Raw genomic sequence first — 57,671 nt, 5'->3', positions numbered from 1 at the left:
CGGCCGACGAAGAACAGGCTCTTCGCGGCGGCGACCGTCTTCGCGTGCTCGGCGATCTCCGGCTCGAAGTCCAGGATGGCCTTGATCTGGCCCGGTAGCGCGCGGACGGCGTCGATGATCCGCTGACCGTCCGCATTGGACAGATCGCGCACCCGGCCCAGCGCCAGCGCGATCAGCGCGAACCCGACGGCCATGTTGGTCAGCGCCTTGGTCGAGGCGACCGCGATCTCCGGGCCGGCGTGCAGGTAGACGCCGCCTTCGCAGGCGCGGGCGATCGTCGAGCCGACGACGTTGACCAGTCCGACGACCCGGCCGCCCTTGCGCTTGATCTCCTCGACGGCGAAGGCGGTGTCGATCGTCTCGCCGGACTGGCTGACCGCGATGTAGAGCGTGTCGGCCTCGATGATCGGGTTGCGGTAGCGGAACTCCGACGCGGCTTCGGCGTCGGAGGGGATCCTCGCGAGCTCTTCGATCATCGTCGCGCCGATCTGGCCGACGTAGTAGGCGGAGCCGCAGCCGAGGATCTTCACGCGGGCGAACCCGCGCAGCTCCCGCGGTGTCAGGTTGAGCCCGTCCAGGCGGGCGACGCCGAACCGGTCGTCCAGCCGGCCGCGGATGATCCGCTCGACGGATTCGGGCTGTTCCTGGATCTCCTTGGCCATGTAGTGCGGGTAGCCGCCCAGGTCGAGGTCCTCGGCGTCGATGTCGATCTCGGTGGCCGGCTTGGTCGTGTCGCTCTCGTCGACGGTGAAGGTGCGGTAGCCGGTGGCGAAGACCGTCGCGAACTCGCCGTCGTCGAGGTGGGCGACCTGCGAGGTGTGCCGGACGAGCGCGGCGAGGTCGCTGGCGACGAACATCTCCCGTTCGCCCACGCCGATGATCAGCGGCGAGCCGTTGCGCGCGATGACCAGGCGGTCCGGGTGCGCGCTGTCGGTGACGGCGATCGCGTAGGTGCCGGTGACCCGGGAGACCGCCTCCACGACGGCGTCTTCGAGGGTTTCGGCGCCCGAGCGCGCGATCAGGTGGGCGAGGACCTCGGTGTCGGTCTCGGAGGCGAGGGTGACGCCGGCGTCGGCGAGCTGGGCGCGCAGCGCGTCGGCGTTGTCGATGATGCCGTTGTGGACGACGCAGATCCGGCCGTCTTCGGACGTGTGCGGGTGCGCGTTGGCCTCCGACGCGGGCCCGTGCGTGGCCCAGCGCGTGTGCCCGATGCCGGCCTTGCCGGTCAGGCGCTTGGGCAGCGCGGCGGCGAGGTTGCGGACCCGGCCGACCACGCGGTGGACCTGCGCGGCGCCCTTCGCGCCGAGGACGGCGATCCCGGCGGAGTCGTACCCGCGGTACTCGAGCCGGGTCAGGCCCTCGAGCAGGATGGGGGCGGCGTTCTGGCCGCCGATGTAGCCGACGATCCCGCACATGGGGAGACCTCTTCCTAGCCGTAGACGATGCGGCGCAGCTGCCGCTCGGAGAGGACGGGCGCGGCCACCAGCCGCCCGCGGAGCTCGGCGGCGATCAGGGGGAAGATCTCGGGGTTCTTCCGGCCCTGCGCCTGCAGCTCGGCGTGCCGCCGTCGCACGTAGTCCTCGGTGGGAGTCCGGTAGAAGGCCAGCACATCGTCGACGACGCGGGCGGCGACCCCGGGCGGCAGCCCGGTGGACGCGGCCACGCGCTCGACGATGTCGGTGTCCTCCACGCGGGCCATCATGCCCTGAGCGGCGAGTGAACCCCAAATTCTTGCCCGAAATCGGGCAGGAAGGCAGGGATTCACGACCGAGGCGTCCCTTTCGGTGTACCGGCGGCGATTGCTTCGACCAGCGGGAGCCGCACGCTCGCGTGCGGGATGATCCCCAGCTCGGCCAGCGCCGCCTTGGCGTTCGCCGCCGCGGTGCCGGAACTCATGAGGCGGCCGGTCAGCGGGCGCAGGTCGTCGTTGATCGCGCGCGCCTTGGCGAGGTCGCCGTCGCGGGTGGTGCGGATCAGGTCGGCCGTGCGGTCGGCCGCCACGTTGGCCACGACGCTGACCAGGCCCGCCGCCCCGCACGCCAGGTACGGCAGGTTGAGCTCGTCGATGCCGCAGTAGTACGCCAGTGACGTCCGGGAGAGCACCGCCATCGCCTCGGACAGGTCGCCCTTGGCGTCCTTGACCGCCCGGATCCGCGGGTGGCCGGCCAGCTCGATGAGAGTCGCGGCCGTCATCGCGACGCCGGTGCGCGCCGGGACGTCGTAGAGCATCACCGGCAGCTCGGTGGCGTCGGCCACCGCCACGCAGTGGGCGATCACGCCGGCCTGCGTCGGCCGGGAGTAGTACGGGCAGACCAGCAGCAGCGCGTCGGCGCCGGCCGCCTCGGCTTCGCGGGCGCGGCGGATGCTCGTGGCCGTGTCGTAGGTGCCGACGCCGGCGATCACCCGCGCGCGGCTTCCGGCCCGGGTCGCCACGGACCGGACCAGGCCCGCGGACTCGGCGTCGGAGAGGGTCGGGGACTCGCCGGTGGTGCCGCCGACGACCAGGCCGTCGCAGCCGGTGGCCAGCAGGTGTTCGACGAGCCGGGTGAGGCCGGGTGCGCTGAGCGTGCCGCCGGGCTCCATGGGGGTCACCATCGCGACGAGGTTGGTGCCGAATTCGGTCATGCCCCGACCGTGCCCGGCGTAACTGCTGCGGTCCAGCGATGCTTTCTTGCCGATATTGCGTAGCCTGGCTTCATGATCGAGGTGGGGGCGCTGCGGGCGTTGCGGTCGGTGGCGGCGCTCGGGACGCTGGCGCGCGCGGCCGATGAGCTGGGGTTCACCGCGTCGGCGGTGTCGCAGCAGATCAAGCGGCTGGAACGGCAGGTCGGGGTCCCGGTGCTGGCGCCGGCGGGCCGCGGGGTGGTGCTGACCCCGGCCGGGCAGGCCATCGCCGACTCGGCGCCCGAGGTGTTCCAGGCGCTGGAGCGCTGCGCCGAAGCGGCCCAGTCCGCGTCGGAGGGCGTACCCCGCGGCACGCTCCGGGTGGTGGCGTTTTCGACGGCGATCCGCGGCCTGCTCGCGCCGGTCCTGTCCCGGGCGGCGTACCCGCAGTTGCGCGTGGAAGTCACGGAGCAGGACCCCGGCGAGGCCCTGCGCAGCGTCGGCGCGGGAACGGCCGACTTCGCCCTCGTCCACGACGCCGACGGGTTGCTGCCCGCGCCGCTGCCACCGTCGCTGGCGCGGCGGTGGGTGCACACGGACGTCGGCGACGTGGTGATGAGCCGCACGCACCCGCTGGCCGGGCTCGAGGCCCCGCTGGACGAGACGGCGCTGGCGGAGCACGCGTGGGTGACGAGCCCGCCCGGAACGGTGTGCCACCAGTGGTTCCGCCGGTTGTTCGCCGACGAGCCCGACGTGCGCCATCGGGTCGACGACTTCGCGACGCAGCTGTCGCTGGTGGCCTCGGGCCAGGTCGTGGCGCTGATCCCGCGCCTGGCCCGGCCCCCGTTGGGGGAGACCCTGCTCGCGCGCCCGCTTCGGCGGCCGCCCAAGCGGGAGGTGCACGCGGTGTGGCGGCGCAGTGCCGAGGCGAGCCCGGCGATCCGCGCGCTGCTGTCCGAGCTGGAGCCGGCCGGCGCTAAGGTCGACGGGTAGCCGCTTCCCGAGGAGACACCGTGCCGGTCGCCGCCGCGATCACCTTCACCTGGCTGGGGATGGTGCTGGCGATCTCGTTCCTGGAGGCGCCGCTGAAGTTCCGCGTCCCCGGTGTCACGCTGCCGCTCGGGCTGGCCATCGGCCGGGTCGTGTTCGCCGCGCTCAACCGGGTGGAGGTGCTCTTCGCGCTGACGCTCGCCGGTTGCCTCGTGTTCGGGCCGCGGACCACGACGGCGGTGGTCCTCGGCGCCGCCGCGGTCGTCGTGCTGCTCGTCCAGCTGCTGGCCGTCCGCCCGGCACTGACGCGCCGCTCGGACCGCGTGCTGGCCGGGGAAACCGGGCCGCGCAGCCGCGCGCACCTCGGCTACGTCGGGCTCGAGGTGCTGAAGGTCGCCGCGCTGCTGGCCTTCGGGATCGTCAGTCTCTGAGCGCGTCTTCGGCGCTCGGGTAGATCGGGAAGAAGTCCGCGAGACCGATCAGCCCGAACGTCCGGCTCAACCGGGCGGGGACGGCCGCCAGCGCGATGTCCGCCCCGGCCGCTTCGGCGACGTTGCGGGCCGCGATCAGCGCGGAAATCCCGCTCGAGTCGCAGAACGTCACCCCGCCGAGGTCCACCACCAGCACCTGCCCCCGCGCCAGGGCGAGCGCGGCCACCCCGGCGCGGAACCGGGGTGCGGTGGCCACGTCGAGTTCGCCTGCGACGGTCACCACCGCGCCGGTCCCCGTGGTGACCGTCGTGACGGAGAACGGGGTGCCGGTCACGGTCGTTCGCCTCCAGGACGGGGAATGCTCAACGCCAGCAGGGCCGTGTCGTCCTCGACGCCGTCGCCGAAGCTCGCCAGCAGGCCGGTCACCGCCGTGATCACCGCCGGGGCCGTCGTCGGCGCGAGGCCGGTCAGGTGCTCCCGGAGCTGCTCTTCGCTGTAGCGGACGCGGCCCTGCGTGCGGGCTTCGGTCAGCCCGTCGGTGTACAGCAGCAGCGTGTCGCCCGGCTCCAGCACGACGTCCACGGCCGCGAAGCGCGCGCGGGGCAGCGCACCCACCAGCTGACCACCCGGGCCGGGCAGGAACGCGGACGTGCCGTCGGCCCGGATCAGCAGCGCCGGTGGGTGCCCGCCGGTGGCGAGGGTGACCTCCGCGCCGCCGTCCCCGGGCCGGAGGCAGCCATGGATAACGGTGCAGTAGCGCGGATCCGCGCCCCGGTACTCGTGGTGCAGCACCGTGTTGAGGCGGTCCAGCACGGTGGCCGGGTCGGGGTCGATCACCGCGGCGGCGCGCAGCGTGTAGCGCGCGAGCGACGTCACCACGGCCGCGGCGGCGCCCTTGCCGGAGACGTCGCCGAGGAAGAACCCCCACGTTTCGCCGGTCAGCGGGAACAGGTCGTAGAAGTCGCCGCCGACCTCGTCGGCCGACGCGGGGTGGTAGTAGGCCGCGACCTCCACGCCGGGCACCTCGGCCAGTGCGGGCGGCAGCAGGGTCTGCTGCAGCGTCCGCGCGAGCCGCTGCACCCGGTCGCGTTCGCGCTCGGCTTCTTCGCGCGCCCGCAGCAGTTCCTTCTCGTAGGCTCGCCGGTCGCGCGCGTCGAAGATCGTGGTGCGGATCAGCTGCGGCTGCCCGTCGGAGCCGGTCTTGACCGTCGAGGTCACCAGCACCGGCAACCGGGTGCCGTCGGCGGTCTTCAGCTCGAAGGCCACGCCGCCGAGCTCGCCCTGCATGCGCAGCAGCGGCGCGAAGTGCGTCTCGTGGTAGATCCGGCCGCCGACGGTGAGCAGCTCGGCGAACCGGCGCCGTCCGACGACGTCGTCGCGCTCGTAGCCGAGCCAGCGGAGCAGCGTCGTGTTGATCTTCGCGATCGTGCCGTCCAGCAGGGTCGAGAGGTACCCGCAGGGGGCGTGCTCGTAGAGGTCTTCCGCGCTGTCCTCCAAAAGGGCCGAGAATTCCGGGGCGGCACGCTCCTGACCACCCGGGCCAGGGTGGTCCTCGCACATCACGGTCCGCTCACGAACGCCGTGATCGCCGCGGCCGTCGCCTCCGGGGCGCTGAGCTGCGGGCAGTGCCCGGTGGCGGCCAGCGTCACCAGGGTGCTGCCGTCGATCTGCTCGTGGGTGAACCGCCCGACCTCGGGCGGCGCGATGGCGTCGTTCGCGCACTCGAGCACCAGCGTCGGCACGGAGACCTTCGCCAGGTCGGCCCGGTTGTCGGAGAGGAACGTCACCCGGGCCCAGACGCGCGCGATCGCGGGATCGGTTTGGCAGAAGCTGTTCGTCAGCTCCTCGCCCAGCTCCGGGCGGTCCGGGTTGCCCATGATCACCGGCGCCATCGTCGCCGACCAGCCCAGGTAGTTCGACTCGAGGGAGTCGAGCAGCTCGTCGATGTCGGCCCGGCTGAACCCGCCGCGGTAGCCGTCGTCGTCGAGGTAGCAGGGGGACGGCGTGAGCAGCACCAGCTTCGCGAACCGGTCCGGTTCCCGGTTGGCGGCCAGCACCGCGATCATCGCGCTGACCGAGTGGCCCACCAGCACGACGTCCCGCAGGTCCAGCTCGCGGCAGAGGGCCAGCACGTCGTCGGCGTAACCGTCGAGGCTGCCGTAGCGCTCGGGGGTCCAGGCGGACAGGTCCGAGCGCCCGGCGCCGGTGTGGTCGAACAGCACCACCCGGTACCGCCGCGCGAGTTCCGGGACGACGAGACGCCACAGGTTCTGGTCACAGCCGAAACCGTGGGCGAGCAGGAGGGTCGGCCCGTCTTCCCGGCCGGTGACGGTCACGTTGTTCCTGGCGCGCATGCTCACGGCGCACATCCTGCCATCGACCCGGGCCGGACGTGGGCTGGGCGGCGATTTCACCGCCGCCGCTGCGCGAAGCCGTCCAGCAGGCAGTCCAGGCCGAGTTCGAACCGGGAGTCCGCGGTCAGGTCCGGCATGTCCGTGATCCAGGCGGAGAGCGAGTCGTCGGCCATTTCGGCCGCGTACGCCTGCAGGTCCTCGGTCGAGCCGATGCCGAACCGCTCGAGCATCACGAGTTCCCGGCTGACGCTCATCGCGGTACCGGTGACGTAGTTGTCCAGCAGCGAGGCGTACGCGACGGCCGGCGTGAGGCCGGCGCCGTCCAGGACCGTCAGCTGGAAGGCGGCCCGCCGGAGGGTGCGGGGGCCGAACGGTGGCCTGCCGTCGACGAGCTCGGCGTACCAGCGGTGCCTGCCGATCATCGCCCACAGGCTGAGCGCGAGCCCGCGCAGGTCGGCGCGCCAGTCGCCGCTCGGCGCGGCCGGCACCGCGACCTCGGCCGACACCTCGTCGAGCATCAGGTCGACCAGGCCGTCCTTGTTGAGGACGTACCGGTACAGCGACATCGGCGTCGACACGCCGAGCGCGTCGGCCACCGCGCGCATGGTCAGCGCGGCGACGCCGCCGGTGTCGGCGACCTCGATGGCCGCGCGCACGACCGAGGCGCGGGTGAGCGCGTTCTTTCGGCCCGGGGGTTCCGGGTGGTGCCAGATCAGCTGTGGCATGCGCGGAGTGTACGACGTACAGTTAAGTGTACGACGTACATTCCAGGAGGGGTCGGATGCAGCTCAGGGGGATCAACTACGACACCGGCTTCGGAGGCGCGGTGGGGGATCGGTCACGCCGTGAGTTCGAGCCCGCGGTCGTGCGGCGGGAACTGGAGATCATCGCGGCGGACCTGCACTGCACCGCGGTGCGGATCAGCGGCGACGACCCGGACCGCCTCGCCGTGGCCGCGCACGCCGCGATCGACGCCGGGCTGCGCGTGTGGTTTTCGCCGTTCCCGATGGACCTCACGCCACCGCAGCTGACGCCCTACTTCGCGGACTGCGCCCGCCGGGCCGAGGAAATCCGGGCGCGGGACCCGGAAACCGTGCTGGTGCTCGGCTGCGAGATGTCCCTGTTCTGCGCCGGGTTCGTGCCGGGCGCCTTCCTGTTGGAACGGCTGCGCAACGCGATGGACCCCGCCGCGTGGGCCGGGTTCACCCGCGAATGGGACTTCGGCACGGTGCTGCGGGAGCTCACCGAAGCCGCGCGGCGGCACTTCGGGGGCAAGGTCACCTACGCCGCCGGGGACTGGGAGGAGATCGACTGGGCGGACTTCGACTTCACCGCCGTCAACCTGTACCGCTCGGCCGCCAACGCCGACGACTTCAGCCGGCACGTGCGGAAGCACCGAAGTCACGGGAAGCCGCTGGTCATCACGGAATTCGGCTGCTGCACGCACCGGGGCGCGGCCGACGCGGGCGGGACCGGGTGGACGATCGTCGACTTCGAGTCCGACCCGCGGGTGCTGAACGGCGACTACGTCCGCGACGAGGCCGGCCAGGCCGCGTACTTCACCGAGCTGATGGACGTCTTCGAGGCCGAGGGCGTGCACGGCGCCTTCTGGTTCACCTTCGCCGGCTACGAATACCCGTCCGATCCGCAGCCGCGGCGCGACCTGGACCTGGCGAGCTACGGCGTGGTGAAGGTCCTCACGGGACAACGCGCGTACGCCGGGCTGGCGTGGGAGCCGAAGGAGGTTTTCCACGCCCTCGCGGCCCGGTTCAGCCGGTGAGCGCTTCGTCCCGGGTGGACGCGACGGCCAGCGTCTCGTGCAGGCCGGTCAGCTGGAGGGTGCGGTTGACGACGCCGGTTTCGGGCGCGACGACCCGGACCCGGGTGCCGGTGCCGGCCTCGCGGCGCGCCTCGAGCAGGACCGTGATGCCGATGGACGCGAGGAAGGACACTTCGGACAGATCGATCACCAGCAGTTCCGGCCCGTCGGCGAGGGCGGCGGTGACGCCTTCGCTCAGGACGGGGGAGCTGAGCAGGTCGACCTCGCCCGCCACCGCCAGCACGACCGCACCGCCGGAGTGGTGAGCCGTCACCCGCAGGAGGTCCTGGGGCCGGACCCGGTTGCCGTCAGCGGGCACGATCACCCCTGGTTTGCATGGCGGGATCCCTTCTCGTCGAGCGGCCGGTCCGCTCCGGGTCGGTGGTACCCCGCAACCGCGACGACTAAACACCGGGCAACGACCCGAACGGTGTCACCCTCGTGGGTCTCCACCCAGTGCAGGTCAGAGCAGCGGCTCCGCCCGGTACCGGCCGATCCGGTCGGCCAGCCCCCGCACCGCGGCATCACCCCGGTGCTCGCGCAGCAACCGCTCCAGCGGCGCCAGCCGGTCCTTCGGCCGGACCGAGCCCAGCTGCGCGGCCAGGCCGACCGCTTCCTCGCCGATCCGGGTCGCCTCCTCGAAATCGCCCCGGAGCGCGTGGTTCTGCGCCAGCATGATCAACGTCAGCGATCGGCTCCGGGCCATGTCGGCGCCGTAGCGGTCCGCCGCTCCGGACAGCTGGACGATCGCTTCGCCGCTGTGGCGGGCCGCCACCGCGGTGGCCAGCTCCGTCAGCACCGTGCCGCGCATCGCCGCCATGTCCGTCTCGCGGAAGAACGACTCCCACGGCCGCGGCTCCGGCCACGAACCCGCCTCCGCGAACGCCGCCTCGGCCTCCCCCAGCCGGGTCAGCGCCGCCTGCTCGTCGCCGCCCATCGCGAACGCCCACGCCTCGTTCGCCGCGAGGATCGCCAGGGCCCGGCGGGAATCCGAGTGGCGCGCGGCCGCCCGGCCCCGGGCGAACTCGGCCAGCGCACCGGAGACGTCGTGGCGGTGCAGGTGCACGCGGCCGAGCCGGTAGCGGATGTTCGCCACCAGGCTTTCGTTGCCCGCCTCGCCCGCGATTTCCAGCGCGCGCCCGAACCGGCGCCGGGCCGGTTCCCCGCGTCCGATGTCGAACTCCGTCCAGCCCAGCAGGTTGTGCACGTCGGCCAGCACCGTGTACAGCCTGGCCCGCAACGGATCCGAGACGGTGCCCCAGTGCAGCAGGAGGCTCGCCGTCTTGACCACCCGGACGGCGTCCCGGCAGAACCCGCCGCCCTGCCGGTAGTCCAGGGCCCGCAGGACTCCGACGGCCGCTTCGAGCTCGGCGACGTCGGTGCTTTCGATGCTGATCGGAAGGGGCTCGCCATCGCCTGTCGTCGTCACCATGACCTCACCTCGCGCAGTGCGCACGCATGGTCGGGGTTACCGGCGCCGGGGAAATACCCACGACGGGCCCGGCGGAAACGGCGGTCACCCGTCAGGGGCGCAGGAACCGCGCGACCGGCAACCGGGCCTGGCGCATCGCCCGGGCCACGAGCGCGGCGAACTGTTCGGCGCCGTACCGGCTGAGGTGGGTGGCGTCGTCGACGCCGTCGTGCGCGAGGGTCAGGTACAGCGGCCAGGACGCGGCCTCGCCCAGGCCTTCGAGCAGCGCCTGGCTGCGGGCGGTCAGGTCGAGCAGCGGGAGCTTCCGCTGCCGGGCGACGTCGCGCATCACCGCGGGCAGGTCGACGCCGAGGTTGTTGACGACCAGGCCGAGCGGGGTGAGCTTGCCGTCCGCGCCGAACCGGTGCCGCACCGGCGGGGTGACCATGACCGGCGCCCCGCCCTGCGCGCGGACCCCGTCGACGAGGGTGGCGAGATTGGCCCGGTAGGCGTCTTCGGTGGTCTGCTTGTCGTTGTGCGCCAGCTGGATCAGCACCGTGTCGCCGGGCCGGACCATCGGCCGCACGCGGGCGAAGTAGCGGGGGTCGGCGAGGTAGCTGACCGTGCTCGCGCCGGATTGGGCGTAGTTCCGCACGCTCGGCCCGGCGCGGAAGAACTCCGGCAGGGCCTGGGCCCAGCCGTTCTTCGGCGGGAACGTCCAGTCGGACGCGGTGGAGTCGCTGATCACGAAAACCCGGGGCGCCTTCGGTTTCGGCGTCACGGCGATCCGGGCCGGCCGCGGGGCCGGCCCGGTGAGCCGCACCTGCAGGCCGGGCGTGCCCGGCCCGTCCTCCCCGCTCGGCATGCCCTCCGGCGTGCGCACCTCGACCGTCACCGACCGGTGGACGTACCGGCCCGGCCGGGTGTCGACCGGGGCGAGCGCGATGCGGCGGGCTTCCACGTCGAGGCCGGTCTGCCCGGTCAGGAGCGCCTCGATCTCGTAATCGCCCGCGGGCACGGCGAACGAGCACGTGCCGGTGCACACCGTCCACCGTGGAGCCGCGTCCGCCGGAGCGGCCCCGAGCGTGAGCGCGGCGGCCAGGGCGAGTCCGAGGACCTTCACGGCGCTTCCTCCGGGGCGATGGCGAGCAGGGCGATCGTGGCCAGGTTCCGCTGGGCGAAGTCGTTGGTGGCGAAGGTGGCGAAGTCGCCCGCGGGGTTCGTCGTGGTGCGCGTGGGAATCTCGGTCACCGGACTGGCCACGGCGGACCCGGCGACGCGTTCGGCCGGCGGCCACGGCTTGCCCGCGGGGTCGCTGGTGAACTGCTCCCAGCCGCGCTTGCGCAGGTCCGCGTCGCCGAGCTGCTCGCCCGCCCAAGCCGTGACGCGGGAGTAGATGGTCTTGAACAGCCCGGGGTTGAAGTCGCGGCCGTAGCGGGCGATCTTCTCGGCCGACGGCGCCTGCGCGTACCGGGCGAAGTCCAGGTAGGTCCGGCGGAACTCCGGGACGTCGACCAGGTCGAGCGTCTCCCAGAGGATCTGCTCGCCGAGGAAGGCCATCGAAAGGTTGTAGCCGCCCTCGAAGTCGCCCTTCTCGAGGTTCACCAGATGCCCGGTTGCCGGGTCGAAGCCGACCGCGCCGCCGGCCTCGCCGGTGAACAGCCCGGCGGGGAAGGTGGCGATGTCCTTCATCCCGGTGACGATCCGGTCGCGCCAGCGGACGTCGCCGGTGCGTTCCCACTCCGTGAGCCAGTTGCTGACCAGGGCGTACCAGTCCGGTCCGATCCGGACGCGGGCGGGCGCCTTGGTCTGCGGCGGCAGGACTTCGCGCAACGGGTCCACCGTGCGCAGTGTCTCGTCGGCCTGCAGTGACGACCGGATCAGGTCGCCCAGCAGCTCGTCGGCGGTGAGGTAGTAGGAGAACCGCTTGGTGAACGACTCGCCGACCCGTGCCTCCTTGGCGCCGTCACCCCAGTGCACGACGGCGTGCCGTGACCCGAGCCCGGCGAACCGGCCGCTGTGGTGGGTGTCCACTTCGGACACGTGCTGGGTCATGGCGTGCGCCAGCCGGAACGTCCGGGGCTCTCCCGAGCGCAGGAAGGCGTACCAGAGCAGGGCGTCCGTGCCGAGTTCGGCGTTGTCCCAGGCGTACCCGCCGACGTCGTAACGCCATTCGTGGCGGTCGGCGTCGTAGGTGTGCATGACGTCGCCGTAGTGCCAGAACCCGTACCACTCGCGCTCGTCGACCTGGTCGGCGTAGAACCCGATCTCGCGCGCGATCCCGTCTTCGAGGGCCGCGCGGGCGGGCGTGCTGCGGTCGGGCAGGCTCCAGCGGCCGAACACCCCGGCCGCGTGGTAGGTGGCCGGATCGGTGACGAGCTGTGGCGGGGTGGTCAGCGTGGCCGAGAGCGCGGCGATCGTGTCGCGCGGCGGGGTGGCGGCCGGCGCCCACAGCCGCAGTTCCGTCGAGCGCACCATGCCCTGCGGTGTCGCGAAGCCTTCTTGGACGTCTTCGTAGGACAGATCGAGTCCGTGGGCGACCGTGTCGTAGGTGCGCAGGTCCATCGCCGGGGCCAGCGGCGAGTAGGACCACAGTGTCACCGACGCGGTGTCCGTGGCCGCGCCGCGGATGTCCAGCGAGCGCGGGGCGCGCTGCCAGAAGTCGCGCAGCCCGAAGCCCAGCCCGCCGGCGGGACCGCCGACGTAGCCGAAGCCGGACGCGCGGTCGCCGTGACCGGCGTGCTTCAGCCAGCTGCCCGCGGCACTCGTGCGCTTCCACACGGCGAAGTGCCGGGCGGACTCCTGGAACAGCGTGAAGTCGTTCCACAGCGCCAGGTTCTGGTAGCCGTCGCGCACCTGCTGGCCCCACTGCGCGACCGGCGGGGTGGCGGTGCCGTCGGTCTGGGCCTTCCGGACCGCCGTGCCGGGATCGCGGCGCAGGCCGGTGAGCACCCGGACGGATTCGCCCCAGACGCCGCCCGCGGCGGTGCCGAAGCGGACGTGCCGGTTGTGCGGCTCGTCGGTCAGCGGAACCGAGAACCGCAGGCCGAGCCCGCGGACGAAGTCGTGGTTTTCGTCGGCGTCCCACCGGAAACTGTGCACCACGCGCAGGGAGTCGTCGCCCGCGCCGAGGTACACCCGCATGGTCCAGGGCAGGATCGCCCGGGTCCCGCGGCCGCGGTCGCGCCGGTACCGGCCGGTCAGCTTGACCACCGCGCGCACCGGGCCCGGTTGCTCGACCTCGGCGCGTTCGACGATGCCCGTCCAGTCCTCCCGGCGGGGTGCCCGGGTGTCGTCGGCGTCGTCCGGCTGGTCCTGCAGCCGCAGCACGAGCTCGCCGTCGCGGGCGACGACCCGCCCGGCGCGGGAGAGCGACGGCACGGCGACGGCCCCGGTCGTGGCGAGCTTCAGCTCGACCGTTCCGTTGGCCATCACGATTTCGCGGGGCGACCGGCGCACGGTGACCGGAACCGGTGGCGGGGCGGGTGTCCCCGGGGCCAGCGCGAAGGCGTCCGCGGTGGCGGACGACGTCACGGCGTGCCCGGTCCACTTGACCGAGCCGTCCGGCCAGTACGCGAGCGGCCACGACTGCACCGGGACCGGTGTGCCGTCGCCGGCGTGCAGGGCCAGCGGGACGTTCCGGGCCAGCGTTCCGCGCGGCCACGGGACGCCGAAGGCGCAGCCCACCGGGGCGGCGGGACGGCCGTCCAGCCAGTGCAAGGGCACTTCGCCGCCGCCGGGTGCCGCGGTGGGGGCGGCCGCCGCGGCGGCCACCGGTGGGGTGACGGCGGTGGCGGCCAAGGCCGACACGCCGCCGAGGAAGACCCTGCGGGAAAGGGGGAACTGCGGGGACATCGTCGGCCTCCGGATCAGCTCGATGAACCGATTCAAGCCAGAGCGTTCCGGCCTTGTCAACCCGGCCGACCCGAACAGTCCAGTCCCGCAGTAAGCGCTTTCTCGATGTTCGGAGGAACGCTTGCGTCCGTTCGACCGATTCGAAAGTATCGACGCTTTCGTTGGGATCATTGCTGGTTGACGCGGCCCGCGCGCGGACTTACCGTGCTTGAACCGATTCAAGACCGAATTCCGGTGAGCTCGCCCGGTGGTGGTCTCCAGAAGGGAATTTCGATGAACGGACGGTTCGGGGTGCGCGCCGGCCTGGTGGCGGTCGTGGCGGTCACGCTGGCGGGGCTGGTCACGGGGTGCGGTGGCGGCGGCGAGGCTTCGGGGCCCACGACGATCCGCTTCGTCTGGTGGGGCAACGAAGACCGCGCCAAGGCCACGAAGTCGGCGGTCGAAGCGTTCATGAAGGACAATCCGGGCATCACGGTCCAGACCGAGTACGCCGCCTACGACGCCTACTTCCAGAAGCTCTCCACCCAGGTCGCCGGCGGCGCGTCGCCGGACCTGATCCAGCTGGACCGGGCGACGCTCGGCGAGTACCAGCACCGGCACGTGCTCGAGGACCTGAGCCCGTACGTGGGCAAGGCGATCGACGTCACCGGGATCGCGCCCGCGCTGCTGGCCGGCGGGAAGGTCGAGGGCAGGCAGTACGCCGTGCCCGGCGGCCAGACCACGCAGATGCTCGCCTACGACCCCGAGATCTTCGCCAAGGCGGGCGTCGAGCCGCCGTCCGGGCCCGGCAAGACGTGGACCTGGGCGCAGTTCGGCGAGAGCCTGCGCAAGGTGGCCGCGACCGGGGTGGCCGGGACGACCGACTTCGGCTGGGCGATCGACTGGTTCGAGGTCTGGCTGCACCAGCACGGCAAGCAGCTCTACGCCGACGACGGCAAGCTCGGGTTCACCGCCGCCGACCTGACGCAGTTCTGGACGCTCACCGGCGGCCTGCGCGCGGACAAGGCCGTCACCGCGCCCGAGGTGACCACCAAGATGGACGGCTCGATGCCCAACTCGGGGCTGGTCACCAAGCGCGCCGGGTCGGAGATCAACTACGACTCCAGCCTCAGCGCCTACCTGTCGAGCTACGGCCCGGGCATCAAGGCGGCGCCGCTGCCCGCCGACGGCCCGGCGTCCGGCATGGCCGCGATGCCGCCGGTCACCTTCGCCGTCGCCCAGCGCTCGGCGCACAAGGAGGCGGCCGCGAAGCTGCTGAGCTACCTGGTCAACAACCAGCAGGCGGGCAAGCTGCTGGGCGTGGCGCGCGGGCTGCCGCCGAACACCGCGATCCGCGAGCAGGTCTGCGGCGCGGCCCAGGCCGCCACGAAGGCGGTGTGCGACTACGAAAAATCCGTCGCCGACCGGATCGGCCCGGCCACCGGCCTGTGGCCCACCGGGTCCGCGGCGGTCAAGCGCGACTTCCAGCGCGTCTACGACGACGTCATCTTCGGCCGCACGAGTGTCGCCGACGGGGCCGCCCGCGTGGTGCAGACCGCGCAGCAGTCACTCGGATCCTGACGGAGGAGCGCATGACGCAAGCTGTGCTGGAAAGGCCGGTGACGCGGGAACGGGCCACGCCGCGCCGCCGCCGGGCCGGCCAGGGCACGGGGTACCTCTTCCTGTCGCCGTGGCTGATCGGCGTGCTGGTGCTGACCATCGGCCCGATGATCGCGTCGCTGTACCTGTCGTTCACCGACTACGACCTGTTCGACGCGCCGCACTGGGTCGGCCTGGACAACTACACGACGATGTTCACCCGCGACGACCGGTTCTGGCACGCCGCCGGCGTCACCGCGCGGTACGTCGGGCTGTCGGTGCCGCTCAAGCTCGGGCTGGCGCTGGCCGTGGCGATGCTGCTGAACCGCGCCCACCGCGGCGCGGGGCTCTACCGCTCGGCGTTCTACGCGCCTTCGCTGCTCGGCGCGAGCGTCAGCCTCGCCCTGGTGTGGCGGGCGATGTTCTCCACCGGCGGCACGGCTGACCGGGTGCTGGCCGCGTTCGGCCTGGACACCGGTGGCTGGGTCGACCAGCCGCAGTTCGCCCTGCTGGCCGTGATCGCGCTGGCCGTCTGGCAGTTCGGCGCGCCGATGGTGATCTTCCTGGCCGGGCTCAAGCAGATCCCGAAGGAGCTGTACGAGGCGGCGGAACTCGACGGCGCCGGCGCGGTCCGCCGGTTCCGGTCGGTGACGCTGCCGATGCTGTCCCCGGTGTTGCTGTTCAACCTGGTGCTGGAGACCATCCACAGTTTCCAGTCGTTCACCGGCGCGTTCGTCGTCAGCAGCGGCCGCGGCGGGCCCAGCGACTCGACCCTGCTCTACACGCTCTACCTCTACCAGCGCGGTTTCACCGACTTCCGGATGGGCTTCGCCTCGGCGATGGCCTGGGTGCTGCTGGTGGTGATCGGCGTGCTCACCGCGCTGCTGTTCCGCGGCTCGCGCCGGTGGGTGTTCTACGCGGGGGAGGGCCGGTGACCCGCCGGTCGTGGGGGTGGCACCTGCTGCTGGTGCTCGTCCTCGTGGTGCTGCTCTACCCCGTCGTGTGGCTGATCTCGGCGTCGTTCAAACCCGCTGAGGAGGTGCTGACCGGGCTTTCGCTCTGGCCGGTCCACTCCACGGGCGACAACTACACGCAGGTGTTCGCCGGGGTCGCCGGGTACGGCGTCGGGCACTACTTCGCCAACTCGCTGGTGATCTCGGCCGGCGCGGTGATCGGCAACGTCGTGTCGTGCTCGCTGGCGGCGTATGCCTTCGCCCGGCTGCACTTCCGGGGCCGCGGGCCGATGTTCGGGTTCATGCTCTCCACCATCATGCTGCCGCAGCACGTCGTGCTCATCCCGCAGTACGTCATCTTCCAGAAGCTGGGGCTTGTCAACACGTTCTGGCCGCTCGTCCTGCCGAAGTTCCTGGCCACCGACGCGTTCTTCGTCTTCCTGATGGTGCAGTTCATCCGCGCGCTGCCCGGGGAGCTGGACGAGGCCGCGACGATCGACGGCTGCGGGCCCGTGCGCACCTTCTGGTACGTGATCGCGCCGCTGCTGCGCCCGGCGCTGATCACCACCGCGATCTTCACCTTCATCTGGACCTGGAACGACTTCTTCTCGCAGCTGATCTACCTCAACGACCCCGGCAAGTTCACCCTGCCGCTCGCGCTGCAGATCTTCGTCGACCAGACGAGCCAGTCGGCGTTCGGGCCGATGTTCGCCATGTCGGTGCTCGCCCTGCTGCCGATCGGGCTGTTCTTCTTCGCCTTCCAGCGGTACCTGGTCGAAGGCGTGGCGACCTCGGGGCTGAAGGGATGAACACGCGGTACCGCTCGCTGACGCTGCTGGGGGAGGTGCTGTTCGTCGGCCTCCTGGCCTGTGTGGCTTCGGTGTTCGCCGTGACGTCCCTGGCCGCGGCGGCCGCCGGTTCCGTCCTGCTCACCGAGCTCGCCGCCGACGCCCGGACGCCCACCGTGCGCCGGTTCGCCCGGCTGTTCCGCGCGGCCCTCGGCCACCCGGTGGCGGTGCTGGCCCCGGTGGGCCTGCTGGCCATCGGGGCCGTCGACGTCGTCGCGGTGCTGGGCGGGCTGCCCGGCGGCCGGGTGTTCGGGGTCGTCCTGGGGCTGGTGCTCGCCGGGCTCCTCGCGGCCGGTCTGCGGGGCGCGGCGGCGTGGCGGCCGGGTCTCCGGTGGCCTGAGGTGCTGGCCGGCGCGGGCCGGGAGACGGTCTCGGACTGGCGGGGCAGCGTCGGGCTGGTCGTCGCCATCGTGGTCGTGGCGGTCGTCGTCGCGCAGGCGCCGGCCTTCGTGGTCGTCGCGCCGGGGTTGCTGGGGCTGGCCGCCGTCGCGGTGCGTGCGCGGTGAAGGCACCGATCGGCATCCGGGACGTCGCCCTCCGGGCCGAGGTGTCGGTCGGCACGGTCTCCAACGTGCTCAACCGCCCCGACGTGGTCGCCGCCGCCACCCGGGCGCGGGTCCTCGCCGCCATCGACGCGCTGGGGTACGTCCGCAACGAGCCGGCGCGGCAGCTGCGCTCCGGCACCGCCCGCACGATCGGCCTGGTGGTGCTCGACGTCGGCAACCCGTTCTTCACCGACGTCGCCCGCGGCGTCGAGGAGGCGGCGAGCGAAGCCGGGCACGCGGTGATCCTGTGCAACAGCGGCGAATCGGTGACCAAGGAACGCGGGCACGTCGAGCTGCTGGCCGCCCAGCGGGTGCACGGCGTGCTGATCACGCCGGTGCAGTCCGGGCCGGCGCAGGTGCGGTGGCTGCGGGAGCGGGGGATTTCGGTGGTCCTGCTGGACCACCCGACCGCGGAGGCGGACCTGTGCTCGGTGGCGGTCGACGACCGCCACGGCGGCGAGCTCGCGGTCACCCACCTGCTGGCCGAGGGGTGCGAGCGGATCGTGATGGTCACCGGCCCGGCGGGCATCCACCAGGCGGCCGAGCGCCACCGCGGCGCCCGCGACGCGATCCGGCTGGCGGGTCGGCCACCCGAGGTCCTCGAGGTGCTGACGGCCCCGGCCCTCAACGTGGCGTGCGGCCTGCGGGCCGGCGAGCAGCTGCTGGCCAGGACCGTGCGGCCCGACGCCGTCTTCTGCGCGAACGACCTGCTGGCGCTGGGCCTGCTCCAGGCCGCGGTGCGGGCGGGCGTGCGGGTCCCGGAGGACCTGGCGATCGTGGGGTACGACGACATCGACTTCGCGGCGGCGGCCGCGGTGCCGCTGACCTCGGTCCGCCAGCCGAGGCACGAGCTCGGCCGCACGGCGGCGGCCCTGGTGATCGCGGAATCGCAGTCGCCTGCCGAGCACGAACACCGCCACGAGGTGTTCACGCCGGAGCTGATCGTCCGCGAGTCGAGCCGCCGCCCGCGCCCCAGCCGCCACTTTCACGTGAAAGCTCCGCCGGAAGAGAGGAAGAACGAATGGATCTGACCCGCCCCGGCCGCCTGGCGACGGCGGCCCTGCTCCTGGTGCCCCTCGCCCTGCCCGTCCCGGCGGCTTCGGCCGCGAACTCCCTCACCATGCTCGGCGCGGACGTCTCGACCGCCCAGCGGGCGCTCGACCTCGGCGCCACGTACACCGACGCGGCCGGGGTGGCCCGTGATCCCCTTGACATCCTGAAGGGCGCCGGCGTCAACTACGTGCGCCTGCGCGTGTGGAACAACCCCCGCAGCGGCTACAACAACAAGGCCAAGGTGCTGCAGTACGCCCGCACGGTGAAGGCGAAGGGGCTCAAGCTCCTGGTCGACTTCCACTACTCCGACACGTGGGCCGATCCCGGCACGCAGACCAAGCCCGCCGCCTGGGCTTCGCACGCCATCGGCCGGCTGCAGACCGACGTGTACGACTACACCTACGACGTCTGCTCCGGGCTCAAGGCTCAGGGCACGACCCCGGACAGCGTGCAGATCGGCAACGAGATCAACGTCGGCATGCTGTGGAACGACGGGAAAGTCGTGAACAACGACTTCACCAACCTCGGCCTGCTGCTCAAGGCCGGGTACAACGCCACCAAGGCCTGCAACAGCGGCACCCAGGTGGTCATCCACACCGCGGACGCCGACAGCGACGCGCACGCCCGCTGGTTCTACGACGGCATCCGCGCCCAAGGCGTCCCGTGGGACATCACCGGCCTGTCGTACTACTGCTACTGGCACGGCACGACGGCGAACCTGGCCGGGGTGGTGTCCGACGTGCGGTCGCGGTACGGCAAGCCGGTCGTCCTCGCGGAGACGGCCTACCCGTACACGACGGCGAACGACGACCACACGCCGAACACCATCTCGGCCGCCCAGCCGTGTGCGGGGTACCCGGCCACGCCGGCCGGGCAGGCGGCGAACTTCACCGCCGTGCAGGACACCGCCCGCGCCGCCGGCGCGACCGGCGTCTTCTACTGGGAACCCACGTGGTACGCGGTGAACGGCAACGGCTGGGATCCGGCCGACCTCACCGGGTCCGGGAACGGCTGGGAGAACCAGGCCGTCTTCGACCGCTCCGGCCGGGTCAACCCGCAGGTCCGCTGGCGAGCATGACCGCCATGGAGAGAAAACGCTTTCTCGAACCGGTGGCGCGGACAGCTTAACGTTCAGCAGATTTGCCGTTTTCCGTCCCGCAGCCGGTGTTCCGCCCGTGGTTCGCATGTTACGGTGGGAGCGCTCCCAGCCTGAAACTTTCCTGTCGAGTCGTTCTCCAGGAGGTCGGTAATGAACTGGCGATTCCTTCGCGCGCTCGTGGCCGGCTTGCTGCTGGTCGCCGGGGCGGTCGTGGCCCCCGTCGCGGCCGGGGCGGCGACTCCGACGCGGGTCATGGCGCTGGGCGACTCCATCACCGGGTCGCCCGGGTGCTGGCGCGCGCTGCTGTGGAAGCACCTCCAGGACACCGGCCACACGGGAGTGGACTTCGTCGGCACCCTGCCGGCGCAGGGCTGCGGCTTCTCCTACGACGGCGACAACGAAGGCCACGGCGGGTTCCTCGCGACCGGGATCGCCCGGGACAACCAGCTGCCCGGCTGGCTGTCGGCGACGCACCCGGACATCGTGCTGATGCACCTCGGCACCAACGACGTCTGGAACAACGTCCCGGCGAGCACGATCCTCGACGCCTTCACCACGCTGCTGGGCCAGATGCGGGCCGCCAACCCGGCGACCAAGCTGATCGTGGCGAAGATCATCCCGATGAACCCGGCCAACTGCGCCGCCTGCGGCCAGCGGGTGGCCGACCTGAACAACGCCATCCCCGGCTGGGCGCAGGCGCACTCCACGGCGGCGTCGCCGATCACCGTGGTCGACCAGTGGACCGGGTTCGACACCGCGGCCGACACCACCGACGGCGTCCACCCCAACAACACCAGCGGCATCCAGAAGATCGAGAGCCGCTGGTACCCCGCCCTGGTCGCTGCGCTCGGCCCGGACACGCCCACCGCGACCGGCCTGCACGTCGACGGCACCCGGATCCTCGAGGCCAACGGTTCCCCGTTCGTGATGCGGGGGGTGAACCACGCGTACGTCTGGTACCCCGGCCAGAACCGCGCCTTCGCCGACATCAAATCCTTCGGCGCCAACACGGTCCGGGTCGTCCTCGGCAGCGGCCAGCGGTGGGGGCCGACGCCGGCCGCCGAAGTCACGAGCATCATCGGGCAGTGCAAGCAGAACCGGCTGATCTGCGTCCTGGAGGTGCACGACACCACCGGGTACGGCGAGCAGAGCGGGGCCGCCACCCTCGACCAGGCGGCGAGCTACTGGATCAGCGTCGCCGATGCCCTGAAGGGCCAGGAGAATTACGTCGTCATCAACCTGGGCAACGAGCCGTTCGGCAACGACCAGCAGGTCAGCGCGACCTGGACGACCGCGACGAGCAACGCGATCAAGCGGCTGCGGGCCGCGGGGCTGCAGCACCTGCTGATGGCCGACGCGCCGATGTGGGGCCAGGACTGGCAGAACATCATGCGCGACAACGCGGGCGCGGTGTTCACCGCCGACCCGCAGCACAACACGGTCTTCTCCATCCACATGTACGGCGTCTACGACACCGCGGCCGAGATCAACGCGTATTTCGACGCCTTCCGCACCGCCGGGCTGCCGCTGGTGGTCGGCGAGTTCGGGAACATGCACACCGACGGCAACCCGGACGAGGACACGATCATGGCCCAGGCGCAGGCCCGCGGCCTCGGCTACCTCGGCTGGTCGTGGAGCGGCAACAGCAGCGATGTCGCCTACCTCGACATGACGAACAACTTCGACCCGGCGAGCCTGACGCCATGGGGTGAGCGGTTCCTCAACGGCGCCAACGGCATCCGGCAGACGTCGAAGGAGGCCACCATCTACGGCGGCGGCCAGGCGGACACCCAGGCGCCGTCCGTTCCGGGCACGCCGGCCGTGTCGGGCGTGACTTCGAGCAGCGCCACGCTGAGCTGGACGGCGTCGACCGACGACGTCGGCGTCACCGGCTACGACGTCCTGCGGGCCCCGGCGGCGAGCGGGGGCACCTTCGCGGTCGTCGGTTCGGCCGCGACGACGTCGTACACCGACACCGGGCTGGCCGCGTCGAGCACCTACCGGTACCAGGTGCGGGCCCGGGACGCCGCGGGCAACACCTCGGCGGTGTCCGGGACCGCGACGGCGACGACGAGCGCGGGCGGCGGCACCGGTGCGTGCAAGGTCGCCTATTCCGCCTCGAACTGGGGTGGTGGCAACGGGTTCACCGCCAACGTCACCATCACGAACACCGGCACGAGCGCGCTCACCGGCTGGACGCTGGCCTTCACCTTCACCGGTGGCCAGCAGGTGACCCTGCCGGGCTGGGGTGCCACCTTCGCGCAGTCCGGCGGTGCCGTCACCGCCAAGAACCTGAGCTGGAACGGCTCGCTGGCACCGAACGCCTCGACCGGCATCGGCTTCAACGGCACGTTCGGCGGCACCAACCCGGCGCCGGCGGCGTTCACCCTCAACGGCAACACCTGCTCAGCCGCATAACCCGGCATCCACGCAGGCCGGTATCCCCTCAGGACAAAGGAGTCCTCATGTTCCTCAGGCAGCGAGCGGTCGTCCTCGCCGGCCTGGCCGCGGCCACCCTGGTTTCCGCACCGGAGGTGGCCTCGGCCGTCGAGAAAGCGCTTCCCGCGCAGTGCTCGGGCACCGCGCCGATCAAGTGCCACTTCGCCGTCGCACCCGGAAACTACGACGTCACCGTGGGAATCGGCAGCACGACAACGGCGGCCAGCACGTCGATGTCGGTGGAGGCGCGACGGCAGGTCCTGAACACCGTCTCGACGAGCGCGGGCCAGGTCGTTCCCACGACCGTCACGGTGAACGTCCGCAACCCCGAGGGCCAGCCCACCGGGCAGGGCGGCACGGGCACCGCGGGCCTGGACATCACCTTCGGCGGCAGCGCACCCGCGATCGGCTCGCTGACCGTGACGGCCGCCCAGGCGCCGCTCGTGACGTACCTGGCCGGCGACTCGACCGTCTGCGACCAGCCGGTGGCGCCGTACACCGGCTGGGGCCAGCTGCTGCCCACCGCGGTCCGCAACGGTGCCGTGATCGCCAACTACGGGGACTCGGGGGAGAGCTCGGGCAGTTTCCTGTCGAACAGCAAGCTGTTCCCCACGCTCAAGCCGCTGATCAAGAGCAAGGACCTGGTGCTCATCCAGTTCGGGCACAACGACAAGCAGACGTCGGCGACGGCGTTCCGCGACAACCTCACCAAACTGGTCAACGGCGTGCGCGAGCGCGGCGGCAGCCCGGTGCTGGTGACCCCGCCGGTGCGGCGGCAGTTCAGCGGCACCAAGCTGACCCCGACCGCGCTGCACGTCAACGGCGTCGGCGTGGACCTGCCCGCGGTGATCCGGGCGCTGGGTAGCAGCGCCGGCGTGCCGGTGATCGACCTGACGGCCAAGAGCAAGGCGCTGGTCGAATCCCTCGGCCCATCGGCCTCCCAGAAGATCTACCTGACCCAGGCCACCGACGGCGTCACCGACAACACCCACTTCTCGGTCTACGGCGCGACGCGGATGGCGAACCTCGTCGTGCAAGGCATTCGTGAGCTCAACCTCTCACTCGGCGCGTACCTGCGCTGAACCAGGAACGGAGCAACCATGCGCAACGTCAGTAGGTGGCTCGCCGCGGCCGTGGTCGCGGCCGGCCTGGTGCCCGCCCCGGCCGCCGGCGCCGCCGCCGCGCCGCAGATCGACCGGCTGAACCGCGGGGTGGTCAGCGTCCACACCGCCCAGGGCAACACCGTCGGCTGGCGCCTGCTCGCCGACGACCCGGCCGGGGTGGCGTTCAACGTCTACCGCGACGGCACCAAGGTGACCGCGACGCCGGTCACCGGTCCGACGAGCTTCGTGGACACCGGCGCGCCCGCGGGGGCGCGGTACACCGTGCGGGCGGTGGCCGGCGGGGTCGAGCGGATGTCGGCCTTCGCCGCGGAGGACTCGCTGGCCTTGACCAGCGGGGCCGCCGCGAGCACCCGGGACGTCCCGATCCAGCCGCCGCCCGGCGGCACGACGCCGTCCGGGGAGAGCTACACCTACACCGCGAACGACGCCAGTGCCGGGGACCTGGACGGCGACGGCCAGTACGAGCTCGTCCTGAAGTGGGACCCGACCAACTCGAAGGACAACTCGCAGTCCGGCTACACCGGCAACGTCTACGTCGACGCCTACCGGCTCGACGGCACCCGCCTGTGGCGGATCGACCTCGGGCGCAACATCCGCGCCGGCGCGCACTACACGCAGTTCCAGGTCTTCGACTACGACGGCGACGGCAGGGCCGAGGTCGCGATGAAGACCGCGGACGGCACCCGCTCGGGCACCGGCCAGGTCATCGGCAGCGCGAGCGCCGACTACCGCAACTCCAGCGGGTACGTCCTGTCCGGCCCGGAGTTCCTGACGATGTTCAACGGCCAGACCGGGGCCGCGATGGCCACCGTGAACTACGACCCGCCGCGCGGCACGGTCTCCTCGTGGGGTGACAGCTACGGCAACCGGGTCGACCGGTTCCTGGCCGGCACCGCCTACCTGGACGGCGCCCGCCCGAGCCTGATCATGAGCCGCGGCTACTACACCCGGACCGTGATCGCGGCCTGGGACTTCCGGAACGGCGCACTGACCGAGCGCTGGAAGTTCGACTCGGACTCGGCCGGCTCGCAGTACGCCGGGCAGGGCGACCACCAGCTGGCCATCGCGGACGCCGACGGCGACGGCCGCGACGAGATCGTCTTCGGGGCGATGGCCATCGACGACAACGGCCGTCCGCTGTGGAACACCCGCAACGGCCACGGCGACGCCATGCACGTCGGCGACCTGATCCCATCGCGGCCCGGTCTGGAAGAGTTCAAAGTGGACGAGGACAAGTCCAAGCCGGCCGCCTGGATGGCCGACGCGAAGACCGGCCAGATCATCTGGCAGAACGCCTCCTGCAACTGCGACAACGGCCGCGGCGTCTCGGACGACATCTACGCCGGCAGCCCCGGCGCCGAGTCGTGGTCGTCCGCGGTGTCCGGGCTGCTGAACACCAGCGGCCAGAACATCGGCCGCAAGCCGTCGTCGACGAACTTCGTCATCTGGTGGGACGGCGACGCCCAGCGCGAGCTGCTGGACGGCACGCACATCGACAAGTACGGCACCGGCGGCGACACCCGGCTGCTGACCGGCTCCGGCGTCCACGCGAACAACGGCACGAAGAGCACGCCGTCGCTGCAGGCCGACCTGTTCGGCGACTGGCGCGAGGAAGTCGTCTGGCCGACGTCGGACGACCGCGCGCTGCGGATCTACTCGACCACGGACGCGACGAGTATCTCGCACGTGTCGCTGATGCAGGACCGCCAGTACCGCGAGGCCGTGGCCTGGCAGAACACGGCCTACAACCAGCCGCCGCATCCCAGTTTCGCGTTGGCCCGGTGATGGGGGTGCCGAGCTTCCGGAAAGCTGTCGCCGGGGTGCTGGCGCTCGTGCTCGTCCCGCTGACCGTGGTGTCCGGCACCGCCGCCGCGGCCGATCGGTACCGGACGGTCACGGACTTCGACGCCGGCTGGCTGTTCAACTACGGTGACGCCAGTGGTGCCGGTGGTGCCACCTACAACGACAGCGGCTGGCGCAAGCTCAGCGTGCCGCACGACTGGAGCATCGAGGGCAAGAACCCGCCGGCGAACCCGTTCTCGCAGTCGGCGCCGAGCACCGGCCGTGGCGGGTACCTGCCCTCGGGCATCGGCTGGTACCGCAAGCACTTCTCGCTGGCCGGGGTGCCCGCGGACCGCCGGGTGTCGCTGGAGTTCGACGGCGTGATGGCCAACGCGAGCGTGTACGTCAACGGCACGCTCATCGGCAGTCATCCCTACGGGTACACCAGCTTCCGCTACGACATCACGGCGGCGGCGAAACTCGGCGGCGACAACGTGGTCGCCGTCAAAACCGACACGACGTCGCAGCCGGCGTCCCGCTACTACACCGGCGCCGGGATCTACCGCGACGTGCGGCTGATCGCGACCGATCCGGTCCACATCGGACAGTGGGCCACCCGCGTCACCACGCCCGGCAACACCACCGTGCACGCGGAGACCACGGTGGTCAACGAGAGTGGCGCGGCGGCGAGCGTCAGCGTCCAGGGCGTCCTCAGCGACCCAGGCGGCGCCGCCCTGCCCGCGGTGACGACGGCGGCCAAGACCATCGCCGCGGGCGCGTCGGCCACCTTCGCCTACGACGTGCCGGTGAGCAACCCGAAGCTGTGGGACCTGGCGAACCCGAACCTGTACTCGCTGGCCACGAACGTCCTCGTGAGCGGGACGGTGGTGGACGACGAGGTCACGTCGGTCGGCATCCGCACGTTGACGTTCAACGCGTCGACGGGCATGAGCCTCAACGGCAAGAGCGTGAAGTTCCAGGGGGTCGCGCTGCACCAGGATCTGCACGGGCTGGGGATGGCCGCGCCGCAGCGGGCGATCCAGCGGCGGCTCGCGCAGCTGAAGGCGCTCGGGGTGAACGCCATCCGCACCGCGCACGACCCGCCGAGCCCGGCGTTCCTCGACCTGACCGACCGGCTGGGGTTCCTGGTCCTCGACGAGTTCTTCGACGTCTGGACCCAGCACAAGTACTCCGACGTCGGTGACTACGCGACCTACTTCAACAAGACAGCGACGTCGCCGACGGGGACACCGGCGGTACCCGGCGCGAGCGGCTCGGTGCCGTGGTACCAGGTCGACGCCACCAGCGTGGTCATGCGCGACCGCAACCATCCCAGCGTGGCGATGTGGAGCACCGGCAACGAGATTCGCGACCCGATCGCGACCCGGACGCCCCTGTTGACCCGGATGGTCGCCATCGCGCACAGCCTGGACCCAGGCCGTCCGGTCACCCAGGCCCTGTTCCGGCCGGCCGACAGCGGTGACGTCACCGGGGCCACCCGGACCATCGTCGACGTCTTCGGCGGCAACTACCGGCCGGACGAGGTGATCCAGGCCGCGAAGACGTCTCCGGCGCGCGCCGGGCTGTTCACCGAGATGGGCACCGACACCTCCGCATGGACGACGGTCCGGAACAACGCGATGGTGACCGGCCTGTTCCTCTGGACCGGTGCGGCGTACCTGGGCGAAGCCGACGGGTTGTGGCCACGCGCCGAGCCGGACTTCGGGCTGATGGACGGCGTCGGCACGGTCCGGCCGATCGGGTATTCGTGGCAGCGCACGTGGGGCGCGCCCACGACGTCGCCGCCGGCGACCGGCACCACGGCCGACCGCGTGCTGCTCTCGCCCGACCACAGCACCGTGTCCTCGGACGTCGACGACGTCTCCTACGTCAAGGCGACCGTGGCCGACTCCTCGGGCCGGGTGGTGACCGGTTCGTCCGCCCCGATCACGTTCAGCGTCAGCGGGCCGGGCGTGCTGGTGGCGGTCGACAGCGGAAGCCCGGTGCAGGAGACGTTCCGCGGCTCGGTGCGGAAGGCCTACCAGGGCGTTGCGTACGGCCTGGTGCGCGCGACCGGTGCGGGCACCATCACGGTGACCGCGAGTTCCGCCGGGCTGACGCTCGGCACGACCACGCTGACCGGGACGACGGCGCCGTTCGTGCCGTGTACCGGCAGCTGCAACTGACTCTGGAGTGTGCGCATGAAACTCGCCGTCTCCCTCGTGGTGTTCGCGACCGCGGTGACCGTCGCCGCCACCCCGGCCCCGGCGGCCGCGAACACCTACTACGTCGCTCCGTCGGGCAGTGACAGTGCCGCCGGGACGCAGGCCGCGCCGTGGGCGTCGGTCGCCCACGCCCAGGCCGTCGCGCAAGCCGGCGACACGGTCTACCTGCGCGGTGGCACCTACACCTATTCGCGCGCGAACAAGGCCTGCGCGAGCCAGACCGACCGGGTGGACGCGATCACACTGAACAAGAGCGGCAGTTCCGGCAACCCGATCCGCTATTGGGCCTATCCCGGGGAGACGCCGGTGTTCGACTTCTCCCGGGTCAGCGACGACTGCCGGATCAAGGGCTTCGACGTCACCGGAAACTACATCCACCTGAAGGGACTGGAAGTCAAGGGCGTCCCGCAGAACAACAACCTCAACCACGAGTCGTGGGGCATCTGGATCTCCGGCAGCGACAACACCTTCGAACAACTGAACCTGCACAACAACATGGGACCGGGGTTGTTCATCCAGGACGGCGGCGGCAACCTCGTCCTCAATTCCGATTCTCACGACAACTACGACCCGAGAACGTCCAACGGGGCCGGTGAGAGCGCCGACGGGTTCGGTGCGCACATCTCCGCCGGCCACCCGGGCAACGTGTTCCGCGGCTGCCGCGCGTGGTGGAACTCCGACGACGGGTTCGACCTGATCAACGCGTTCTCGTCGGTGACGATCGAGAACTCGTGGGCGTGGCGCAACGGCTACCTGCCGCAGACGACCACGTCGTCGGGCAACGGGAACGGCTTCAAGATGGGTGGCTACGGCGGCAAGTACGTCGGCAACGGCGTCAAGCACTACATCCGCACCTCGGTGGCGTTCAACAACAAGGCGGCGGGTTTCTACGCCAACCACCACACGCTGGCCAACGACTACTTCGGCAACACCAGCTACAACAACCACCCGGACTACAACATGCTCGGCATCACCTCGAGCGGCGCGGCCACCGGGCTGGGCAACCTGCGCAACAACATCGCCTACGGCGGAACCCTGACGTCGAACATGGCGGGCACGAGCGCGTCGTACAACTCGTGGAACCTGGGCGTGACGATGTCGGACGCGCAGTTCCAGAGCGTGTCGACGTCGGGCTGGGACGCGCGGCGCCAGGCCGACGGCAGCCTGCCGGTGCTGCCGAACCTGCGCCTGGCCTCGAACAGCTCGCTGATCGACAAGGGCACCGACGTCGGCCTGCCCTACCACGGGAAGGCACCGGACCTCGGAGCCTTCGAGTCCTGAGCCGGGCGGAGATCAACTAAGGTGGGTGGCGCCTGGGGGTAGGCGAGGACGAGGAGTGATCGTGTCCACTTTGACCGAGTTGCCCCACTGGACGATTCGGACCTCCGGTGACCAGGCCACCTTCACCCCCGCGAGGCACGACCCGGGGGCGCCCCAGGTGCCGCAACGGCTGGTCTTGCGCGAGGAGGACCTCCCCGGCTTCGCCAAGGCGCTCGGCGAGGTGATGAAGCTGCCGACCTACTGGACCGCACGCGCCCGGGCGGGCCGGCTGACCCTCGACGGCGAGCCGGCCTGGTCGGAGCCCCGGCGCGGCCCGGCGGACGGCTTCGTCCACGTCGACGGCCCGTGCCACGGCTCGGGTGGCTCCTTCACCGTCGGCCTGGCCGACATCCGCGCCCTGCGCGTCCGGATCGCCGCCTACCTGCACCAGCGGGGGTTCGAAGCGCGGTCCGGCGGGTAGAGGGGAGGGAGCGCACCTGCGGGGACGGGGAGACGACATGGCGATCCGGCTGGGCAGCACCGTGATCAACTGCACCGACCTGGACACGATGACCCGCTTCTGGTCGGCGGCGCTGGACCTCGAGCCGGTGTCCGAGGACAAGGACTTCCGCCTGCTGCGCGGTCAGCACGTCAACCTGTCGCTGCAACGGTCCTCGACGCCGGTGTCGGCGCGCGACCAGATGCACCTGGACCTCTACGCCGACGACCAGCGGTACGAGGTCGACCGGCTCGTCGGCCTGGGCGCGCGGTTCGTGCGCCACGTCGACGACGACCCGGACGACGACTGGGTCGTCCTGGCCGACCCGGAGGACAACCTGTTCTGCGTCTGCGTGAAACCGGCGGCGGAGGTCCGCGACCCCCGAGCGCGGGCGGGTGCCCGTGTCACGGCGTAGTGTCGATCCGTGCCGATTCCGACCGAGCGGGAAGGCAGGCCGTTCGCGCCCGCCCGCGACCACGTGTGCCGGGGCTACCGGCGCCGCGGCGACTTCGTGGCCCAGGCACAGGAGTTCCTGGCCGAGGGGCTGGCGGCCGGCGAGCGGGTGCTCTACGTCGCCCCGGGTGACGAGGCCGCGTTGACCGGGCAGCTGCGCGCGGACGAGCGCTGCGACGAAGGCCTGGAGCGCGGGGCGGTCCAGGTCGCTTCGGTGGACGAGGCCTACCCCACGGGAGCCGTCGTCGACCCCGCCGGCCAGGTCGATCTCTACGCCGCGGCGACGTCCGAAGCGCTGGCGGCCGGATTCACCGGCTTGCGGGTCGCGGCCGACGCGACGTCCCTGGTGCGCACGCCGGCCCAGGTGGACGCCTTCGCCCGCTACGAGCACGGCGGCCACCACACGAACACCGGCTACGTCGACCCGCTGTCGTTCCTGGCCGACCCACGCCCGATGACGCCGCTCCTGATCGAGAGCACCGTCCCGCGGGCCGAGCTCGCCGACCCGCGGCCCTCGGACGCCCGCCGGGCGGTGCTGGCCACGGCGCCGCTGGACCTGCCCGCGGACGAGGTGGACGACCTCGTGCTGGCGGTGAGCGAGATCGTGGACAACGCGCTGCGCCACGGCCGCCCCCCGGTCCGGGTGCGGATCTGGGCCGGCGCCGGGCAGATGGTGGTTTCGGTGCACGACGCCGGCGCCGGACCGGCGGACCCGTTCGCCGGACTGCTGCCCGCGGACCGCAGCATCGGCGGCCGGGGGCTGTGGATCGCGCACCAGATCTGCAGCCAGGTGACGCTGCACCGCCACGAGACCGGTTTCACGGCTCGCCTCGCGGCGGGCCGACCCTGGTAGCTCAGGCGCAGCGGTCAACGGCGCAAGGAAGGTCAGTGGCGCCAGCGAGACCGGCGCCCGGCGACCGGCACAACGAAACGCCTGACCGGCGACCGGCAGCGCAAGCCGACCAACGATGTGACCGCAAACCGGCGCCCGGCAACGCAACCGGACCCGCCCAGCCGCGGAAGAGCCTTAAAGCCGCGGCAGAACAAAACCCCGGCGCCGCAGCTCACGCGCAGCGCGGCTGCCCCGGGCAACTCCGCAGCAGCTTGACAACCGGCGCGCCCGAAACCGTCCCATCCGACCCCGGCATCCCCTGCGGCCAAGAAATCGACAACGCAACAGCCGACGAATTGTTGCGATAGTTCGTCTCCAGCAGCGTCCGGTCCGCGTTCACCGTGTTCACCAGGTCATAGGTCCCCGCCGGCACCTGGGTGATGTCCAGCCACTGGAAGTCCACGGTGTACTTGTAGTCATCACCCGAGCCGACGGAAATCCCTTCGAGCACCTCCAGCGCCGTGGGCTCGTGGTGCCGGCACATGTTGCCCCGCAGCGTTTCGGCGAGGTCGGCGTCCGGGCCGGTGTCGCCCGGGACGTTGCCCAGCCGCCCGGCGTCGTACACCCGGAACCGGTCGCCCAGGCAGAAGCCGTTCTTGCGGTCGGTGACCACCGTCTCGCCCCGCGGGGAGACCAGCGCGAAGTGCTCGAAGTTCATCAGGTGCCAGTGCTGGTGGGCCAGCGCCGGCTCGTAGTACGTGAAGGCCCCGGTGGCGCGCTGCGCCGCCGCGTAGCTGCCCGGGATCGAGCCGTCCGTGCCGTTGCGCAGCGCCTGCCGGACCGTCATGGTCTCCTGCTTCGTGCTGTCGCGGCGGCCGTACAGCAGCAGCGGCCCGTCGCCGACGTTCTCCTCCGCGCTGGTGAACCGCAGCCGGACGGCCTTCGCCACCGACGGCGCGACGCAGCGGCCGTTGGGGGCGGACGGCTCGATGACCGGGCACACGTCCCACGCGGTGCACAACGGGAGTTCGCCGGAACTGCCGCCGGCGCACCCCGGCGGGGCCTGGCGGAGGTCGGGGAGCAGCAGGTTCGGCGCCGCGTCGGCGTGGGGAGCGGAGGCGGAAACGGTGGCCGCGAGCGCCACGAGCGCCAGTACCGCGAATTTCTTCAGCAAGAGCGGGGCCGTCCTGTCCGGTATTCCGATCGGGCCCAGTCTAGGGTTCCGCAATTCCCCGATGCGACACCGCGTCGTCACACGATGGACTGAGTCGCCACCGGTTCCGTGGTTCCGGTGAGTAGCGTGCGGCGAACTCACCGCCCGAAAGGACCGCACCGCATGTCGACGACCACCGCAGATTTCCGTGCCGCCCGTCCGACGGCGGCAGGGCTCGCCGGAACCGGCGGGATCACGCTGGTCTGCGGCACCCGGCCGGAACTGATCAAGCTCGCCCCGCTGATGCGGGCCTTCGGCGACGGGTGCGCCGTCGTCTACACGGGACAGCACTACGACCGGTCGCTGTACGCCCGCATCCGCGCGGACCTGCCGCCGTCCGAAGCGTTCCACGAACTCGGCGTGGGGGCCGGGCGCCGCGGCGGCCAGCTCGGCCGGACGGTCAGCGCGGTCGACGAGGTACTGGCGGACCGGCCCGGCCGGGCGGTGGTCGTCCAGGGCGACACGACGTCCGCGCTTGCCGGCGCGCTCGCCGCCAACGCGCACGACCTCCCGCTGGTGCACGTCGAAGCCGGGCTGCGCAGCCACGACCGGGCGATGCCGGAAGAGCACAACCGCGTGCTGATCGACCACCTCGCCGACCTCTGCTGCGCGCCGACCGAGCTCAACCGCGGCCACCTGCTGGCGGAAAACGTGCCGGACGAACGGATCGCCGTCACCGGCAACACCGTCGTCGAAGCACTGCAGGCCGCGCTCCCGGCCACCGATGACCGGCGGGCCGTGCTGGCGGCCCGCGGGCTGGAGCGGGACCGGTTCGTGCTGGCCACCATCCACCGCCCGGAGAACGTCGACGACGCCGGGCGGCTGGCGGTGATCCTGCGCGAGCTGGGCCGGCTGCCGCTGCCGGTGGTGTTCCCGCTGCACCCGCGCACGGCCAAGAGCGTCGAGGCGTTCGGCCTGCGGCACCTGCTCGAGCCGCTCGTCGAGCTGGAACCCCAGGCCTACCCGGCGTTCCTCGCGCTGGCCGCCGAAGCTGCGGTGCTCGTGTCGGACTCCGGGGGCATCCAGGAGGAAGCGAGTGTCCTCAAGCGACCCGTGGTCGTCGTGCGGCGCAGCACCGAGCGACCCGAGATCGCCGGGACGTTCGGCACGCGGGTGCTGCCGGGCCCGGCGATCGGCGCGGAGGTCGCCCGGTGGCTCGACGACGTGGCCGGCCACCGGGAGCGCCTCCGCCACCTCCCGTCACCGTACGGCGACGGGTCCGCCTCCGCCCGGATCGTGACGGCCCTGAACGCCCTACTGGCTCAGCGGGCCGGCGTGACCGCGGGCTGATCCGCCAGCAGCGCGACGACGTCGTTCGCCAGCCGGACGCTCGAGTTCCAGCTCGTCACGTCCGGGTAGACGTGGGCGGTGGTGGCCAGCAGGAGGCCGGTGCCGTCCACGGTCACCGGCGGCCGCGCGGCCAGGTAACCGAGCGGGTACACCGGTTCCACGAACGGCGCCTTGAACACCCGCACCTCCTCGATGTCGCCGTCGCCGAGCGCGGGGTACAGGCCGCGCAGCTGCACCGACCAGCGCGCCGCGATCGCGGCGTCGTCGTCGAGGTACAGCTGCGAGTCGCGGTCGGTGTAGTGCATGACGTAGACGAGGTGCCGTCCGCCGGTGGTGCCGGCGAGCGCGGACATCGAGACGACCCCGTCGAACTCGGTGCCCGAGTGCAGCACCGGCGTCCAGTAGTGCTCGGTGACCGGCTGCCGGAGGAAGAACACGCCGGTGACCACGCCCTGGTAGGGCAGGTCGGTGTCGGGCAGCCGGGTGGCGAGCGCGTCGTCGGCGATGCGCCGCAGCAGCGGCAGCGGCACGGTGGAGACGACGTGGTCGGCGTCGAGGACCTCGCCGCCGGTCAGGGTGAGCACCGAGCGGCCGCCGGTGCTGTGCAGCCGCCGGACCGGGGTTTCCGTGCGCACGGTGCCGCCGGCCCGCTCGATCGACGTCCGCAGCGCGTCGATGATCGTCTTGTAGCCGCCGTCCGGGTAGCCGCGGGTGGCGACGTTGCGCTCGCGGCCCAGCCGCTGCCACAGGTACAGCGCGGGAACGTCCCCGAAGGACGGCCCGAACTTCGAGCCGAACATCGGCGCGAAGAGCTGTTCCCAGACGACGTCGCCGTAGAGCCGGCGCAGCCAGTCCTCGGTGCGGAGCGTGTCGAGGTCGCGCCCGTGGCCCAACCGGCGCAGCAGCAGCGAAACCACGCCGAAGCGCACGCGGTCGTGCAGCCGCAGCGGGGAGAACCGGAGCAGGTCGAGTGCGGAGTTGAAACCGTGGTGGCGTCCGTCGACGACCATGCCCATCGTCGTTTCCCGCCACCGCACCGCATCCCGCAGGCCCAGCTCGCCCAGCAGCGCCAGCAGGCTCACGTCGGACGGCATGATGCAGTGGTAGAAGCGCTCGACCCACTGGTCTTCGTGGGCGAAGAAGGTGCCGAGGCCGCCGAGCTGGTCGCTGCTTTCGAGCAGGGTCACGCGCGTGCCGCGGCGGGCGAGGCGGTGGGCGGCGGCGAGGCCGCAGATGCCGCCGCCGATCACGGCGACGTGCGGGGAATCGGGGTGGGTCACCGGGTCACAGCTTCCGGTAGGGCGCCGGGCTCAGCCGGTCGCGGGCGAGCAGTTTCAGGTATTGCACGACGGTCCGCCGCAGCTTCAGCTTGCTGGGACCCTGTTTGCGGTCGTACCGCAGGGCCAGCGGGACCTCGGTGATCACCGGGCGGCAGTGGCGCAGCTTGAGCAGCAGCTCCACCATGCAGGCGAAGCCCTGTTCCTCGATGAGCCGCTCGCCCCAGTGCGCGGAGGCGCGCGCCAGCAGCGACGCCCGGTAGGCGCGGTAACCGCTGGTGAAGTCCCGGACGCCGTCGACGTCGAGGGCGCGGTGGAACAGCTGCGCGGCGCCGCGGGAGAGCAGCCGCCGTCCGAACGGGGCGGTCCGGTCGTCGCCGCCCGGGACGAACCGGGAGCAGATGGCGACGTCGGCGCCGGCGGTGATCTCCGCCTGCAGCGCGCGGATCAGCGCCGGGTCGTGCGTGTCGTCGGCGTCCATCACGACGACGATGTCGTCCGGGCCCGCGTCCTCCAGCGCCGCCCGGAGCCCGGACTGCACCGCGCGGCCGAGCCCGAGGTTCACCAGGTGCCGTACGACGCGGACGTCGAGCCCGCCGTAGCCGGACTCGGCCACGGCGACCGTGGCGTCGGCGGAACCGTCGTCGACGACCCAGACGGTGACCTGCTCGGTGCGGGCCACGTCGGCGAGCCGGCGCAGCAACGGCGGCAGGGACGCTTCTTCGTTGAACGCGGGCAGCACGACGTGCGCCCGTCCGCCAGTCCGGCCCCCGGTGGGCTCCGGTCCGGTTCGGTCCGGTTCGGACAGTGCCGGTTCGGACAGTGTGGCCAGGGTGGTCTCTTCGTACGCCACGGTTCCCCTCGTCTCGGTCGTCCTCGTCGTTGCCCATCACCCGTCCGGAATCGGGTTTGGTGGGGCCGTCCAGTCCTATTCGGCTATGTTGTGTGGTTTCTTTAGTGGCCCCGGAACTCCCTCGGAAGGACGCACGTCATCAGAACTACTTGGTGTTTCCTGAAATCACCGGATCGGGTCTGCTGGGCGCCCCGATCGAGTGCATTTCCCGGGGTTCTCCGAAAAATTCACTCGATCGTGCCGGTGGTGCCTCGAATGGCTGAGTCGTGAAGAAAGCGAGAATGGAATCCTCATGTCAAGTAGAGGTCGAGACCGGTGACTGAACTCAAAGACACGGTCGTCACCGAAGCGGTGCCGGCCCAGCGGCGCGTCCGGCCGGGCGACCGGCCGCGGGACGCCGTGCGCGGCCGCCCGCTGCTCGCCAGGGTCAACGCCGTGGCCGTGCTGCTCGTCGCCGTCGACGGCGCCGCCTGGCTGGCCGCCGTGCTGCGGACCGGGCCCGGCCCGGCGTGCGCCGTGGTGACCGCCGCGGCCCTCGCGGGGGCCCGGGTGGCCGGCCGCGTCCACCGCCGCCGCCTCTGGCTGTCCTGGCTGCAGGACCTCCCGCGCTCGGTCACCGCCACCGCGCTGGCGTTCGCGCTCGTCACCGGGTTCGGCCTGGTGGCCGGGATGGACGGCGACGACACGGCCCGGATGCAGGAAGTCGTGCTGTGCTTCGCCGTGCTCAGCGAGGCCGTCCGGCCGGCCGTCTTCGCGTTCGGCCGGTGGGGGCGGCGCCGGCTGCGGCGCTGCGACCGGGCCGTCGTCGTGGGCTCCGGCCGGATCGGCGGCGAACTCGTGCGCACCATGCTGGAGCACCCCGAGTTCGGCCTGCTGCCGGTCGGCGTCGCGGCGTCCGGCCCGGAGCCGGTGCCGCCGGGCCTGCCGGTGGAGCGGATCGACGGCGACCTCATCGGCGCCATCGCCCGGCTGCGCGCGGGCACGGTGGTCCTCGCCCCCGCCGACGAGCGCGACGGCGCGATCGTCGACGCCGCCATCACCGCCCACCGCCTCGGGTGCGTCACCCTGGTGCTGCCGCACCTGTTCGAGCTCTGCCCGGACGGGCCGGGGGTCGACCGGCTCCGCAGCTACCCGCTGGTGTGGCTGGGCGGCGCGCCGACCCGGCGGCCGAGCTGGTGGGTCAAGCGGGCCGTCGAGACGGCGCTGGCCGCGGCCGCGCTCGTCGTCCTCGCGCCCGTCATCGCGCTCTGCGCGCTCGCGGTCGCGGTGGAGAGCGGGTTCCCGGTCTTCTTCCGGCAGGTGCGGGTCGGGATGGACGGCGGCACGTTCGTGCTGTTCAAGCTGCGCAGCGTGCGCCAGGCCGCCGTCGACGATTCGCAGACGCGCTGGTCGGTCGTGGGCGACCGCCGGGTCGGCCCGGTCGGCCGCTTCCTGCGGCGGTCCTCTTTGGACGAACTGCCGCAGCTGTGGAACGTCGTGCGCGGGGACATGTCCCTGGTCGGCCCGCGGCCGGAGCGGCCGGTGTTCGTGCACGAGTTCTCCGCCGTCCACGACCTGTACTGGGCCCGGCACCGGGTGCCGACCGGGCTGACCGGGCTGGCCCAGGTGCACGGCCTGCGGGGCGACACCTCGATCGCGGACCGGGCGCGCTACGACAACTACTACATCGCGAACTGGTCGCTGTGGCTCGACGTCAAGATCATCATCCTCACCGTGGGAGAGCTGCTGTGCCGAAGGCAACGCTGATGCGGCGGCACCCGGTGGCGTGCTGGACGGCCGCGGTCGTGCTGCTGGCCGGCGGCCTGGCCGGCTGCGTCGCCAGCTCGGCGCAGGACCTCTCGGCGCCGCCGCCGAAGCCCCTCGCCCCCTGCGCGTGGTGGTACGGGATCGGCAAGCCGCCAACGTCCCAGGAGCTCGAGCAGGCGGCCAAGCGCTACCAGGTCATCGTGCTCAACGCCGACCAGGCCGCGGCCATGCGGCGGCTGCACCAGCTCAACCCGCGGGTGAAGGTGCTGGTGTACAAGGACCTGTCGAGCACGCGCAACTACCCGGGCGCGGTCGACGGCGGCCAGGACGCGGCCTTCCTGCCGAGCGGCATCGGCTACGTCGCCGCGCAGGACCACCACCCGGACTGGTTCGCGCTGGACGTCCAGGGGCGGCGGATCGAGTGGCAGGGCTACCCGCGGCACTGGCAGATGACGGTGTGGAACCCCGACTACCAGCAGGCCTGGACCGACGCCGTCGTCACGGAAGTGAAACGCGAGGGCTGGGACGGCGTGCTCGCGGACAACGACTTCAACTCGCTGCGCCACTATTCGCCCGCGGTGCTCGCGGGCACGGCCAACGTCACGGAGACCGACCGCAAGCTCCGCGACGGCCTGGACGGGTTCCTGGCCAAGGCCGGCGACGCCCTCACGAACGCGGACAAGCTGCTGGTGCCCAACGTGTCCGAGACGCACCTGGTGCCGGGCCGCTGGACCGCGCACTCCCGCTTCGGCGGCGCGATGGAGGAGAACTTCGGGTTCCGCGAGAACGGCGGCACGGGCGGCCTGCTGACCTTCCGCGGCAACGAGTTCCAGGAGCTGCGGGCGCAGGCCGCCCTCGGCGAGTCCCTGCTGTTGCTGGTCACGCGGACGCACAACGCGCGCGAGGAGCGGTCCGGGTACGCGAGCGCGGCCCTGCTCGCGGGCCCCCGCACGTGCTGGACCCGCGCGACGACCGACGACTACCGCAACCCGGAGTGGTCGGCGTTGCAGGACTCCGGGCTGGGCGAGGCGGTCGACGCGGCGAGCCGGCTGCCCAACGGCGTCTGGACCCGCACGTTCACCCACGGCTGGGTGGCGGTCAACCCGACGGCGTCCGCCCAGACGGTGGTGCCCCCGGAAGGCCTGGTCGCCCCCGGCGCCCCCCGCCCCACCCCGACCCCCACCCGCCCTTCGTCCCCCACCTCGACCTCGGGTTCGCCCACCACGACCACGACCACGACCCCGGCCCTGCCCTCGCTCACCCTCGAGGCCGCGGACGCAACGGTCCTGGTCGACCCGCAGCAGCTCGCGAAACGCGGCGTCTGGCGAGTGATCCGCGACGAGCTCCGCATCGGCCGGCTCCGCGCCAGCTGACCACCCCGCGTGTGCCCCCGCCAATCGCGCGAGATGCCCCTCCAGTCACGCGAGATGCCCCTCCAGTCACGCGAGATGCCTCCCCAGTCACGCGAGATGCCCCTCCAATCACGCGAGTTCCGCCTTCGATCACGCGAGTTCCGGCTCTGATCACCGGCAGCCCGTGATCAGAGGGGGATCACTCGTGATCGAAGGGGCATCAACCGTGATTGGAGGGGCATCACGGGTGTTTGGCGGGGCGGCACGATGGCGTCAGCTCGTCGTAGAGGTCCAGGTGGCGGCGGGCGCAGACCTCGGGGTGGTAGCGGGTGTGGGCGCGTTCGGCGAGGAGACGGCCCAAGCGGGCCGGGTCCGGTTCCGCGAACAGGGCGCGTAGCCGGTCGGCGAGGGCCGGGACGTCACCCGGCGGGGCCAGGAACACCGGGCCGCCGGGGACGTCGAGCATGGCCGGGACGCCGCCGGTGGCCGTCGCCAGGACCGGCTTGCCCGCGGCCATCGCCTCGGCCACCACCAGCGGCTGCTGCTCCATTGTGGACGGCAGCACCAGCGCGTCGGCGGAAGCGAGCAGATCGGGGACGTCCGGCCGGAAGCCGAGGAACGCCACACGCCCCGCCAGCGGCGGCTGCCGGGCGACCTGCTCCGCCTCCGCGCGCTCCGGACCGTCGCCGACCACCGTCAGCCGCGCGTCCGGCGGCAGCACGCCGGGAACGCTCAACGCGGCCAGCAGATTCAGCACACCCTTGCGTTCCACCAGCAGCCCGGCGAAGACGAGGTGCCGCACCGGCCCCCGCGGGGGCGACGGCGAGGCGGGGGAGACGCAGTTGTCGACGTGCACCAGCCGCCCGGCGGGCACCCGCAGGCGACGGCGCAGGAACGTCCCCATCGCCGACGCCGGCACGATCGTCCGGTCCAGGACGCGGGCGACGACGGCGTCCGCGGCCAGCACCGTCCGCGTGTACGCCGAGGGTCCGGCGGCCCCGCGCGAACCCCGGAACCACGGCTCCGCGACGTCGTCGGGCACGCCGTGGTAGGTCTGGACCAACGCGGGCCGCGGGCCGCGGGCGAACCGCAGCCCCGCGATCACCAGCCCGGCGCGCCGGTCCTGCGCGTGCACGACGTCCGGCCGCCACGCCCGCAGCGCCGCCCGGGCCCGGCCCGCCGCCGCGAGGTCCTCCTTGTCGGCCACCGCGAGTTCCTCGTGCAGCCCGTCGAGCAGCGAGGCGTCCCGCGCGGGCACGGGACCGAAGACGCGGACGTCGTGACCGTCGGCGGCCAGCGTCGCGGCCAGCCGGACGGTGACGTCCACCGGGCCGCCGCGGTCCTGGGTGAGCAGATAGGCGATGCGGGTCACGAGAGGCGCTCCGACGGGGTGAGTTTGTCGACGAGGGCGGCGATCTGGTCGGTCATCCGCCCCCGATCGAAGGACAGTTCCACGCGGCGGCGGCCGAGTTCGCCTTCGCGCCGGGCCAGCCCGGGATCGGCGAGCCGCGCGGCGACGGCCTCGGCGAGCAGGCCGACGTCACCGGGCGGCACGACCGCGCCCGCGTCCGCGACGCTCTGCCGCATCCCGCCGACGTCGAACGCGACGACCGGCCGCGCGCACGCCATCGCTTCCAGCGGCACCAGCGCCATGCCTTCGGCGCGCGAGGGGAGCACGACGACGTCCGCGGCGGTGTACCAGGCCGCCGGGTCATCGGTGTGTCCCGGCCAGCGCACGGACGCGTGCCCGGCGACCGGGTGCCGCTCGCGCCAGATCGGCCCCATCGGGCCGTCGCCGGCGAAGATGAGGTGCGCGTCCGGCAGCTGCCGCAGGACCGCGGGCCACGCCGACAGCAGCTGGTCCTGGCCCTTGAGCTCGGCCAGCCGGCCGAGGCAGACGGCGATCGGCGCGTGCGCGGGCAGCCCGAGCCGCCGCCGCGCCGCCGTCCGGTCGCCGGGGACGAACCGGGTGGTGTCGACGCCGTTGCAGACGACCTCCGCCTCGGCGGTGACCCCGGCGGCCCGGCCGGCGGCGAGTTCGTCGTCGCTCACGCAGACGAGCAGATCGGTCCACCGCGACGCGAAGCGCTCCCACGCGGCGGACGCGGTGCGCAGCGGCCCGCCGGCCGTCTCGAAGGACCAGAGGTGGGGCTGGAAGACCGTCGGGCGGCTGCCGCGGACGGCCAGCCGCCCGGCCAGACCGGCCTTGGAGCTGTGGAGGTGGACGACGTCGGGGTCGAGGTCGTCCAGGAGCCGGCGCAGCCGCAGCGCTTCGGCGATCGAGCCGGGGCCGGGTGCGCGGCGGGCGGTCCAGCCACGGACCTCGAGGCCGAGTTCCCGGGCGCGGGCGGCGAGCCAGCCGGACGGCGGGCAGGCGATCGTGACGGACCACCCGCGATCCCGTTGCGCCACGGCGAGTTCGAGCACCACGACGGCGACGCCCGCGGTCACGGGCTGGGAGACGTGGACGAGCTTCACCGGCGGCCTCCGGGGTCGGCTGGGGAAGGGGCGGTGGGGTGGGCGGGTCTCACTGGCGGCCTCTGCGGCGGGCGACAGCGGTGGGTTGCGCGGGTTTCACCGGCGGCCTCCGCGGCGGGCGGGCGCGTCGCGACTCGGGCGACGCGTCCGCGACCTGCGCGGCACAGCCCGGCAAGGGCCGCGGCCGCAGCGTGAACGACGGGCCTCACCGAAGCCCTCCCCGGCGCAGTTCCGCGAGCGCACTCCGCTGCAGCACCACCGTCGCCCCGGCGTACCCGGCGACCAGAACCGCCGCCTCGGCCACCACCCCCGGCAGCGAACTCCCGAACCATCGCCCCAGCGCCACCGCCGGTACCGCGGCCGCCGCGCCGGCCAGCGCCACTCGCGCCACCATTCCGCCCAGCTCCGCCACCGGCGGCGCCACCCCCAGCCCGGCCAGCACCCGCCAGGCGAGCGGTACCACCAGCCACGCCGCCGCGAGCTGCACCGCCGCGACCGCCCCGATCCCCGCGTGCGCCAGCACCGCCAGCCCCACCGCGAGCACCGCCAGGTGCGTCGTCTCCAGCGCCAGGTAACGCCGGACGTGCCCGGTCGCCTTGACCGCCTGGTACCAGATCTGCAGTAGGCAGATCCCCACGCCGTAGCCGGACAGCAGCACGAGCGGGCCTGCCGCGCCCGCCCACCGCTCGCCCAGCAGCACGACGTGTCCCGAGAGCACCGCGAGCGCCAGGTACAACCCGCCCGTCACCACGAGCACCGCGCGCGTGAACCGGGTGACCGCCCCGCCGAGCGGCGCCCCCTCGCGCCGCAACCGCGTGAACACCGGGAAGGCGACCGCGCCGAGCACGACCGCCACCATGATGTACGGCACCCAGGCGAGCCGGTACGCCAGCGAGTAGACGCCGACCGCGTCCGGCCCGAGCACGTGCCCCACCGCGAAGTAGTCGAGGTTGACCAGCAGCGCGCCCACGACCGCGGCCGGTCCCACCACGGCCACCCAGCCCAGCACCTCGCGCGCGGCGGCGGTGTCCCAGCACGGCCGCACGCCGCCGCGGGCCAAGGCGCCGAGCAGGGGCTGCGTCACCGCTGTGGCCAGCAGGCCGAGCACCAGCGACAACGGCCCGGCCCCGCACGCGGCGAGCACGACCGTCAGCGCCGCGCCCAGCACCGCGCTCCCGCCGTCGGGCAGCAGCCGGCGCCGGAAGTCGAGTTCGCGGTGCATCAGGCCCATCTGCACCCCGCCCGCCGCCGAGAACGGCAGGCCGAGCGCGGCCAGCCGGACCAGCCCGGCGGCGTCCGGCGTTCCGAGCAACGCCGTCAGCGGGCCCGCCGCGGCCACCAGCGCGACGGCCAGCACGATCCCGGCGCCGACGCTCAGCGTGAGCACCGTGCCCGCCGTCCGGCGCGGGTCGCGCTCGGTGCGGCCGATGACGTCGTAGACGCCGATCGACTGGACGACCTGGCCGAGGTTGACCAGCGCCACCGCGAGCGCCACGGCGCCGAGCTGGCCCTCGGTGAGCAGGGCGGCCAGCACCAGCGTGACGAGCATCTGGCTGCTCTTGCTGACCAGGTTGACCACGCCCAGCCACAGCGAACCGCGGACGGCGCGGGTGCCCAGCGCGGTCACGTGGCCCTCCGCGCGGCGACCACGGCCAGTACCCACGCGACGACCACCGCGGCACCGTCCACGGTGACCGACGTCCGCGGCCCGAACAGTTTGTCCACTGTGTACAAATGGGCGAAGGGGACGGCGAGCGCGAGCACGGCCGTCCCGGCCGCACCCCACCCCGGCTCGCCGCGGCGACGCCACCACAGCGCGGCCACCACGGCCATGGCGGGGACGGCGATCAGCACGTCACCGGGCTGGTGCACCACGCAGACCACGACGGCGAGCACGGTCAGCAGGTCGGCGACCGGCTCCGCGGTCCGGCGGATCAGGACCGCGCTCGCCACGAGCACGCCGGCCAGCACCACCGGTTCGGAAGGCACCCAGCCGGTGACGCGGAACACCACCGCGGCGACGTCGATGCGTTGCGCGGTAACGGAGTCCACCGCGCCGTACGGGGTGCCGCGGGCGTGGGTGAGGTTCGCGACGATGACGTCGAGGAACGGCCCGATGCCCCCGCCGCGCACCACGAGGAGCACGACGACGGGCAGGCTGGCGGCCGCCGCGATGGCCGTGCCGGCGAGGGCGACCCGCCGCGAGCCGCGGGCGAACAGCAGGACGGCCAGCGGGAAACCGTACTGCGGCTTCAGCCAGGCGAGCGCCAGCGCGGCGGCCGCCCAGCCGGGCCGATCGCGCCGGGCGAGCAGGGCACCGGCTGCGCCGAGCGCGATCAGCGGGTTGATCTGCCCGACGTACAGCTGGGCCTTCCCGACCTGGCTGGTCACGAGCAGCGCGGCGACGACGGCGGTGGTGACGGCGAACGGCGCCGGAACGTACCGCCGGACCGCGTGGGCGGTCAACGCGGCGAGCGCGACGAGCAGCAGCAGCGAAAAGAGGGTGAACGCGACGGCGCCGACGCGGTAGCCGGGCAGCGCGAACGGTGCGTGCAGGAGGAGGTGGTAGGGCTGGTAGAGGTTGAAGTCCTGGCGGACCGGCCAGTGCGCGAACATCGCGGCGGGGTCGTAGGGATTGCCGCCGGAGAGGAATTCGCGGATGGGGAAGTAGAGGGCGTCCCGGAAGTCCTGCAACCGTTCCTCGCCCGCGACGGCGGGGGTGGGGAGCGGGACCTGCCAGGACGGCTTGACGGCGTGCCAGGCGCTCAGGACACCGGCCAGGCTCGCGAGGAGCAGGACGAGCCGCTGTCGGGGGAACCTGCGCGCGCCGGCGGTGACCGGAGCGAACGCAGCGGTCATGCCGCCACCGGGCCGGGTGACTCGTCCGGTGTCGCCCGGCGTGGGCTGTCTCGAGCTCACGCCAGCACCACCGCCACCAGCACCGCGTCCGCGGGCAGCACACTCACCGTCGCGGTCAGCTCGGCCTGGTCCCGGCCATCCGCCGTCACCGCCACCACCGAGGCGCCCTCGCCGCTCTCCTCCGGCAGTCCCGCCGCCAGCTTGGCCGCGACCTCGCTCACCGAGGGCGTCACCGGCAGCACCCGCACCGGGCGCCCGGCCGCGCGGCACAGCACCGCCAGCCGGTCCGCGGCCGAGGGGTCCTCCTCCCTCAGGACCGCCACCGGCCGGTGCGCGCCCGCCGCCGCCAACGCCCGGCGGACCGGGCCCGGACCCGCGCCGAACGGCGTCAACCGGCGCACGGCCGCCGTCGCCAGTCCGGCCGCGACCGCGCCGACCAGCGCCAGCCCGGCCACCAGCGGGGCGTCCGGGGCCACCGGGATCACCTCCGGCCGCGAATCCAGCGTCCGCAGCTTCCCGGCCGGAGCCAGCAGATCCGCGTCGATCATCGCCTTGCTCAGCGCCATCGCCGCCGCGCCCGCCTGCTCCGCCGAAGACGCGCGCACCGACAGCCGCGCGAGGCCGGAGGCCGGGACCAGCTCGACCGACACGTGCCTGCCCAGCTCGTCGGGCCCGTACCCGGACACCGGGGCCGCCGCCGCGAGCACCGACGGGCTGCGGGCCAGCTCGACCAGCGCCGGCAACGCCAGCGACACGACCTCGCCGTACGGCGCACCGTCCGCCGCCGCGGGACCGGCGAGCAGGCTCACCCGGCCCTGGTACTCCTCGCCGCGCGTCAAGCCGACGAGCAGCACGAGCGCACCCACCAGCAGCGCCACGGCGACGCTCGGAACAAGGGACTTCATCGGGCACCTCGGAGCAGTTCGTCGTAGGACTTCATGAGCGCGTGCGGGTCGTAGTCGCGTTCGACGACCCGGATGCCTTCGCGGGCGGCGGTTTCCCGCGCGGCCACGTCGAACAGCAGCGTGTTCAGCGCGGCGGCCGTCGCGGCCGGATCCGCGGGCGGCACCACGATCCCGCCGCCGGTCAGCACCCCGGCGATCCCGCCGACGTCCGTCGCGACCACCGGGCGGCCGGCCGCCATCGACTCGAGCACCGCGAGCGGCAGGCCCTCCCAGTCGCTGGTCAGCACCGTGACGTCGGCCGCGGCGAGCAGGTCCGGGACGTCCGTGCGAGTCCCGAGGAACTCGACCCGGCGGCCCAGCGCCTGCGCGCGGCGCTCGAGCTCGCCACGCAGGCTGCCGTCGCCGGCCAGCCACAGCACGGCGTCGCCGTCGACCGCGGCCCAGGCGTCCAGCAGCACGTCGTGGCGCTTCTGCGGTTCGAGCCGGGCCAGGCACAGCGCGACCGGCGTCCGCTCCGGGACACCCAGTGACGCGCGGATCTCCGCGCGGCCGAACACCGGCGTCCGCGGGAACACCGCGTTCGGGATCACCGCCGGACGCTCCAGCCCCGCCGCCATCAGCCGGTCGGCGGTGGCGGCAGACACCGCGACGACCTGCGCGGAAGTGCGGCGCAGGATCCGGGCCGCGGCGGGGTAATCCTCGTCGGCGACGCCGTGGAAGACAGTGACCGGCCGCCGCCCGGCAAGGCGTGCCACCAGGCTCGCGCCGACGTTGTGGGCCAGCACCACGTCGGGCCGGAACCGCGCGATCGCGCGGCGGGTGGCCCAGGCCGCCTTCAGCACGCCCGCCTTGCTGCGGCGGGCGAGCGGCACGGGGTACGTCGGCGTGCCGGCCGCGGCCAGCGCGTCGGCGCGGAAGCCACCGCCGCTGGCGACGGCGGACACCCAGCCGTACTCCTCGCCGCGGGTCACCATGCCGGCCACGAGCGTCTCCGCCCCGCCCGCCCCCATCTCACTGATCACGTGCAGCACCCGCATCGGCGCTCCCCTCTCCTTCTCGAACCCGGGTTTCGGTCGCGACGGCGAGCGCGGCCAGCGACCACAACGGCAGGTAGTACTGCTCGGACAGGAACGTCGAGGTGACCAGCACGGCGAGCAGCGACGCCTGGATCGCGACCGCTTCGGTCCGCCGCGGCCCGGCACCGGCCAGCCGGACCGTCCGCTCGCTCGCCACCGCGGCCACGCCGACCACCCCGGCGAACAGCGCGAATCCGGGCAGGCCGAGTTCCGCGGCGACCTCGAGGTACATGTCGTGCGCGACCGGCGTCTGCTCGTCGACCTCGGCGTTGTGCGACTCGGCGGCGTAGTGCTCGCGGAACCCGCCGGGACCGACGCCGAGCACCGGGTGCGCGGTCAGCATCCGGGCCGCCGCCTGCCAGCGCAGCTCCCGGGTGTCCACATTGGTCGCGGCGATGAAGCTCTTCTCCTGCAGCGCCCGGTCCAGCTGCGGTCCGGCGAACAGCACGGCACCCAGGCCCAGTCCGGCGACCGCCACGGCCGCGGCGGCGAGCACCCGCCACGGCAGCACCCGCCGCAGCAGCAGCCAGCCGACCGCGGCGGCCAGGCCGAGCGCGCCGCCGCGGGAGAACGTCGCCGTCGCCCCGGCCACCAGGACGATGCCCGCGGCCGTCAGGAGGAACCCCCGGCCGCGGCGGTGCAGCGCCGCGAGCAGGGGAACGGCGGCGACGAGGAAGTAGGCCAGGTCGTTCGGGTCCGGTTGCGGCCCGCTCGCGCGGGCTTCGCCCTCGGCGATGAGGCTGTAGAGGGCGCCCGCGCCGGCAACGGTGGCGCCCGCGGCCGCGGCGAGCAGCAGCCGGCGGATCGGCGCCTCGCGGCTCGCGACGTCCGCGAGCACCGCGGTGACCACGAGGAACGGCAGCCAGCGCACGGTGTACTCGGCGGTGAAGGCGCCGGCCGCGTGCACGGACGCCGTCGCCGCCAGCACGACGGCGAGGAGCGCGAGGACGGCGTGCAGCGCCGTCGGGCGGGGCAGCTGCCGCCGCCGGATCCGCACGGCGAGCCAGACGACGGTGAGCAGCGCGGGCGCGACCTTGCCGAGCTGGCTCTGCACGACGGTCAGGTAACCCTCGACCGGCGCGCACGCGACGGTCGCGTACGCGAGGACCCGCAGCGCGGTCGTCTCCCGGGCTTCGCGCGCTGAGGGCCGGACGACTGTTGTCAGCCGGGGGCTCCGCCACCCGGACCCCCGAAAGAGCCGAGTCGTCATCTCCCGATGTCCAATCTGGTCACCGGCCGGGTGCGCCGCACGGTCGTCCGGCTGACGTACTCCCCGGTGCCGACGACGTCGAAGTGCTCGCGCAGCGCGGAAAGCACCCAGCCGAGCCAGGCCACCTTCCGCGTACCCGGCGCCGCCATACCGGGGAAGAACTCCATCCCGGGCGCGTCGGCGGCGCCGAGGACGTCGGTGGGGTGCAGCAGCAGCGACGGCGACACCCCACGGGCGAGGCAGAGCCGCAACGCCGTCCGGAAGTACGCGCGGGCCAGCCGCGGCGAGATCGCGTGCAACTGCAGCAGGTACGAACCGTGGATCGGCGTGCGCAGCAGCGGCATCGTCGTCACCGGGAGCTCGACCAGCGAGCTGCCCGCGCACGTCTGCCAGCGGTAGGCGTGCACCGGCGCCAGCACCCGCGAGACCCCGCCGAAGAGCTCGCCGGCCCCGTCGTCGGTGTTCTTCGCGGTGCGGTTGTGGTACGCGCGGGCCAGCGGGCCGATCCACGTCGGCAGCGTGCTGGCGTCGTAGGCGTAGCCGCGCTCGGCCAGGAGCTCGACCAGGTCGCGCGTGACGCTGTAGCCGGGTCCGCGGAACCCGCTCGGCCGGGGCGCGCCCGCGGCGGCGATCGCGTCCTCGGTCCGGCTCAGTTCGTCTTCCAGGCGCTCGCGGGAGTAGCGGTGCAGCCAGGGTTCGTGGCCGAAGGAGTGGTTGGCCACCTCGTGCCCGGCCGCGGCGATCTCGGCGACCGCCTTGGCGCCGTCTTCGCGCACGACGTCGGCGCCCACGACGAAAACCGTCGTCGTCAGGCCTCGTTCGCCGAGGATCTCCAGCAGCCGCGGGACCGCGGACGGCAGGAAACTGGGGCGGTCGCGCCAGCCGGGATCGCCATGGGTCTTCAGGTAGGCCCACAGGTTGTCGAGGTCGACCGAGACGCTCGCGAGCGGCCGCGGGGTCACGCCGCTTCCCCCGCGAGAGCGGGCGCGCCGGCGCGCGACTGCACGCCGAGCAGCAGGACACCGCACACGACCACGGCGAGGCCGGTGGCGACCCACGGCCCGTGCCCGCCGACGACGTGGTCGCCGAGGACGGCGATGCCGGTGACCGACGCCAGCACGATCGTGGTCGCGTCCGCGGTGGCCACGACCGCCGCCGCGGGCCCGCGCTGCAGGGCGGCCGCCATCGAAGCCTGGCCGAGGACGGCCGCCGCGAGCATCAGCCAGGTCAGCGGATTTCCTGGCAGGGCAACGAGATCGAGGTGGGCGAGCGTCCGGCTGGCCACCGCCACGACGGCGAACGCGACCCCGGACAGGACCGCGGCCGGCAGGAACGTCCCCGCCCGGCCCGCGGGGATCATGGCCAGCCCGGTCCCCAGAACCACGACCGCCAGCGCGGCGACGCCGGCGGGCGGGAGGTCCGTGGCTACCGAAGCCGACGACGACCCGGCCAGCACGACCAGCCCGGAAGCCAGCAGCACCAGCGTCATCGCTTCCCCGGTGCGGATGCGCCACCCGAGGACGACGACCCCGAACGCGGTCGCCAGCCCGATGGCCGACGACGACGCGGCCTGGACCAGGTACAGCGGCAGGGAAGCCCGCGCGAAGAACGCGAGCGCGAAACCGCCCACCTGACCGGCGAAACCCAGCAGGTACAGGCGATCGGCGGCCAGCCGGGCCAGCAGGCCCAGTCCGGCGCCCCGCCGGTTGCCGGCCCGCCGCGCGGCGACGCTCTGCGCGACGATCCCCACCGCGTAGAGCACCGCGGAGGCCACGAGCACCGCGTAATCCACCACGAACGACTCCTCACGTCCCGCACCGCGTACCGGGTGATCGGGCAAAGCGTAGGAACGCGGAAGTGGCTTCACTTTCGAAGGATGGAGTTCGGGAATTCGTCACGCTCCGAGAGCGATCCGCGGGGCGGAGGCGACACCAAAGTGTGACGTATCGTTGTGTTCCGCCAGGCATAACACGTTGCGTAATAAGGTGTGCGGGGTGTTCCGGCACGCCGTCGGCCAACCTCGCGATATCCGGCGGAGAGCCACCCGTTCGAGCTATACGAACCCCGGTCAGGGGCTCGCACACCCCACACGATCGGTGAATCGGCTGGAACACCCCGTGTCGCATCAGTACGTTTTTCCCACCGAGGCGTAACAATTGCCTCGAATGCTGCTCCAGCAAATTTGTCTTGTCGAGGAGATTCCATGCTGAAGAAATTGGGCTTCGTCGCGGCCACCATGGCGGCCGGGGCGTTCGTCACCGGCGGGATCGCGGCCGCCGGGACGCCGGGCGAAGAGCACGGCCACCACCACGGCCACTACGGCTACGACCACACCGGTCAGGTCGGCCTGGTGAACCTGAACAACACCGACGTGCTGCACAACGTCCAGGCCACGCTCGGGCTCTGCGACGACAACGTCAACGTGCTGGGTGTCCAGGTGCCGGTCCAGGAGTCGCTCAACGGCATCGGCGTGCCGATCCTGTCGCCCGGTGCCAGCGAGGCCGAAGGCGAGGTGCCGTCCAACTGCGCCTCGAGCGGTCTCGCCGACGGCGGCACCAGCCAGGGCGAGTGAACTTTCCGCTCCGGCGGAAAGAAATGGTTTCCGTATTGGCGCGGACCGCGGTTCGCGCCGTGAAGTACCGCCCCGTGCCGGGGCGGCAGTTGAGGAGTTCTTTCTCGTGATCAAGCAGCTCGGATTCGTCGCGACCGCACTGGCCGCGGGATTGGCCGCGTTCGGCGGCGCGGCCTCCGCGACCACCGTCACGGTCGAGGGTCACCCGGCCGACCACAGCGAGCAGTTCGGCCTGGCCAACGTGCAGAGCCTCGACGCGCTGCACAACGTGAACGTCGTCGGCGGCGTCTGCGACGACAACATCAACGTGCTCGGGGTGCAGGTCCCGGTGCAGGACGACGCCAACGGCGTCAACGTCCCGATCCTGTCGCCGGGCGCGAGCGAGGCCGAGGGCTCGTTGCCGTCGAACTGTGCCAGCGGCAGCATCGCGGACGGCGGGACGGCCCAGGGGCACTGACCAAGCCGCAAAAAAAGCCGTCGCGCGGAAACCTTTCCGTGCGACGGCTTTTTGCTGCGCAAAAGAAATCGGCGAGCGGCCGTCGGGGTACTGGGGAACCGGCGAGGTCGTGCGTCGCCCGGCTGCGGGCTCGGCTGAGGGGTTCACACCTCGCCGGTTCCCCATCGGAGACCCGCTCCCGGGGTCGAGGGGAACGTGTTCCGTGTGAACGAGCCTACGGCTTCCGGCTCGTTTCCGTTGCGATTCTTCGAGTGGTTGTGGCATGAACGAGTGTGCGAATGTGGCCCGTTTCCGGCGAAACGGTTCGCCCGCGTTAAACCCCGCTGACCCGATCGGGCCAATCACTGCCCGGTCAGCGGCCTGCGGTGCGCACCCGATGGTGGCACGGAGTGGAATTGTTCCCCCGTTATCAGTACGTTTCCCCTCACGCGGGACGGAAAACACACACCTCGCGCCCGTCCTGTCCGATGCACCGACTGATCGAGGAGAACAAATGCTGAAGAAGGTTGGTTTCGTCACGGCTGCCATGGCGGCCGGCGCTTTCCTGGCCGGTGGCGTCGCGGCCGCCGGTACGCCGGACGGCCACGACCACAACGGTGGTCACACCGGCCAGCTCGGCCTGCTGAACCTGAACAACACCGACGTGCTGCACAACGTCAACGCCGTGCTCGGCGTGTGCGACGACAACATCAACGTGCTGGGCGTCCAGGTGCCGGTCCAGAACTCGCTCAACGGCATCGGCATCCCGATCCTGTCGCCGGGCGAGCACGAGGCCAGCGGCGAGAACCCGGAGAACTGCGCCTCGGGCGGCCTCGCCGACGGTGGCACCGAACAGGGCCACTGAGTCCCCGCGCCCGGCTGCCCGTTGTGTGTGCGGAAGCCGGCCGAGGCGCGGAATACGGCGCCGCGCCTGACGTCGTACTGCGTGTGCGGAACAGGGAGCGAGCTGCACACTCCGGTTCCCCGTTCCGGGCACGCAGCGACCCGGCGCCGACGCCGGCACGGGTGGGGCCCCGGCCATCGGGGGAGAACCGGTGAGCCGGCCCCACCCGGCGCAGAAAAAAGCCGCGACCGACACGTCGGTCGCGGCTTTTTCGTGCGCGGAGTCACCAGCGGCGGAGCAGCCTCCCGACGACTCCGCGGCGTCGTCGCGGCTCCGGGACGGGCGTGGTGCCCACCCGCAGCACGATGTCCAGCACCGCGGGTTGCTGTTCGGTGGCGGCCCGGGTGTAGCCGGGAGACGCCGCAACGGCGCGGCGGAGGTCGTCAGGGTCGGCGGTGCCGGTGTCGAACCCGCTGATCCGGGTGACGTCGATGGGGCCTCGGCACGGTGTTTCCACGCGAAAGTTCTCCTGCGGTCGGACGGTCCGTACCTCGTTATCGCTCCGTTACCGCCCGCGCGTTACCGGCGTCGTGTCCCTCGGTCAGGTGAGAGCCGAAGCTGTTCAGACCTGACTTGGCTCAAGATCGCTGATCTTGGGTAGGGTGCTGGCTGTTGAGCTGCGCCGGGGGTGGGGGATCGAGCGGATATCTGACGCGTGGTGCGAGCTGATGGCCCGGCTCGGCTACCGGCGGTTCGGCGCCCAGGGCAGCGACTGGGGCACCAGCATCGCCACGAGCATCGTCAACGGCAACCCGATCGGGTCGCCGGCATCCATCTCATGCCGCCGCTCGCACCGCCCGATCCGGCCACGTTGGACGACCTCACCGGTGCCGGGCGGGCGGCGCTCGCGACACTGCGGGAGGCGGACGAATGGGGCTCCGGATACTCGGCGCAGCAGTCGACCCGGCCGCAGACGGTCGGCTACGGGCTGGTCGACTCGCCGGCCGCCCTCTGCGCCTGGATCGTCGAGAAGTTCTGGTCGTGGACCGACTCCGGTGGCGACCTGCATCGGGTTATTACCGGGGATGAGCTGCTCGACAACCTGATGCTCTACTGGCTGCCCGGCACCGGTGCCTCATCCGCCCGGCTGTACTGGGAAAGCCTCCGGCAGGTCAACGAATGGATCTCCGGGTCGGCCGGCGCGCCGGTGACCGTACCCACCGGCTGTTCGGTCTTCCCCAAGGAGCTGCAGCGCCCGTCTCGGCGGTGGGCGGAGCGCCGGTTCCCGAACATCCGGTACTGGAACGAGCCCGGCAAGGGCGGCACTTCGCGGCGTTCGAGCAGCCGGCGTTGTTCGTCGACGAGGTCCGGTCATTCTTCCGGCTGGTCCGCTGATGGTCACCCGTACTCGGTAAGCGGCTGAGTAAAGATCAACAAGTGCCCATCGGGTGTCCGTACGTTGAAGTCGCGCATCCCGTAGGGCCGGTCAGCCAGTGGCTCGACGATGTCGGCGCCGCGGGCGCGCAGCTCGTCGTGGCAGGAATCGACGTCGTCGACGACAACCGTCACCCTGGCCGGGCCGACGCTGCTTTCGGCGTACAGGTGGAACTCGGCGGTGTCGCGGACCACGGCCGCGTAGCTAGGTGGGGTCTCCCAGGTGAAGATGGTGTCGAATCCGAGCACGTCCGTGAAGTACGACCGCGCTGCCTGCACATCTCGGCACGGCAGCACGGGAACCGCCACCCGCATGACCATTCCGTCACCTTACCTGACTTTGGCTCAAGATCGCTGATCTTGGGTAGGGTCTGGCTGTTGAGCTGCGGTTTCGTCGTGTGAACGGCGAAAATCTGCGCACTAACCGGCCGGTTCTAGGCTGTCTCTCGTGGCGTATGTGCGCACGGTGAAGACGGCGTCGGGGGCCAGGGCGGTGCAGATCGTGCACTCCTCGCGTCGCGGGTCGCGGGACATCGAGCACATCGGCTCGGCGCATGACGATGCGGCGTTGGAGGCGCTCAAGGCGGTGGCGAGGCAGCGTCTGGCTGTGGGGCAGCCCGAGCTCGACTTTGGCCCGGACTTCGCGGCGTTGCAGGCCGGCAGTGGTGCTGGTGGTGGGCCGCTTGCGATCACGTCGTCGCGGATGGGGTACCTGTGGGACGCGCTCGGCCACGCCTACCAGCTGTTGGGGTTCGAGGAGGCCGCTGGTGGTGACGAGGTGTTCCGATCACTGGTGCTGGCACGGATCGTCGAGCCGACCAGTAAGCTGGACGCGCCCGCACCGCTGATCTGGGGCCGGCGTCACTGGTTCTCTACGATGTGTCCACCTTGTACTTCGAGACCGATGCCGGGGACGGGTTCCGTGAGCCCGGGTTCTCCAAAGAACGCCGCCTGGAGCCGCATATCACGATCGGGCTGCTCACCGACGCAAGCGGGTTTCCGTTGATGGTTAACGCGTTCCAGGGCAACCGGGGCGAGACCACTACGATGCTGCCGACCATCCGTGCGTTCATGGATGCCCACCAGCTGGCTGATGTCACGGTCGTGGCCGACGCTGGCAAGACCGCGGTCAAACGCAACCGGTTCATCCAGCTCACCGGCGCCACCAAGAGTGTCAACCGGACCCTGGAAGCCAAGGCACGCGCCCTTGCCGGCCTCAAAGGCTACGTCACCAACCTCCCGGACGTCACCGCCGAGTTCGTGATCGACCGACGCGCACCTGACGGTCGTGTTCGCCGCCCTGGCCGTCAGCAGGTGGATCGAGCAGACCACCGGCTGGTCGATCAAGAAGTTCGTGCGCACCACCCGCCGCTACCGCACCACCAACATCCAGGCCGGCGAGCACACCCTCACCGCCGTCGACCCGCTACCCGACGACCTCCGCGATGCCCTCACCCGCATCCACGACCGCGGTGCGCACTAATTCGAGCCAAGTCAGGAGCCGAAGCTGTTCAGACGCGGCTCCACTTCTGGTTCGCCTGGCCGTTGCAGGACCACAGGATCGCGCGCGTCCCGTTGGCGGTCGCCGCCCCTTCGGCGTCGAGGCACAGTCCTGATTGGACGTTGCGAATGGTGCCGTCCGACCCGACGGTCCACTTCTGGTTGTTCTGGCCGGTGCACGAGCGGCTGGTCACCTGGGCGCCACTCGCGCCGCCGTCGAGGCACTTGTCGCCGAACACCCGGATTTCGCCGTTCTCCCAGGTCGTCCACAGCTGGTTGGCGGCGGTCTGGCAGTCCCAGAGCAGCGTGCCCGCGCCGGACGCGGTGGAGGCGTTGTCGACGTCGAGGCAGCGGTTCGAGCCGTTGCCGCGCAGCCGGGACGTCGTGGCGGCGAGCGGGGTGCCGCCGGAGACGCGGTAGGCGGCGACGCCGTGGGCGGGCACGCTCGCGCTGATCGACCCGCTGGATGCCGACGTGGCGCCGGTCCACAGGTCGGTCAAGGTGAACGAGGTCCCGAACAGCCCGATCTGCGCCGCGGTGGTGGTGATGGTGGCCGTGCCGCTGCCGCGGTTGAGCAGCCCGACGGCGACGGACCCGTCGGAGAGCGGCTTGGCGAAGACCTCGACGTTGCCGTCGTCGCGGACCCGGCGGCCGCCGGCGCCGAGGCGGTCCTGGTCGACGGCCAGCAGGCGCGGGTTGCGCAGGACGGCGCTGATGTCCGCGGACATGGTGCGGATGTCGTTGCCCGCCATCAGCGGGGCGGCCATCAGGGCCCACAGCGCGAAGTGGGCGCGGGACTCGGTCAGCGACAGGCCGGGCCGCCCGACGACGAGCATGTCCGGGTCGTTCCAGTGCCCGGGACCGGCTTGGGCGGCGAGCGGCGCGGTGACGTCGAGGACGTTGCCGACGCCCATCGGGTAGCTGTTGGTGTTGCCGTTCTGCCAGATGTCGAGCAGGTCTTCGGTGGTGCGCCACAGGTCGGCGACCTGGCCCCAGTCGTACTTGTCCCCGGTGATGGCGTGGTAGCTGTTGGGGTTGATGCTGTAGACGATGGGCCGCCCGGTGCCGCGCAGAGCGTCGCGCATCAGGCCGAACCGGCTGACCTGCTCGTCGCGGGTGCCGGCGGGGGAGCACCAGTCGTACTTCAGGTAGTCGACGCCCCAGGAGGCGAAGGTGCGGGCGTCCTGGGCTTCGTGGCCCTGGCTGCCGGTCGAGCCGGGGTAGGTGCCGGTGCGCTGGGCGCACGTGCGGTCGGTGGGCACCTGGTAGATGCCGAACTTCAGGCCGCGGGCGTGGATGTAGTCCCCGAGGGCCTTCATGCCGCTGGGGAACTTCGAGGCGTTGCCGCGCAGGTTGCCCTGGGCGTCGCGCTGCGGGTCGAACCAGCAGTCGTCGACGACGACGTACTGGTAGCCCGCGTCGCGCATGCCGGAGGAGACCATGGCGTCGGCGGCCTGGTGGATGGTGGACTCGCTGACGTTGCAGCCGAAGCTGTTCCAGCTGTTCCAGCCGAGCGGCGGGGTGACCGCCGGGCTCCCGGGCGCGGCGGTGGCGGCCGGCGGGACCACGGCGGACAGTGACAGCGCGGCGGCCGCGGCGGTGAACAAGTGCAGGATCCGTGAACGGGTTCGAGCGGGCATCGTCGCCCCTTTCCGGACGGGCGGACCGAGAGTTAGCGTTAACATTTTCGGTTTCGCTGAAAGTTTCGAAAATTTCGCGTTGGCTGACCCGGGGACCCCGGTATGTATAGACGAAGGCAGGTACCGCGTCCACCCTCCTATGCCGATCATTGCCAAAGCCGTGTGCGCATGATTACAGTGCCCTGTCTGGGAGCGCTCCCACTTTTGCCGAGCTCGACGACGAGGAGATGGCGAATGCGGGTCAGAAGATTCCGGGCTGGACTGGTGTTGCTGGCGGTGACGACGCTCGGGCTGACGGCGGGTTCCGTTCCCGCGTCCGCCGCGGACTACGAGCGGCTGCTCAACGGCACGTTCGCCAGTGGCACCCTCGACCCCTGGTGGGCCGGGGCCGGGACCACCGGCCGCGTCACCGGCGGCGAGTTCTGCACCGACGTCACCGGCGGCACGGCCAACGGCTACGACGCCCTGGCCGGCCAGAACGGCGTCCCCTTCGAGGCGGGACAGCAGTACACGCTCACATTCGACGCGCACGCCACGACCACCCAGCAGATCTCCGCCGTCGCCGGCGAGGCCGTCTCGCCCTACCGGCAGATCTCCCGCACCGACCTCACGGTCACCCCGACGGCCCAGCACTTCACCGTCACGTTCACGTCCACTTTGGACTTCCCGGCCGCGGGCAACGGCCAGCTGGCCTTCTGGTTCGGCGGCCAGGCCGCGAACAACACCGTCTGCCTGGACAACATCTCGCTGATCGGCGGGGTGATCCCGCCCGGCGGCCTGCCGCCGACCAGCGGCATCCGGGTGAACCAGGAGAGCTACACCCCCGGCCTGCCCAAGCACGCCACCTTGATCAGCAGCTCGGCGACACCGGTGACGTGGACGTTGCGCAACGCCGCCGGCACCGCGGTGACCACCGGCCAGACCCGGCCCCGCGGCGCGGACGCCGCCTCCGGCGAGAGCGTCCACGACATCGACTTCTCCGCCTACGACACCGCGGGCACCGGCTACACCCTGGCCGTCGGCTCCGAGACCAGTTTCCCGTTCGACATCTCCGCGGACGGGCTCAAGAAGCTGCGCTACGACTCGCTGGCCTTCTTCTACCACCAGCGCAGCGGGATCGCGATCGACGCCCAGTACGTGGGCGCGAACTACGCGCGGCCCGCGGGCCACGTCAACGTCGCGCCGAACCAGGGCGACAACAACGTGCCCTGCCGGTCGGACCTGAACTGCGGCTACACCCTCGACGTGCGCGGCGGCTGGTACGACGCCGGCGACCACGGCAAGTACGTCGTCAACGGCGGCATCGCGACCTGGGAACTGCTCGACGAGTACGAGCGCGCGCTGAAGCTGGGCGACGCGAGCGCGCTGGGCGACGGGAAGCTGGCCATCCCGGAGCGGAACAACGGCGTCCCGGACATCCTCGACGAAGCCCGCTGGGAGGTCGACTTCCTGCTGTCCATGCAGGTGCCCGACGGCAAGCCGAACGCCGGCATGGTGCACCACAAGATCCACGACGCGGCGTGGACCGCGCTGCCGACCCGGCCCGAGCTGGACAGCCAGCCGCGCCGGCTCTCCCCGCCGAGCACGGCGGCCACGCTGAACATGGCCGCGGTCGCCGCGCAGGCGTCCCGGCTGTGGAAGACCATCGACCCGGCGTACTCGGCGAAGCTGCTCGCCGCGGCCGAGAAGGCCTACGCCGCGGCGAAGGCCAACCCGAACGTGCTGGCCGACCCGAACGACGGCACCGGCGGCGGCACCTACAGCGACAACACCGTGACCGACGAGTTCTACTGGGCGGCCGCGGAGCTGTTCGCGACGACCGGCAAGAGCGGGTACCGCACCGACGTCACCGGTTCGTCGCTCTACCGGGGCGTCAGCTTCAACACCCACGGCTTCGACTGGGGCTCGACGGGGGCGCTCGGCGACATCACCCTCGCGCTGGTGCCCACCGACCTGCCCGCGGCGGACGTCGCGGCCATCAAGACCGCCATCACCACGACGGCGGACAGCCACCTCGCCCAGATGGCGGGGATGGGCTACCCCGCGCCCTACCGCACCGCCGACGGCACGTACGAGTGGGGATCCAACGGCCTGGTGGCCAACAACGGCGTGGTCCTGGCGCTGGCGTACGACTTCACCAAGCAGGACAAGTACCGCGACGGCGCGTTCGGGGCGATGGACTACCTGCTGGGCCGCAACCCCGCGAACTACTCCTACGTCGCCGGCCACGGTGACCAGGCCGTGCAGAACGTGCACCACCGGTTCTGGGCGCACGAGCTGGACCCGTCACTGCCGACCGCGCCGCCCGGGGCGCTGTCCGGCGGGCCCAACAGCGGCCTGCAGGACCCGACCGCGGCCCGGCTGCTCGCCGGCTGCGCACCCCAGCGCTGCTTCGTCGACGACATCCAGGCGTACTCGGTGAACGAGGTCGCCATCAACTGGAACTCGGCGCTGGCCTGGCTGGCGAACTGGACCGCGGAGAAGTCGCCGTCCGCGGTGGACACGACCGCCCCGGCCGCGGCCGGCAAGCCCGCCGTGTCCGGCGTGTCCGCCACCGGCGCGACGGTGACCTGGACGGCGTCTTCGGACGCCGAAAGCGGGATCAAGAACTACGACGTCGTGAGCGTGACCGGGGCGGCCCGCAAGGTGCTCGCCACGGTCACCGGGACGTCGGCGACCCTGACCGGGCTGTCGCCGTCGACCGCCTACACCCTGGTCGTGGTGGCCCGCAACGGTGCGGGCCTGAGCGGCCCCGACTCGGCGTCGACGCAGTTCACGACGCTGCCGGACACCCCGGCCGGCGGCTGCGCGGTGACCTACTCGGCGACCTCG

General features: G+C 72.1%; 51 protein-coding genes and 1 pseudogene (2 of these 52 cut by a window edge). 26 read left to right on the top strand and 26 right to left on the bottom strand.

The window, feature by feature from the left end; translation table 11 throughout:
• The 3 genes in view from glmS to dapA are tightly spaced (at most 59 nt apart) and all read right to left on the bottom strand, a layout consistent with a single transcriptional unit that may run on beyond the window.
• Positions 1-1,415: the 5' portion of a glutamine--fructose-6-phosphate transaminase (isomerizing) gene (gene glmS, locus IE317_RS16190; protein ID WP_191310822.1), read on the bottom strand. It extends 409 nt beyond the left edge of the window; 1,415 of the gene's 1,824 nt are visible here — the first part of the coding sequence; its start codon is at positions 1,413-1,415; its stop codon lies beyond the left edge, outside the window.
• A 14-nt stretch (positions 1,416-1,429) separates the two neighbouring features.
• Complete coding sequence (locus IE317_RS16185; RefSeq protein ID WP_086842019.1) at positions 1,430-1,702, bottom strand: hypothetical protein; 273 nt, start codon at positions 1,700-1,702, stop codon at positions 1,430-1,432.
• 59 nt (positions 1,703-1,761) lie between these two features.
• Positions 1,762-2,625: a 4-hydroxy-tetrahydrodipicolinate synthase gene (dapA, locus tag IE317_RS16180; protein ID WP_191310820.1), complete on the bottom strand. Its 864-nt coding sequence runs from the start codon at positions 2,623-2,625 to the stop codon at positions 1,762-1,764.
• Between the two features lie 72 nt (positions 2,626-2,697).
• On the opposite strand from dapA, the gene IE317_RS16175 reads away from it, so the two are divergent.
• Together IE317_RS16175 and IE317_RS16170 are read left to right on the top strand one after the other, a co-directional pair.
• On the top strand, positions 2,698-3,597 hold the full coding sequence (locus IE317_RS16175) for a LysR family transcriptional regulator (protein WP_191310818.1): 900 nt from the start codon (positions 2,698-2,700) through the stop codon (positions 3,595-3,597).
• A gap of 59 nt (positions 3,598-3,656) precedes the next feature.
• Positions 3,657-4,025, top strand: a complete 369-nt coding sequence (locus IE317_RS16170; protein ID WP_191310850.1) for a hypothetical protein — start codon at positions 3,657-3,659, stop codon at positions 4,023-4,025.
• Here the strand turns inward: IE317_RS16170 and IE317_RS16165 are convergent.
• From IE317_RS16165 to IE317_RS16150, 4 genes are all read right to left on the bottom strand, one after another.
• Positions 4,015-4,359: an STAS domain-containing protein gene (locus IE317_RS16165; protein ID WP_191310816.1), complete on the bottom strand. Its 345-nt coding sequence runs from the start codon at positions 4,357-4,359 to the stop codon at positions 4,015-4,017. The genes IE317_RS16170 and IE317_RS16165 overlap by 11 nt on opposite strands.
• Positions 4,356-5,522: a SpoIIE family protein phosphatase gene (locus IE317_RS16160; RefSeq protein WP_229902729.1), complete on the bottom strand. Its 1,167-nt coding sequence runs from the start codon at positions 5,520-5,522 to the stop codon at positions 4,356-4,358. Before IE317_RS16160 ends, IE317_RS16165 begins: the two co-directional genes overlap by 4 nt.
• A 62-nt stretch (positions 5,523-5,584) precedes the next feature.
• Entirely contained in the window at positions 5,585-6,385 is an 801-nt protein-coding gene (locus IE317_RS16155; RefSeq protein ID WP_373309053.1) for an alpha/beta fold hydrolase, read from the bottom strand.
• A gap of 50 nt (positions 6,386-6,435) precedes the next feature.
• Complete coding sequence (locus tag IE317_RS16150) at positions 6,436-7,104, bottom strand: TetR/AcrR family transcriptional regulator (RefSeq protein WP_191310810.1); 669 nt, start codon at positions 7,102-7,104, stop codon at positions 6,436-6,438.
• A 56-nt stretch (positions 7,105-7,160) separates the two neighbouring features.
• On the opposite strand from IE317_RS16150, the gene IE317_RS16145 reads away from it, so the two are divergent.
• On the top strand, positions 7,161-8,159 hold the full coding sequence (locus IE317_RS16145; RefSeq protein WP_191310808.1) for a hypothetical protein: 999 nt from the start codon (positions 7,161-7,163) through the stop codon (positions 8,157-8,159).
• Here the strand turns inward: IE317_RS16145 and IE317_RS16140 are convergent.
• From IE317_RS16140 to IE317_RS16125, 4 genes are all read right to left on the bottom strand, one after another.
• Positions 8,149-8,523: an STAS domain-containing protein gene (locus IE317_RS16140; RefSeq protein WP_191310807.1), complete on the bottom strand. Its 375-nt coding sequence runs from the start codon at positions 8,521-8,523 to the stop codon at positions 8,149-8,151. The genes IE317_RS16145 and IE317_RS16140 overlap by 11 nt on opposite strands.
• Before the next feature lie 138 nt (positions 8,524-8,661).
• Complete coding sequence (locus tag IE317_RS16135; RefSeq protein WP_191310805.1) at positions 8,662-9,630, bottom strand: hypothetical protein; 969 nt, start codon at positions 9,628-9,630, stop codon at positions 8,662-8,664.
• 91 nt (positions 9,631-9,721) lie between these two features.
• Positions 9,722-10,732, bottom strand: coding sequence for a GDSL-type esterase/lipase family protein (locus tag IE317_RS16130; RefSeq protein ID WP_191310802.1), 1,011 nt, complete (start codon positions 10,730-10,732; stop codon positions 9,722-9,724).
• Positions 10,729-13,464, bottom strand: a complete 2,736-nt coding sequence (locus IE317_RS16125; RefSeq protein ID WP_191310800.1) for an exo-rhamnogalacturonan lyase family protein — start codon at positions 13,462-13,464, stop codon at positions 10,729-10,731. Before IE317_RS16125 ends, IE317_RS16130 begins: the two co-directional genes overlap by 4 nt.
• A gap of 273 nt (positions 13,465-13,737) precedes the next feature.
• Between IE317_RS16125 and IE317_RS16120 the strand changes: the two genes are divergently transcribed.
• The 14 genes from IE317_RS16120 to IE317_RS16055 all read left to right on the top strand — a co-directional run bounded on the left by IE317_RS16120 (position 13,738) and on the right by IE317_RS16055 (position 30,175).
• Positions 13,738-15,024, top strand: a complete 1,287-nt coding sequence (locus IE317_RS16120) for an ABC transporter substrate-binding protein (protein WP_191310798.1) — start codon at positions 13,738-13,740, stop codon at positions 15,022-15,024.
• Between the two features lie 11 nt (positions 15,025-15,035).
• Positions 15,036-15,977 carry a carbohydrate ABC transporter permease gene (locus IE317_RS16115; RefSeq protein ID WP_191310796.1) on the top strand — a complete coding sequence of 314 codons (942 nt, stop codon included), beginning with the start codon at positions 15,036-15,038 and terminating at the stop codon, positions 15,975-15,977.
• Positions 15,974-16,804, top strand: coding sequence for a carbohydrate ABC transporter permease (locus tag IE317_RS16110; protein ID WP_191310794.1), 831 nt, complete (start codon positions 15,974-15,976; stop codon positions 16,802-16,804). Before IE317_RS16115 ends, IE317_RS16110 begins: the two co-directional genes overlap by 4 nt.
• Positions 16,801-17,349, top strand: coding sequence for a hypothetical protein (locus tag IE317_RS16105; RefSeq protein WP_191310792.1), 549 nt, complete (start codon positions 16,801-16,803; stop codon positions 17,347-17,349). Before IE317_RS16110 ends, IE317_RS16105 begins: the two co-directional genes overlap by 4 nt.
• Positions 17,346-18,419, top strand: a complete 1,074-nt coding sequence (locus IE317_RS16100) for a LacI family DNA-binding transcriptional regulator (protein ID WP_191310790.1) — start codon at positions 17,346-17,348, stop codon at positions 18,417-18,419. The genes IE317_RS16105 and IE317_RS16100 overlap by 4 nt, the downstream gene beginning before the upstream one ends.
• A complete protein-coding gene (locus IE317_RS16095) occupies positions 18,410-19,519 on the top strand; it encodes a glycoside hydrolase family 53 protein (protein WP_191310787.1) in 1,110 nt (369 codons plus the stop codon). Before IE317_RS16100 ends, IE317_RS16095 begins: the two co-directional genes overlap by 10 nt.
• A gap of 171 nt (positions 19,520-19,690) precedes the next feature.
• Entirely contained in the window at positions 19,691-21,958 is a 2,268-nt protein-coding gene (locus IE317_RS16090; protein WP_191310785.1) for a cellulase family glycosylhydrolase, read from the top strand.
• A 47-nt stretch (positions 21,959-22,005) separates the two neighbouring features.
• Complete coding sequence (locus IE317_RS16085) at positions 22,006-23,061, top strand: rhamnogalacturonan acetylesterase (protein ID WP_191310783.1); 1,056 nt, start codon at positions 22,006-22,008, stop codon at positions 23,059-23,061.
• A gap of 18 nt (positions 23,062-23,079) precedes the next feature.
• The gene (locus IE317_RS16080; protein WP_191310782.1) at positions 23,080-24,888 is read left to right on the top strand and encodes a rhamnogalacturonan lyase; all 1,809 of its coding nucleotides are present in this window, start codon (positions 23,080-23,082) and stop codon (positions 24,886-24,888) included.
• Positions 24,888-27,071, top strand: coding sequence for a glycoside hydrolase family 2 TIM barrel-domain containing protein (locus tag IE317_RS16075; protein ID WP_191310848.1), 2,184 nt, complete (start codon positions 24,888-24,890; stop codon positions 27,069-27,071). The genes IE317_RS16080 and IE317_RS16075 overlap by 1 nt, the downstream gene beginning before the upstream one ends.
• A gap of 15 nt (positions 27,072-27,086) precedes the next feature.
• A complete protein-coding gene (locus IE317_RS16070; protein ID WP_191310780.1) occupies positions 27,087-28,391 on the top strand; it encodes a right-handed parallel beta-helix repeat-containing protein in 1,305 nt (434 codons plus the stop codon).
• 61 nt (positions 28,392-28,452) lie between these two features.
• Positions 28,453-28,851 carry a hypothetical protein gene (locus tag IE317_RS16065; RefSeq protein WP_191310778.1) on the top strand — a complete coding sequence of 133 codons (399 nt, stop codon included), beginning with the start codon at positions 28,453-28,455 and terminating at the stop codon, positions 28,849-28,851.
• A 37-nt stretch (positions 28,852-28,888) separates the two neighbouring features.
• On the top strand, positions 28,889-29,284 hold the full coding sequence (locus tag IE317_RS16060; RefSeq protein WP_191310776.1) for a VOC family protein: 396 nt from the start codon (positions 28,889-28,891) through the stop codon (positions 29,282-29,284).
• 9 nt (positions 29,285-29,293) lie between these two features.
• On the top strand, positions 29,294-30,175 hold the full coding sequence (locus tag IE317_RS16055; RefSeq protein ID WP_191310774.1) for an MEDS domain-containing protein: 882 nt from the start codon (positions 29,294-29,296) through the stop codon (positions 30,173-30,175).
• A gap of 211 nt (positions 30,176-30,386) precedes the next feature.
• On the opposite strand, the gene IE317_RS16050 is transcribed toward IE317_RS16055, so the two are convergent.
• Positions 30,387-31,328, bottom strand: a complete 942-nt coding sequence (locus IE317_RS16050) for a lysyl oxidase family protein (RefSeq protein WP_191310772.1) — start codon at positions 31,326-31,328, stop codon at positions 30,387-30,389.
• A 162-nt stretch (positions 31,329-31,490) separates the two neighbouring features.
• Here IE317_RS16050 and wecB point away from each other — a divergent pair, with 162 nt between their 5' ends.
• Positions 31,491-32,657 carry a non-hydrolyzing UDP-N-acetylglucosamine 2-epimerase gene (wecB, locus tag IE317_RS16045; RefSeq protein ID WP_191310770.1) on the top strand — a complete coding sequence of 389 codons (1,167 nt, stop codon included), beginning with the start codon at positions 31,491-31,493 and terminating at the stop codon, positions 32,655-32,657.
• Here wecB and IE317_RS16040 read toward each other — a convergent pair.
• Positions 32,630-33,937, bottom strand: a complete 1,308-nt coding sequence (locus tag IE317_RS16040; RefSeq protein ID WP_191310768.1) for an NAD(P)/FAD-dependent oxidoreductase — start codon at positions 33,935-33,937, stop codon at positions 32,630-32,632. The two genes, wecB and IE317_RS16040, sit on opposite strands and share 28 nt — an antisense overlap.
• A gap of 4 nt (positions 33,938-33,941) precedes the next feature.
• Positions 33,942-34,787, bottom strand: coding sequence for a glycosyltransferase (locus tag IE317_RS16035; RefSeq protein WP_191310766.1), 846 nt, complete (start codon positions 34,785-34,787; stop codon positions 33,942-33,944).
• Between the two features lie 315 nt (positions 34,788-35,102).
• Between IE317_RS16035 and IE317_RS16030 the strand changes: the two genes are divergently transcribed.
• The gene (locus IE317_RS16030) at positions 35,103-36,533 is read left to right on the top strand and encodes an exopolysaccharide biosynthesis polyprenyl glycosylphosphotransferase (RefSeq protein WP_191310764.1); all 1,431 of its coding nucleotides are present in this window, start codon (positions 35,103-35,105) and stop codon (positions 36,531-36,533) included.
• Positions 36,515-37,906, top strand: a complete 1,392-nt coding sequence (locus IE317_RS16025) for a putative glycoside hydrolase family 15 protein (protein ID WP_191310756.1) — start codon at positions 36,515-36,517, stop codon at positions 37,904-37,906. The genes IE317_RS16030 and IE317_RS16025 overlap by 19 nt, the downstream gene beginning before the upstream one ends.
• Before the next feature lie 220 nt (positions 37,907-38,126).
• Here the strand turns inward: IE317_RS16025 and IE317_RS16020 are convergent, their stop codons facing one another.
• The 9 genes from IE317_RS16020 to IE317_RS15980 all read right to left on the bottom strand — a co-directional run bounded on the left by IE317_RS16020 (position 38,127) and on the right by IE317_RS15980 (position 48,208).
• Positions 38,127-39,257: a glycosyltransferase family 4 protein gene (locus tag IE317_RS16020; RefSeq protein WP_191310754.1), complete on the bottom strand. Its 1,131-nt coding sequence runs from the start codon at positions 39,255-39,257 to the stop codon at positions 38,127-38,129.
• Positions 39,254-40,363 (bottom strand): glycosyltransferase, encoded by a 1,110-nt coding sequence (locus IE317_RS16015; protein WP_191310752.1) that lies wholly within the window; start codon positions 40,361-40,363, stop codon positions 39,254-39,256. Before IE317_RS16015 ends, IE317_RS16020 begins: the two co-directional genes overlap by 4 nt.
• Before the next feature lie 205 nt (positions 40,364-40,568).
• Positions 40,569-41,990 carry an oligosaccharide flippase family protein gene (locus tag IE317_RS16010; protein WP_229902728.1) on the bottom strand — a complete coding sequence of 474 codons (1,422 nt, stop codon included), beginning with the start codon at positions 41,988-41,990 and terminating at the stop codon, positions 40,569-40,571.
• Positions 41,987-43,222, bottom strand: coding sequence for a glycosyltransferase 87 family protein (locus IE317_RS16005; protein ID WP_191310748.1), 1,236 nt, complete (start codon positions 43,220-43,222; stop codon positions 41,987-41,989). The genes IE317_RS16010 and IE317_RS16005 overlap by 4 nt, the downstream gene beginning before the upstream one ends.
• 56 nt (positions 43,223-43,278) lie before the next feature.
• Positions 43,279-44,127: a hypothetical protein gene (locus IE317_RS16000; protein ID WP_191310746.1), complete on the bottom strand. Its 849-nt coding sequence runs from the start codon at positions 44,125-44,127 to the stop codon at positions 43,279-43,281.
• Positions 44,124-45,164, bottom strand: a complete 1,041-nt coding sequence (locus IE317_RS15995) for a glycosyltransferase (RefSeq protein ID WP_229902727.1) — start codon at positions 45,162-45,164, stop codon at positions 44,124-44,126. Before IE317_RS15995 ends, IE317_RS16000 begins: the two co-directional genes overlap by 4 nt.
• Complete coding sequence (locus tag IE317_RS15990; RefSeq protein ID WP_191310744.1) at positions 45,139-46,413, bottom strand: O-antigen ligase family protein; 1,275 nt, start codon at positions 46,411-46,413, stop codon at positions 45,139-45,141. The genes IE317_RS15995 and IE317_RS15990 overlap by 26 nt, the downstream gene beginning before the upstream one ends.
• Positions 46,410-47,375: a polysaccharide deacetylase family protein gene (locus IE317_RS15985; protein ID WP_191310742.1), complete on the bottom strand. Its 966-nt coding sequence runs from the start codon at positions 47,373-47,375 to the stop codon at positions 46,410-46,412. The genes IE317_RS15990 and IE317_RS15985 overlap by 4 nt, the downstream gene beginning before the upstream one ends.
• On the bottom strand, positions 47,372-48,208 hold the full coding sequence (locus IE317_RS15980; protein ID WP_191310740.1) for a hypothetical protein: 837 nt from the start codon (positions 48,206-48,208) through the stop codon (positions 47,372-47,374). The genes IE317_RS15985 and IE317_RS15980 overlap by 4 nt, the downstream gene beginning before the upstream one ends.
• Before the next feature lie 408 nt (positions 48,209-48,616).
• Here IE317_RS15980 and IE317_RS15975 point away from each other — a divergent pair, with 408 nt between their 5' ends.
• The 3 genes from IE317_RS15975 to IE317_RS15965 all read left to right on the top strand — a co-directional run bounded on the left by IE317_RS15975 (position 48,617) and on the right by IE317_RS15965 (position 50,286).
• The gene (locus tag IE317_RS15975) at positions 48,617-48,985 is read left to right on the top strand and encodes a hypothetical protein (protein ID WP_191310738.1); all 369 of its coding nucleotides are present in this window, start codon (positions 48,617-48,619) and stop codon (positions 48,983-48,985) included.
• 106 nt (positions 48,986-49,091) lie between these two features.
• Positions 49,092-49,442, top strand: a complete 351-nt coding sequence (locus tag IE317_RS15970; RefSeq protein ID WP_191310736.1) for a hypothetical protein — start codon at positions 49,092-49,094, stop codon at positions 49,440-49,442.
• Between the two features lie 493 nt (positions 49,443-49,935).
• The gene (locus IE317_RS15965; protein WP_191310734.1) at positions 49,936-50,286 is read left to right on the top strand and encodes a hypothetical protein; all 351 of its coding nucleotides are present in this window, start codon (positions 49,936-49,938) and stop codon (positions 50,284-50,286) included.
• A 262-nt stretch (positions 50,287-50,548) separates the two neighbouring features.
• Here IE317_RS15965 and IE317_RS15960 read toward each other — a convergent pair whose 3' ends face one another.
• Positions 50,549-50,782 carry a hypothetical protein gene (locus IE317_RS15960; protein ID WP_191310731.1) on the bottom strand — a complete coding sequence of 78 codons (234 nt, stop codon included), beginning with the start codon at positions 50,780-50,782 and terminating at the stop codon, positions 50,549-50,551.
• A 321-nt stretch (positions 50,783-51,103) separates the two neighbouring features.
• Here IE317_RS15960 and IE317_RS15955 point away from each other — a divergent pair, with 321 nt between their 5' ends.
• Positions 51,104-51,688, top strand: a complete 585-nt coding sequence (locus IE317_RS15955; protein ID WP_229902726.1) for an alpha/beta hydrolase — start codon at positions 51,104-51,106, stop codon at positions 51,686-51,688.
• Here the strand turns inward: IE317_RS15955 and IE317_RS15950 are convergent.
• Positions 51,664-52,020 (bottom strand): VOC family protein, encoded by a 357-nt coding sequence (locus tag IE317_RS15950; RefSeq protein WP_191310729.1) that lies wholly within the window; start codon positions 52,018-52,020, stop codon positions 51,664-51,666. The genes IE317_RS15955 and IE317_RS15950 overlap by 25 nt on opposite strands.
• 127 nt (positions 52,021-52,147) lie before the next feature.
• Here IE317_RS15950 and IE317_RS15945 point away from each other — a divergent pair.
• Positions 52,148-53,182: pseudogene (locus IE317_RS15945) on the top strand (IS1634 family transposase).
• 28 nt (positions 53,183-53,210) lie between these two features.
• On the opposite strand, the gene IE317_RS15940 reads toward IE317_RS15945, so the two are convergent.
• A complete protein-coding gene (locus IE317_RS15940; RefSeq protein ID WP_191310727.1) occupies positions 53,211-54,839 on the bottom strand; it encodes a glycoside hydrolase family 27 protein in 1,629 nt (542 codons plus the stop codon).
• Positions 54,840-55,073: 234 nt separating this feature from the next.
• On the opposite strand from IE317_RS15940, the gene IE317_RS15935 reads away from it, so the two are divergent.
• On the top strand, positions 55,074-57,671 hold the 5' portion of the coding sequence (locus tag IE317_RS15935) for a glycoside hydrolase family 9 protein (RefSeq protein ID WP_191310725.1). Its footprint extends 279 nt past the window's final position; 2,598 of the gene's 2,877 nt are visible here — the first part of the coding sequence; its start codon is at positions 55,074-55,076; the stop codon falls past the right edge of the window.

It is taken from the genome of Amycolatopsis bullii, assembly GCF_014654205.1.
In the GTDB taxonomy this organism is placed as follows: domain Bacteria; phylum Actinomycetota; class Actinomycetes; order Mycobacteriales; family Pseudonocardiaceae; genus Amycolatopsis; species Amycolatopsis plumensis.
Note: the sequence above shows the minus strand (reverse complement) of the source record. Positions and strands in the feature narration are given on the sequence as shown.

Coding starts and splice junctions, on each gene's coding strand:
- IE317_RS16185 (WP_086842019.1), bottom strand. CDS start 1,702: ATGATGGCCCGCGTGGAGGACACCGACATCGTCGAGCGCGTGGCCGCG.
- dapA (WP_191310820.1), bottom strand. CDS start 2,625: ATGACCGAATTCGGCACCAACCTCGTCGCGATGGTGACCCCCATGGAG.
- IE317_RS16175 (WP_191310818.1), top strand. CDS start 2,698: ATGATCGAGGTGGGGGCGCTGCGGGCGTTGCGGTCGGTGGCGGCGCTC.
- IE317_RS16170 (WP_191310850.1), top strand. CDS start 3,657: ATGGTGCTGGCGATCTCGTTCCTGGAGGCGCCGCTGAAGTTCCGCGTC.
- IE317_RS16150 (WP_191310810.1), bottom strand. CDS start 7,104: ATGCCACAGCTGATCTGGCACCACCCGGAACCCCCGGGCCGAAAGAAC.
- IE317_RS16145 (WP_191310808.1), top strand. CDS start 7,161: ATGCAGCTCAGGGGGATCAACTACGACACCGGCTTCGGAGGCGCGGTG.
- IE317_RS16135 (WP_191310805.1), bottom strand. CDS start 9,630: ATGGTGACGACGACAGGCGATGGCGAGCCCCTTCCGATCAGCATCGAA.
- IE317_RS16125 (WP_191310800.1), bottom strand. CDS start 13,464: ATGTCCCCGCAGTTCCCCCTTTCCCGCAGGGTCTTCCTCGGCGGCGTG.
- IE317_RS16120 (WP_191310798.1), top strand. CDS start 13,738: ATGAACGGACGGTTCGGGGTGCGCGCCGGCCTGGTGGCGGTCGTGGCG.
- IE317_RS16115 (WP_191310796.1), top strand. CDS start 15,036: ATGACGCAAGCTGTGCTGGAAAGGCCGGTGACGCGGGAACGGGCCACG.
- IE317_RS16105 (WP_191310792.1), top strand. CDS start 16,801: ATGAACACGCGGTACCGCTCGCTGACGCTGCTGGGGGAGGTGCTGTTC.
- IE317_RS16095 (WP_191310787.1), top strand. CDS start 18,410: ATGGATCTGACCCGCCCCGGCCGCCTGGCGACGGCGGCCCTGCTCCTG.
- IE317_RS16090 (WP_191310785.1), top strand. CDS start 19,691: ATGAACTGGCGATTCCTTCGCGCGCTCGTGGCCGGCTTGCTGCTGGTC.
- IE317_RS16085 (WP_191310783.1), top strand. CDS start 22,006: ATGTTCCTCAGGCAGCGAGCGGTCGTCCTCGCCGGCCTGGCCGCGGCC.
- IE317_RS16080 (WP_191310782.1), top strand. CDS start 23,080: ATGCGCAACGTCAGTAGGTGGCTCGCCGCGGCCGTGGTCGCGGCCGGC.
- IE317_RS16075 (WP_191310848.1), top strand. CDS start 24,888: ATGGGGGTGCCGAGCTTCCGGAAAGCTGTCGCCGGGGTGCTGGCGCTC.
- IE317_RS16070 (WP_191310780.1), top strand. CDS start 27,087: ATGAAACTCGCCGTCTCCCTCGTGGTGTTCGCGACCGCGGTGACCGTC.
- IE317_RS16060 (WP_191310776.1), top strand. CDS start 28,889: ATGGCGATCCGGCTGGGCAGCACCGTGATCAACTGCACCGACCTGGAC.
- wecB (WP_191310770.1), top strand. CDS start 31,491: ATGTCGACGACCACCGCAGATTTCCGTGCCGCCCGTCCGACGGCGGCA.
- IE317_RS16005 (WP_191310748.1), bottom strand. CDS start 43,222: ATGACCGCTGCGTTCGCTCCGGTCACCGCCGGCGCGCGCAGGTTCCCC.
- IE317_RS16000 (WP_191310746.1), bottom strand. CDS start 44,127: ATGAAGTCCCTTGTTCCGAGCGTCGCCGTGGCGCTGCTGGTGGGTGCG.
- IE317_RS15995 (WP_229902727.1), bottom strand. CDS start 45,164: ATGCGGGTGCTGCACGTGATCAGTGAGATGGGGGCGGGCGGGGCGGAG.
- IE317_RS15990 (WP_191310744.1), bottom strand. CDS start 46,413: ATGACGACTCGGCTCTTTCGGGGGTCCGGGTGGCGGAGCCCCCGGCTG.
- IE317_RS15975 (WP_191310738.1), top strand. CDS start 48,617: ATGCTGAAGAAATTGGGCTTCGTCGCGGCCACCATGGCGGCCGGGGCG.
- IE317_RS15965 (WP_191310734.1), top strand. CDS start 49,936: ATGCTGAAGAAGGTTGGTTTCGTCACGGCTGCCATGGCGGCCGGCGCT.
- IE317_RS15955 (WP_229902726.1), top strand. CDS start 51,104: ATGCCGCCGCTCGCACCGCCCGATCCGGCCACGTTGGACGACCTCACC.
- IE317_RS15950 (WP_191310729.1), bottom strand. CDS start 52,020: ATGGTCATGCGGGTGGCGGTTCCCGTGCTGCCGTGCCGAGATGTGCAG.
- IE317_RS15940 (WP_191310727.1), bottom strand. CDS start 54,839: ATGCCCGCTCGAACCCGTTCACGGATCCTGCACTTGTTCACCGCCGCG.